Source organism: Roseobacter sp. (assembly GCF_045106495.1).
In the GTDB taxonomy this organism is placed as follows: domain Bacteria; phylum Pseudomonadota; class Alphaproteobacteria; order Rhodobacterales; family Rhodobacteraceae; genus Roseobacter.
Genome location: NZ_JBGCEQ010000003.1, coordinates 113,682 through 168,201, shown reverse-complemented (window position 1 = coordinate 168,201; position 54,520 = coordinate 113,682). Strand labels below are relative to the sequence as shown.

Here is a 54,520-nt window from a genome sequence, read left to right as displayed (position 1 = left end):
TTATGGATGGATCGACGATTTTCTTCGTCTCCACCATCATTTTCCACTCTTCTTTTGTGGTGCCATCTTCCATGAAGTCATCAATGTGCGGGATCACGTTGAAAGCAATCTGCTTTGTGAACTTCCTTGGCGGTTTGTCATCTGTGGGGTTGTAGATGGATTTGGTCTGATCCCACAATTCATCCGCGCCCTCTTTTCCGGCACCAGACACCGATTGGTAGGTGGAGACAACCACGCGTTTGATCGTCGCCCGGTCATGCAGAGGTTTCAGCGCAACAACCATCTGTGCGGTAGAGCAATTTGGATTGGCAATGATGTTTTTCTTGGCATAGCCCATGATCGCATCCGCGTTCACCTCTGGCACGATCAGGGGCACCTCCGGATCATAGCGATAGAGCGACGAGTTATCGATTACCACGCAGCCGACTTTTGCCGCTCTGGGGGCGTATTTCTTCGTGGCCTCTGAGCCGACGGCGAAAAGCGCAATGTCCCAGCCTGTGAAGTCAAACGTATCAAGGTCCTTCGTCTTCAGCGTCTTCTCGCCAAAGCTCACTTCTGTGCCCAGAGATCTCCGGCTGGCCAGCACGGCGATCTCGTCCACGGGGAAGTGGCGTTCATCAAGAATGTTCAGCATTTCGCGGCCCACATTACCTGTGGCACCCGCAATAACGACGCGGTAACCCATCTGTTTTACTCCGATATATAAGTGATGGTGCGCGCCTCTTATACCCCTTGCTGGTTAAGGGAAAGGGTTGTCAGGCTTTCTTGCCTTTCCACTTGGCGGCAGCGGCTTTTGCATTGTTGAGCAAGAGCGCAATATCCATTGCGACGGCCACAAACCGCGCGCCAGCCTCCAAGGATTTTTCGATCATCCCTTCGTCAGTTGTCAGTATGCCCGCAGCCTTGCCGCTGTCGCTGATCTTTTTGAGGGCACCTAGAATGGTCGCCTGCATGTCAGGATGCATGTTCTGACCCAGAAAACCAAGGCTGGCTGAGAGGTCCGCAGGGCCGATGAAGACACCATCCACGCCATCAACGGCAAGGATATCGTCCAGATTGTCTAGACCAGTTTTGCTTTCGACCTGTACCAACAGACAAATCTGGTCATTGGCCGTCGGGCCGTAGTTTTCGATTTGACCAAAGCCTGACACGCGACCGACCGCGTAGCCCACGCCGCGCGTGCCTTCGGGGGGATAGCGACAAGCGCGCACCAGTTCGCGGGCCTGCTCGGCGGTTTCTACCATCGGTACCAGCACCGTTTGCGCCCCGACATCCAGGATCTGTTTGATCATCCATGTTTCGCCAACCGTAAGCCGAACCACCGGATGACTATCGCTATCTTTGAGCGCCATCATCTGGTCGCGAATGGAGCGAATGTCATTTGGGGAATGTTCGCCGTCAATCAGCAACCAATCAAATCCCGCGTTGCCCATGATCTCCGCAGTGTAGCTTTCGGCAATGCTCATCCAGCAACCAAAAAGAGTGTCACCCTCAGCGAGGGCTTTTTTGAAAGTGTTGATTGGCGCGGGCATGAACGGTCCTTCGCATGTTGTTTGATGCGCACCATAAGGCGACCGCGCAGGCGAGTACCAGCAGGAAAGAACTGCAGGCATGTATCGCCGGTTACCCTTTTGGAAATTTTGCTGAATTCTGCACTATTTGTCAGGCTCAAAGGATAGTACGGGGCAAATTTGGGAGGCTTGTCGCGTTAAAACAGGAACGGTGTCTTTTATGGTGTCTTGCCTTGTTTCAGGCCTTCTGTGCAGGGGGCTGGCCGTCCACGATCACGATGTTAGCCGTGCAAGCTGCGGACCGATGCTCTCGGGCATTTTGGTATTCTGGCGAATTGTAACAGGCCAGCGCCTGCTCTTTGCTGTCGAAAGAGATCACGACATGGCGTTGCCATGTTTGGCCTTCCAGCGTGTCGGCGGCACCGCCTCGTACCAGAAACTCCGCGCCATATTTTGCGAAGGCCGCAGGGGCAAGTTGTTGGTAGTCACCGTAGGCCTCTGGGTCGGTCACCGTGACAAAGGCGATCCAATATGCTTTGGAAACCTCATTCGTCATCATGCGGCTTAGTGTTGAGAAACCGTTGAGCGGTTGCGGCGGCATCATCAATATGCGCTTCGACGGCGCGGCGGGCGGCATCCGGGTCACGGCTAAGCGTTGCGGCGTGAATTTCCTTCATATGACTGAAGCCGGGACGCGATCTATCTTTTGCGGCGAGGGTGAGGGCGCGAAGTCTGCTGATCCGGCCGTTCAAACGCTGCACGATCTCCCAGGCGACGGCATGGTCCGCTTCTTCAAACATGACCTGATAAAAATGTGTTGTGGCCTTTAGCAGATCGCTCCAGGTTTCATCATCCTTCGTCTTTTCGATCCCATGCAGAGCGGCCGTGAGTTTCTCCGCAAAACCCGCTTTGGCATTTGCGGCACAAGCGGCCACCGCTGAGCCTTCGAGCTGGCGGCGGATGTCGTAGATTTGTTTGGCTTGACGCCAGCTTAAGGTGGCAACGATCGGCCCACGATTCGGGATGATATCGACAAGACCTTCGGCCTCAAGAAACCGAATGGTCTCGCGGATCACGGTGCGGCTGACACCAAGCTGCTCGCACAGCGGTCGCTCTACAAGGCGTTCGCCTGGTGCAAAATGACCCTCAATAATTGCTGTCCGCATGCGTTCTTGCACGATATCGCGCAGGGTCTGTGGAACCTTCTCGATCCTGGGCAGAGGGATTTTTTCTGATTTCATGGGAGTGTTCTTAGCATTCAACGGCGTCATCAACAAGAAGATTGACATATGGTATAATGGTATACCATATAGTAGCTAGTTTTTTAGCCAAGGAGTTTCCCGTGCCCGCAGACATTAGAAAGACCCTTTTGCATGTGGAAAAAACGCTGATTGAAGGTGGCAAGGCGGCGGAAAAACCGCTCACGCTGATAGCGGCGATGGCGGTGATCAGGAACCCCTGGACGGGTCTGGGGTTTGTTGATGATTTATCTCCGGCGATTCACGACTGCGCCCCGGAATTGGGTGCATTGCTGACCAAGATGGTGTTGGACGCCGCGGGCGGCGGTGACAAAGTCGAAGGTTACGGTAAATCTGCTATTGTTGGTCTGAATGGCGAGGTCGAGCATGCCTCTGCCTTGATCCACACACTTCACTTTGGAAATCATTACCGCAATGCGGTGGGTGCGAAATCCTACTTGTCGTTTTGCAACACGCGCGGCCCGGCAAATGCGCCCCTGATGATCCCGCTGATGGACAAGCATGACGGTGGCAAACGATCGCACTACTTGACGATACAAACCAGTGTGGCAGATGCGCCCGCAGCTGACGAAATCCTGATAGCTTTGGGGGCGTCCATTGGTGGCCGCCCGCACCACCGCATTGGAGACCGGTACAAGGATCTGAAAGAGATGGGCCATGACGTTGACAACCCTGCGGCTGTCTGAGGTCGGGCAAAAAGTTACCTACCGCGCACGTGGAAGCGGTGAGCCTTTGGTGTTGATCCACGGTGTCGGTATGCAATCAGCGGCATGGGAACCACAAATTGAGCATTTTGCCACCAGCCACCTGGTGATCGCGCTGGATATGCCGGGCCATGGCGGGAGCGACCCGCTGCCTGCGGGTAGTCCATTGCCTGCCTTCGTCATTTGGGCCAAGCGCGTCATTCGTGCTCTGGGACTTGGACCTGTCAACCTGGTGGGCCACTCGATGGGTGCGCTGATAGTCGGCGGGCTTGCCGCAACCCGTCAAGATCTTGTTACGCGTGCGGCGCTTTTGAACGGCGTCTTTCGGCGAGACCCCGTTGCGAAAGCGGCAGTTGTGGCGCGCGCTGCCGAAATTCGAGCTGGTAAGGTCGATCTTGAGACCCCCCTTTCCCGGTGGTTCGAAAAGGATGAAAGTCAGGCCCGCGCCCTAGTTGCCACATGGCTTACGGCTGTCGATCCGAGCAGTTATGCCACAGCCTATGCCGCGTTCGCGGAAGGTGATGCCACCTATGCTGATCAATATTCAGACATCGCCTGCCCATTTGTGGCCATCACTGGCGATGGCGATCCAAATTCAACTCCTGCCATGGCTCAAAAGATGGCCAGCCTTGCCCAGTCCGGATGCGCCGTTACCATCAAAGGGCACCGGCATATGGTCAATCTCACAGCGGCTGATGATGTTAATGCGCACCTTCAGGACTGGCTCAAACAGCCTGCACGCCCGAAAGAATTGCAATGAAACCGCTGGACCCCCGCGCCTTGCGTAACGCCTTCGGAACCTTCATGACAGGGGTAACTGTCGTGACAGCCCGTGACGAAAATGGCGACCCTTTGGGGTTTACCGCCAACTCGTTTACCTCCGTGTCAATCGATCCGCCTCTGGTGTTGGTGTGTCTGGCGAAGTCGTCAAAGAACTATGTTGCATTGGTTAATGCCGCTGGTTTTGCCGTGAACGTTTTGTCCGAAACACAGATCGAAATCTCCAATACATTTGCACGCCCAGTTGATGACCGCTTTGCATCCGTTGCATGGCGCAAAGGGTCTGGAGGCGCACCGATTTTAAACGATGTTTCCGCGTGGTTTGAGTGTGCAATGTACAAGACGGTCGATGCAGGTGATCATATGATCCTTATTGGCGAAGTCGTCGATTTTGATCATACGGCAGCCTCCGGTCTTGGGTATGCTCGTGGCGCTTATGTCACGGCCTCTATGGCGGGGGACGCGTTGGGGCAGACGACGGACCTCGTCGTCTCGGTTTTGATTGAACGTGATGGGCAGGTCCTTTTGTGCGATGATGGCGGCGGCGGATTGGCGTTGCCCGAAATGCTTGTGGATCACGAAGGCGCTTCAGCGGCAGCAAAAAAACTTATTGCGGCAACCGGCCTGAAGGCGCAGCCGGGCTTTGTCTATTCCGTCTTTGAGGATGTGCGCCACAGACGCCAGCATATCTCCTTTTTGTGCCAATCTGCTGAAGGCGACCCGATAAAGGGCAGTTTTGTGATGTTGTCAGGGACCGGATTGGACGACGTTTCGAGCCCTGCCGTGCTGACGATGCTGGAGCGTTTTGCCGCCGAAAGGCAGTTTGGAAATTTCGGTATCTACTATGGCGATCAAACCAGCGGCGAGGTCCGTTCAATGCAGCAAGGGAGCTAAGGCATGCGTTTTTCATTGTTTGTCCACATGGAACGGCTCTCACCGGAGCAGGACCAGAAACAACTTTATGATGACTTCATTGCGCTTTCCAAAATGGCCGATGATGGCAAGATGCATGCGGTATGGACGGGTGAGCACCATGGTATGGATTTTACGATTGCTCCGAACCCCTTTCTGAACTTGATTGATCTTGCGCGACAAACCAAGAACGTGCGTCTTGGCACTGGCACAATCATCGCTCCGTTCTGGCACCCTATTCGACTCGCGGGCGAGGCAGCGATGACCGACATGATTATGGATGGCAGGTTGGAGCTTGGCATTGCGCGTGGCGCTTACAACTATGAATACGAACGCATGGTACCTGGTATGGATGCTTGGGACGCGGGTCAACGGATGCGTGAATTGATACCTGCGGTACAAAACCTCTGGGCCGGCGATTATGCCCAAGAGGGTAGTTACCATTCCTTTCCGTCAACCACATCATCCCCCAAACCTGTTCAACCGAAGGGACCGCCTATATGGGTGGCCGCCCGCGACCCGAACAGCCACGAATTTGCCATCGAAAATGGCTGCCATGTTCAGGTAACCCCACTATGGCAAGGCGACGATGAAATCACCAAACTAATGGACACTTTTAACGCGGCTTGCGCGAAACACCCAGAAGTCCCGCGCCCGGAAATCATGTTGTTGAACCATACCTATATCGCCGCGGACGCCGCAGATGCTCAACAGGCCGCCGAAGAAATAAACCGGTTTTATTGTTACTTTGGTGCATGGTTTAAAAATGAACGTTCTGTGTCGCAAGGTTTGATGGAAAGGCTCACAGAAGCAGATATTGGGAGCCATCCGTTCTATTCTGCGGATGCCATGCTGCGCGACAATGTCATTGGGACACCTGCTGAAGCTATCAAACGGATCAAGTCCTACGAAGAGCTGGGGTATGATGAATATGCGTTCTGGATCGACAGTGGGATGACATTTGAACGCAAGAAAGCGTCTCTGGAACGCTTCATCAACGATGTGATGCCAGCCTTTGCCTGAAGGAAAATCTATGCGGCAGTTTCAGCACTATATTGGCGGCGAGTTCCTGGATGGATCTGCGCAGTTCGAGAGCAAAAACCCGGCTACAGAGCGGGTTTGGGCCATGATGCCTGAAGCCCGCGCAGAGGATGTGAATGCCGCAGTTGATGCTGCGCACGCCGCGTTTCTGTCTAGCGAATGGGCCGGAATGACAGCTACAGCCCGTGGTAAACTACTTTTTCGTTTGGCGGACCTGATTGCTGAGAATGCGCAAGTGCTTGCCGAGATTGAAACCCGTGACACAGGAAAGATCATTCGCGAAACCTCGGCGCAAATTGCTTACGTGGCTGAGTACTATCGCTACTATGCGGGACTAGCTGATAAAATCGAAGGGGCGCATTTGCCCATCGATAAGCCCGACATGGAGGTCTGGTTGCGCCGCGAACCCGTAGGAGTGGTCGCGGCGATTGTACCGTGGAATTCGCAATTGTTCCTGTCTGCAGTCAAAATCGGACCGGCCTTGGCAGCGGGATGTACTGTGGTTCTCAAAGCCTCGGAAGACGCACCCGCACCAATGCTGGAGTTCGCGCGTCTCTTCGATCAGGCGGGCTTTCCTAAGGGCGTATTGAACGTGATTACCGGGTTTGGAGATACTTGTGGGGCCGTGTTGACGCAGCATCCGAAAATAGACCACATCGCCTTTACAGGTGGGCCCGAAACAGCGCGCCATATCATTCGAAATTCCGCTGATAACCTTGCCTCGACATCGCTTGAATTGGGCGGAAAATCACCGTTCATCGTTTTTGAAGACGCCGACATTGAAAGCGCCGTGAACGCGCAGATCTCAGGTATTTTCGCAGCAACCGGACAAAGCTGCGTGGCCGGATCGCGCCTTATCATTTCGCATCAGATCAAAGACGCGTTTCTTGCACGCCTCAAGATAAAGGCCGAGGCGATTGTCATCGGAGCGCCTGACGATATGGTGACCGAGGTTGGGCCGCTTTGCACAGAAAGTCAGGTGCACCGGGCGGTTGATCTCATCGATGCGTCCAAAAAGGCGGGAGCAAAAGTCATCGCGGGAGGACGCCCATTGGACCGCGCAGGCCATTACTTCCCCCCCACAATCATAGACTGTTCCAACGCGCCTGAAGCGCCTTGCGTAACCAGCGAGTTTTTTGGCCCCGTCTTGTCAGTTCTGAGTTTTGACACCGAAGCGCAGGCGCTACGCATCGCCAATGACACGGCGTTTGGCCTTGCCTCGGGTGTTTTCACCAAGGACCTGGCACGTGCGCACCGTTTGATCCGTGGCATCCGCGCTGGCATCGTATGGGTAAACACATACCGTGCGGTGAGCCCCATGGCGCCCTTTGGTGGTACCGGTCTGAGCGGTCACGGCCGCGAAGGTGGCCTGCAAGCGGCACTGGATTACACACGCACCAAGGCGGTTTGGCTGCGCACCAGCGATGACCCAATCCCCGATCCTTTTGTGATGCGCTAGCTGCGGGTGGGTGATTTTGAAGCCGGCCCAACAAGGCATCCGAAGCAAGTGGTCGCAATGTGATTGACCTGCTGTGAAAAACTGGTCTACCACTCACGCCATGACAAAGCCGTTTCAAAAATCAGAAACATATTATCTGCGCGCTTCATAGCTGCGGAGGCATTGTCTCGATTGTTCCCGCTGCCCCGACAGCGGTCACAGTTCCTAAATCGACCTCTTTTCAGGCAGCGAAATAGAGGTGAAGAAATGAGTTTCGAAAGACAATTCTCGAAGCGGAATACGCTTGGGATCATAGGTTTTGGCGCATTCGGAAGGCTGATTGCAGAACATCTTTTTGCTCATTTCGACCTATATGCGTATGACGCGACTGCTGGCTTGGAGCGAAAGGCCGCGGATCGCGGCATCACACTCACGTCTTTGCAGGAGGTCGCACAGTGTGACGTTGTGGTTCTGGCCACGCCGGTTTCTTGTTGTGTTGAAGTTGCAAAGTCCATCGCGCCCATTTGCCGCCCCGGCGCGCTGGTTTTGGATGTGGGGTCCGTAAAAGTTCAACCGTCCGAGGTGATGAGGGAATTTCTTCCGCATTACGTTCATATTGTCGCGATGCACCCGTTGTTTGGACCGGAAAGCGGGCGCGACGGAATCGCGGGTTTGAAAATTGCAATCTGTCCGCTTCGAGGTTGTCGTCGTCGTTTGGTGGCGCGGTTTTTGCGCGTGCAGCTTGGTTTGCAAGTCATCGAAACGACACCAGAAGCGCACGACCGCGAGGCTGCCACAGTGCAGGGGTTGACCCATTTGATCGGGAAGGTTTTGCTTGAAATGGGGCCTTTGCCGACCCGAATGACCACCCGAAGTTTTGATCTTTTGGTCGAAGCGATTTCGATGGTTCAAAACGATGCGCCTGAGGTTTTTGACGCCATCGAAAATGCGAACCCCTATGCCCGGGATGTGCGCCGACGCTTCTTCCGGCTTGCGTCGGATTTGAATTGGGAATTGGAAAGACCCGACTTGCAGGAATGCGGTGTGTCAAAGACTTAATGACCCTGCAACAAAACGACTTATGAAAGCTATGGCTTATGGGGCGCTGGGTCGACGCTGCTAAACGGCTCAGAACAACACTAAACAGGTGCAAGTCCGCAGCAACGATGCCCGGATAGAAAAGCGACCGACGACAATCCGCTTTGTCTAGTTTTGTGGAATGGCACGATACCCTTTGACAATCATGGCCGCGCCGACGCCTGTGAGGCCCAAACCACTTAATGTATCTGCGTTAAGCCAACGCGACGTTGTGCGCTTCACGGTGTGCATTGTGAACAAAGCATATGCCAAAATCGAAATCGCATCCAGAACCAAGAAAATTGTGCCGTAGATCACAGTTTGAAACAGGATGTTGTGTTCGGACGAAATGAAGGCGGGAAACAACGCGACAAAGAACACAATGGCTTTTGGATTGGAAACGCACGCGAAAAACCCAGCCCAAAAACTGGCCGTATCGGAGGCCTTTACCTTGCCGTATTGTCCATGGCGCGCGGCCATAAAAGATCGATAGGCCATATAGAGAATGAATATCCCGCCCGCGATTTGAAGCGGCGGCAATATGATATCAGACAAGGCAATCAATACCGAAAGGCTGCTGGCTGCTACGGCAATATGGACAACCGTACCGAGAGCGTCCCCTGCAACTGTGATGCAAGCGCCGCGTGTGCCGTGGCGCAAGGCCTGTGCCGTCGCAAATGCAACTGACGGGCCGGGTGCCAAAACAAACAACAAAGTGGTCGTCAAAAAAGCAATGAGTAATGTGGGGTCCAATCGAAGGCCTTTCTGTCGTTGTTGTTTTTTGCAACAACCTAGTTTTGCCTATCAACTTAACGCGACGTTGCCAATGAAGTGGCAGTGCCATGGTCCGTTCTTCTGTGATGGATGTCCTTACAGAACTTTGATCACGTCCTTGTCGATTGCCAACATATATCCGCGGCGCGCGATATTCTTCACCAACAGTTCTGCAACGATCTGATTTCCCAGTGTATCACGCAGACGTTTGATCCGCGTGGCGCCTGCGGCCTCGTCACATTCCAGCGCAGAGCGCCCCGATATGACGCCTTCGATCTGCGACCCCGATAGCATTTCGTCGTCCATACGTGCTTCGGCCAGAACCGACATTGTCTCCATCGCGGCATCTGTCAGCTTGAAACCGAGGTTATTGAGATAAACAGTGTTTTCCTCACGACTGATCAGCAGGGAATTGACTTGGATGCCGACACGCTCGATCTGGGCCATGCGACGGTTGACCCCGACCAGAAACACCAAAAACACCAGAGCCGCGATCAGCATGGCCGTTGCAAAAACCAGCAGCACAAAAATGACCAATCGGTAGCTGGTGAGCGTATCCGAAAAGGCGGTGCCCGATTGCGCCAGAATCTCGAGAAGTTTGATTTCTGCCTGTGCCGTCAGATCGTTGTTTTCTACAAAAAGTTGTTCGACCCGTGCATTAAATGCATTGGCATCGGGCAGGGCCCAGAACAGCACAACCGCGGATAAAACTAGAATACCAAGGATCCCGGCAATGCCAAATCCGACGATCCGCCCACCGGACCGACGCATGTCAGAAGCGGAGGTAGTTTGGTCCTGCACTTTGTTTCCTTTCCGCCAACCCGCTCTCATCAAAAACCGAGACGATGTTCAACAACGTCCAGCCTTGACTGGCAAGCCGTGCAGCAAGCTCTGCCTTTGCGGTGCTTTGAGAGCATTCCGAAATCTGCGCCACACCGTAGTGCAGACGCAGTGGATTGTCCTGCTTGGCCTTATAGTCGGCATAGCATCCGGCAGCCTGGCTTGGTCCGGCCAGTACCGTAATCAACGCAAAGATCAGGGCTGTGTTTTTCATGGGGTAGACCCTGCGCTTCGCGACTTGGATATTCAATAACAAAGCGGGTCTTGCGCAGATGCTATCCGATAGCAAGGCAGCGATATTGCCTGTCAGAGGGGCCATGCCCAATTTGCTCTGGACGGAGCCGCCTTATGGCAGGCGGGTTTAGCAACACCTTTAGAAGGACAGCCCCATGAGCCGCAAATTCATTACAACAATAGTAGCTGTCGCCCTCGCCGTGACGGCATTCGGGCGGGCGCCAGCGCGGGCCGACGATAATCTGATCGGCGCGCTGGCGGCCATTGCAGGCATCGCGATCGTGGGTAAGGTTATCCACGATCACAACAAGAAAAAACAACAGAGCAGCACCGTAACGCGCAATATCCATCGCGCGCCAATCCAGCACAATGACCATCGGGTCTATAATCTGAAACCACGGCCACTGCCGCAACGCGCCAGCCGTAAACTACTGCCAGGCAACTGTCTGCGCAGTGTGGATACCTGGCAGGGACGCTTGCGCTACTTCGGCCAGCGCTGCCTGAAGCAACAATACAAGCATGTAGATCGGTTGCCTCAGGCCTGTGCTCTGCGCGTACGCAGCGTCGGGCGCGGTTACGATGCCCTTTGTCTGCGCAACAAAGGATACCAATTGGCGCGCCGATAAGGACGCGCTGGTACAAAGCTGGTAGGGCTCGCCCGCAAGGCCAGCTTTCAACTTGAAGGTGGCGTTCGGGCGTCGCCTTCCTTTTCTTAACGAGTGACGCGCCTCCTTTTGGGGGCGTTTTTTCTTATTCAACAAGGCAAAATCGGTACCGGGCTCTTGCTCTTTGGGGGTGTTCGATGGATCAAAAGCTGATGAAACCGGATTTCAAAATGGAAGAGGCTGCGATTTCGGCGGGCCTGCTCCGCGTGGCGGGGGTTGATGAGGTCGGCCGTGGTCCACTTGCGGGTCCGGTAACCGCTGCAGCCGTGGTTCTGGACCCGGCGTGTATCCCCGAAGGTCTTAACGATTCAAAACAGTTGTCAATCAAAAAACGCGCCTATCTTGCGGACCTCCTGATGGACTGTGGCGAAGTATCCATCGCACACGCGACCGTGGAGGAAATCGAACTTCACAATATTCTGCGTGCCAGTCACCTGGCAATGCGTCGCGCGCTCGCGGGGCTGCCGCAACCGCCTGACCACGTGTTGATTGATGGTTCGATGATTCCGCATGGGTTGAACCTTTCCGCCGAACCCGTTGTCAAAGGGGACACAAGGTGTTTGTCGATTTCGGCGGCTTCAATTGTGGCAAAAATATGTCGGGACAAACTGATGGTGGATTTAGCGCAACAGCATCCGGGATATGGTTGGGAGACAAATATGGGATATGGATCAAAAAGTCACATGTTGGCGCTGCAAAAACTTGGCCCAACCCCACAACATAGACGTACATTTAAACCCGTACACAATATGTTGTATCAAGATAAAAACACAAAGCGTTGATTTAAAAAAGAATTTGACCGAGAATCACCTTTGACTCATGATTGCCTCAACCAACGAGTGCACAAGCACCGGGACAGAGGCAGAAAATGATGACCCAGACCAAAGGTGCCGCGGTACTTCCTTTGAACACTGTTCTTGATGGCGATTGCATCGAGATGATGAACAGTTTGCCCGAGGCGTCGGTTGATCTGATATTCGCCGATCCACCTTACAATTTGCAGCTCAAAGGGGATTTGCATCGCCCCGACAACAGCCGTGTTGATGCCGTCGACGATGCGTGGGATCAATTCTCCAGTTTCAAGGCTTACGATGACTTCACTCGGGCCTGGCTCAAAGCAGCGCGACGTTTGTTGAAACCCAATGGCGCGATTTGGGTGATTGGCAGCTATCACAATATTTTCCGAGTGGGCTCTGCGCTACAGGACCAAGGATACTGGATTTTGAACGACGTTGTCTGGCGGAAGTCAAACCCAATGCCGAATTTTCGCGGCAAACGCTTCACCAACGCCCATGAGACAATGATCTGGGCTGGTCGAGATGAATCCAGTAAATACACTTTCAACTATGAAGCTTTGAAAGCGTTGAATGACGGCATTCAAATGCGGTCTGATTGGGTGTTGCCCATCTGCACAGGCCATGAACGGTTGAAAGATGATCAGGGTGACAAGGCGCACCCAACGCAAAAACCAGAAAGCTTGTTGCACAGAGTGCTGGTTGGATCGACAAATCCGGGTGATGTCATTTTGGATCCCTTTTTCGGAACAGGAACCACTGGCGCGGTTGCCAAGATGCTGGGCCGCGATTTCATTGGCATTGAACGTGAAAGTGCTTATCGAAAAGTAGCCGAGAAACGGATTTCCAAAGTACGGAAGTTTGACCGTGAAGCGCTACAGGTCTCCACTTCGAAGCGCGCGGAGCCACGTGTGCCGTTTGGGCAACTTGTCGAGCGCGGGATGCTGCGCCCGGGTGAAGAACTGTATTCTCCCCGTGGCCAAATTGCTAAAGTGCGGGCTGATGGAACTTTGATCGGGAATGACATCAAAGGGTCCATTCACCAAGTTGGCGCGCATCTGGAAGGGGCACCGAGTTGCAATGGCTGGACCTATTGGACTTTCAAACAGGATGGCAAAAAAGTTCCCATCGACGTGCTGCGCCAGCAGATCCGATCTGAAATGGCAAACTGACCCGCGCGATTTTTGAACACCGCCGGTGCCTGCGGCCTTTTTCAAGGGCTGCCAAACAAGGCACTCAACTGACCCCGCCTATATGGCGGGGTTTTTTTCTTGATGGGCGCGATGCTACTTGCCAATTGGGAGATAGGGACACGAAAACATCCCTTCTCGATGTGATCGACTCCGTTGCGTGGACATGTCGTTTTGAAGTCTTTCGCCGCGCGGATGTGCTTGTGGAATATCCAGGTATCTTTGGTCCCAAACCGTTTCTGGAACAGACCTAAGTTGAATACGATGCCGTTGTAGATACAATTTCTCAAGGGCAAGTTTTACTTGGCGCAAGGTCCCGGGAAATCAATGAGCAGACGAGGTGGCAGCGCGATTGGCAAACCGGATCCAATTAGGAACTAAAGGCAATTGGCGCGTCTCCTTCGGCGGCCTACTCAGCGTCCAAAGCAGGCGTGCGTCAGATGGTGCGCAATCTGGCGTTGGAACGTGCGGATCAGAACATCCGCATCAGTTCTGTGGCGCCAGCTGTGGTTAAGACGCCTGTGTACAATGGGTTTATGTCTGGTGAGGAAAGGGCGCTGATCTTGCCCGCTTTTAATGGATTTCGTGACTCTGGGCACAACGGGCAGCCAGCGGACATTGCTCAATCTTTTTTGGAAAACGCGAACTGGATGGCCAGGATAGTCTTGCCTGTCGGTCGTGGCGTTAAGGCGTGCCGCACCCGAGATCGCGAAGGGCCCGTAACACGCGGCCGACCCAATGCTCGCTAGCTGACGCGCTTTCGGTCCGCCTTGTGATCGAAGGCAGCGTGAATATAGCGCGCGCCAAAGTCCGACTTATTGACAACATGGATAACGCCGGCGGACTGCGCCTTGTCAAACATGAAGGGCGTTGGCCAATCGCTCACCATCACAATTGGAATTTTGGCAAATTCGGGATTTTCCGCAAGCTCGATGGCAAAATTCGCTCCCGTGCCATCCGGCAGATTGTTGTCCAACAGAATGATACTTGTCTGGTAGCGTTCCATATGTTGGCGTGCGGCTTCAATGGTCGAGGCCATAGCAACAAACACGCCTTGAAAGCTCTTGTCCATAATGCGTTTTATCCGCTCCTGATCGAAGACATTGTCTTCTACAACCAAGCAGGTTTTTGTCGCCTTTCCGGAGTTTACGGCGGCACTTTGCAATTGCATTGTCGGACCTCACTACGATCAATTACAATGCTCTGTGTCACACATAAGCCTTAATATTTTGTATTCACGGTCTGTCGGGCATTGGATTCTTCGCGGTGTTGTAAGGTGTCCAATCGGTGATTTCCGGGTAGTATGTCGACCGCCAATGACGCACTCTGGGGTTCATTATCCGGCGCCACAGCGGCGGAACCATTGCGACCATGGTCATCACCGGATAGCCACAGGGCAATTGCGGCGCCTGCGTATCTGAGTAGGTTTGGAGCACCGGGTAACTGCGGTCTGGTTTGTAATGGTGATCAGAGTGTCGCTGCAGATTGATCAGTAACCTGTTCGACACGCGGTGGTCAGCGTTCCAGGAGTGTTGTGGTTTCACGTTCTCGTATTTGCCACCCCCCAGATGCTCACGGGTCAGACCATAATGTTCGATGTAATCGACCAATTCCAGTTGCCAAACCGCCGTTCCGGCCTGCACTAAAAAGAGCCCAATGCCAGACCATCCTCCTATGGAAAATGCGAGCAGCAGCATTGACAACTGCAGAAAAAAAAAAAAAAAAAACGGGTTGCTCGGGTCACGCCAAGGTTTGTTGCGCCGTGCCAGCATCGCTTTTTCAGCCCGAAACGCTGAGCAGAGGGATTGTTTTAACACGCGTGGGTAGAACCGGTGGAAACCTTCATTGTAGCGGGCTGTGACCGCGTCTCTGGGGGTGCCAACATAGCGGTGATGCACCAGCAAATGCTCAGACCTGAAGTGTGAATAGAGCACCATGGAGAGCAGCACATCCGCCATCCAGCGTTCCGTTTTGCTTTTTTGATGCATCAGTTCATGGCTGTAGTTGATGCCAACTGTCCCGGTGATGACGCCGACGCCAATGAACAAGAGTACCCGTTCGATTGAGCTTAGATGTTCTGCCTGCGGCACGTACCATATCAGGCTGAACAACAAGCAAAACTGGATGGGCGTCCATATCAGCGTTACGGCACGGTACCAGAAAAGTGCATTCTGCGGGGCATCAGGATCTGCATTTGCGGAATCGCGGCCCAAAAGCGCGTCAAGCACTGAGAAAAAATACCATGAAACCACAGGTAGCAAGAGCACTGTCCAGCCGCCTTTGATTGCGCCAAGCCATGCGATTGGGACCAGGAGCAATGTCACCCAATATGGTGCTGCCCGGGTTATCCGCGCCAAATCATCATTTGGAACGGATTTTCTGCTATCCGTCATGGTGTACTACCTGCATCTATTTCGCGTCATAATAGTATAATCAGGGCAAATGGTCCAAGTGTAACGTCGCGCTCACGATGCAATCCGCGCGAGATCATAGGCCTTGCGCATGACAGTTGGTAGATCAGAAGGTCGGAACTCAGCAGGAGGTAGAAACCTCCCCGTTTCGGGGACTGCTTTCTGGTCGATCTGGGCGGTGAAAACCGACAGCTTCAAATGAAAATGCGTAAAGGTGTGGCGCACCTCTTCCGGCAACCGCTTCCAATTTGCGGGTGTTGGCGGTGGTGCATCCGGCATGGTTTGGCTGATATCGACCCAGTCAGACCCCGGCCACCCCAACATACCGCCCAGCAAACCCTTGTCGGGGCGCGTCTCCAACAACCACGCACCATCCGAGCGCTGACCCAAGTATACAATGCCATGACGGGTGGGTTTTGCCTTTTTTGGGGTCTTTTTTGGCAACTCGGGGGCGGTACCCCGCGTCCGGGCTTTGCAGGGCTCTCGCCACGGGCAAATACCGCAGGCAGGTGATTTGGGCGTGCAGATCGTGGCGCCCAGATCCATCACCGCCTGCGCATAATCGCCGGGCCGTTTGGCAGGCGTCAGGTTTTCTGCCTGCATCATGAGCTGCGGTTTTGCCTGCGGCAGTGGAGTATGGATATCGTGCAACCGCGCCATTACGCGTTCCACATTGCCGTCCAGCACGGCATAGGGCAGATCAAAGGCGATCGAGCTGATGGCCGCTGCCGTATAGGGGCCGATACCGGGCAATTTCAGCAGCGCGGCGTGGTCGGCGGGGAAATGACCGCCGTGTTCGGCCACCACCTGACGCGCACATTTCAAAAGGTTGCGCGCGCGGGCGTAATAGCCAAGACCCGCCCATTCGCCCATAACATCCGAATCCTGAGCTGCGGCAAGATCCGCGACGGAGGGCCACCGTTTGGTGAACCGCTTAAAATAGTCTTTGACCGTCACAACAGTTGTCTGCTGCAACATCACCTCGGACATCCACACACGGTAGGGATCAGGCATCTGCCCCGATTTGCGATCATGCGGTGGCACGCGCCAGGGCATGCGGCGGGCATGAAGGTCATACCACGCCAGCAAATCACTACTTAGTATCACTGGATTTTGAGGAAACTCACACAATGTTTATGATCATCCAAACGCTTTGACTGGTTGCCTGCCCCTCAAATGGGTATGGTGGTGCAACCGTTTCACTGAAAGATAGCGATGCCGCCCCGACGTTCCAGCACAAAAGGTTTTGCCCGCACCGCCAGCCTGCTCACAGGCCGGATCAGAACCGCGTCTGAAAGCAGGGGATTTGCGCAAAGCCGATTGTTGACGCAATGGGCAGAGATTGTTGGCCAGGACATCTCGTCGATCTCCCGCCCTGTTGAAGTCAGCTATGGTCGTGGCGGCATAGGGGCCACGCTGACATTGCTGACGACCGGTTCGCACGCGCCGATGCTGGAAATGCAAAAGGAGCAACTGCGTGCCAAAGTGAATGCCGTCTACGGCTACAATGCCATTGCGCGAGTTCGTATTACCCAGACCGCGGCCTCTGGATTTGCCGAAGGTCAGGTGGCTTTTGATCAAGCCAACGCGGGCAAGAAAACAACCAAGATCGACCCGGACGTGCGCCAACAGGCCGCCAAGACTACCAGCCCGATCCGCGATGCAGGGCTGCGTGATGCACTGGCGCAGCTGGGCGAGAACATTCTAAGCAAAACAAACCGTTGAAAAGGAATTGCCGATGTCACGACTAATGTTGATCTCAGCTGCAGTGGCTGTCTTTGGGGTCGGGGCGTATTTCGTGACCTCGCCCGGCACAAGCGTTGCGCCTGCGGATCCGCTGGGGGCCGCACATGCACAAGAAGCAAATGCTGACATTGACACCTCGACAGTCGCCGAGATGTCGCTGGGCAATGCAGATGCACCGGTTACCGTCATAGAATATGCCTCCTTTACGTGTCCGCATTGTGCGTCCTTTCACGCCGGTGCCTATAAGGACTTGAAGGCGGATTACATTGACACCGGCAAGATCAATTTCATCTACCGCGAAGTGTATTTTGACCGCTATGGCCTCTGGGCGTCGATGATTGCGCGTTGCGCAGGCACGACCGAGAAATTCTTTGGTATGGCAGATCTGATCTATGCGGGCCAGTCGGAGTGGGCGCGGGCGGGCGAACCCACGGCCATTGTGGAGGAGCTTCGCAAGATTGGCCGTTTGGCCGGACTTGATGGCGACACCATGGAAGCGTGCCTGCAAGATGGTGAGAATGCGCAAACACTGGTCGCCTGGTATCAGGAAAATGCCCAAGCCGATGGTGTCGAAAGCACGCCCAGCTTCATCATCAACGGCGAGAAATACTCCAACATGCCTTACGATGAAATGGCGGCCATCATCGACGCTGCTGCCGAGTAATGAACGCACCCCTAGCCGGTCTGAAAGTTGTAGAACTGGCACGTGTTCTGGCCGGCCCCTGGGCTGGCCAGACGCTGTCCGATCTGGGTTGCGAAGTCGTAAAAGTCGAAAGTGTGACCGGCGATGATACCCGTCAATGGGGTCCACCGTTTGTGACGCGTGATGCGGATGTTTCTGCTGCGTATTTCCACTCGACCAATCGCGGCAAACAGTCTGTCACTGCAGATTTCCGCACGCCGGAAGGTCAGCAAAAGGTCAAGGATCTTTTGGCGGATGCGGACATTCTGGTTGAAAACTTCAAGACGGACGGGTTGGCGAAATATGGCTTGGATTTTGAAAGCCTGGCGCCGGAATTTCCCAAACTGATCTACTGCTCAATCACGGGGTTCGGCCACACCGGGCCCTATGCCGCGCGCGCGGGTTATGACTTTATCATTCAAGGCATGTCGGGCCTGATGTCTCTCACGGGTGAACCGCAAGGCCAGCCCCAGAAATACGGCATTGCGATCACGGACATTCTGACAGGGGTCTATGCGACGACGGCGATTTTGGCAGCCGTGCATCAACGCCACACCACAGGGCGCGGGCAACACATCGACATGTCTCTGATGGATGTTGCAGTGGCCGTCACCTCAAACCAGGCGTTGAACTATATGACAACAGGCGAACCGCCGCGACGTATGGGTAATGCGCATGTCAATCTGGCCCCCTACCAGGTTTTTGACTGCCTCGATGGCCACATCATCATTGCCACCGGCAATGACGGGCAATACCAGCGCCTCTGCAAATTGCTGGGTATCGAAGAGATGATGTTCGCGCCTCAGTTCCTGAAGAATGAGGACCGGTTGGCGCATCGTGACGATATGGTTTCCCGTTTGACGGCTGCGACGAAATTGCGGACACGCGATGACCTGTTGGCGGCCTGCGAGGCCGAGGGGGTGCCCGCTGGTCCGATCAATGACATGGGCGATGTGATGGCAGATCCGCAGGTTCAAGCGCGGGGCATGCAACTGGAACTGGAGGGTGTTCCGGGGATCAGATCACCCTTTACCTTCTCGGATGCCGATTTGGCCATACACCGGCCTGCGCCGAAACTGGGTGAGAACGACACCTAGTTTAGCCTACGGTTTTGGCAGCGCATCCAGCAGATCGAAGAGCACAGAGTTTGTATCCTCGAATTTTAACCTAACCGGGAGCGTTATCACCTTTGTTCGGAACCCCGCAGGCAGTCGGACAGCGTCCTTTTCAGTGGTGACCAACTGCGCCTTGCGTGTTTTTGCATCAGTTTCAAGGCGCCCCATGAGTGCGGGTGTCAGAGGCTGGTGGTCTTCCAAAGGCTCGGCATGCACCACATCAGCACCGAGGTCGCGCAAGGTGGCAAAAAATTTTTCCGGATGGCCAATACCCGCAAAAGCCAAAACCCGTTCGCTGGACCAATCCATTCCGGTTTGAAGCGGCACCAAGGCGCCACGGACATGGGGAACTTTGAGGTTCGCATTTTGTGTATCAAAATGGGTTTGTGCCGCGTCATCTCCTATGGTGAGTAAGACATCTGCCCGTTTCAAGCCAATCCCAACAGGCTCGCGCAAGGGTCCCGCAGGTAGGCAACGCCTGTTGCCAAACCCTCGGGCGGCGTCAACAACAACAATGCTGATGTCTTTTTGCAATGCAGGGTTCTGAAAGCCATCATCCAGTACAATAACCGTGGCGCCCGCGTCCTGCGCTGCCTTGCCTCCTTCCGCCCGATTCTGTGCAACCCAGACTTCGGCAAATGCCGCCAAAAGCAAAGGTTCGTCTCCCACATCAACCGCGGAATGCTGTGAAGGATCAACGCGCACGGGCCCTTTCAAGCGCCCGCCATATCCGCGTGTGACGATATGTGGCGAATGAAACTGACCTGACAGGCGCTCGACCACGGCGATCACGGTGGGTGTTTTGCCCGTTCCGCCTGCATTTATGTTACCAACGCAGATCACCGGGACATCCAGTTTCAGAGGGATCGCCCTTGCCAGCCGTCGCCCCGTTGCCTGCGCGTAGAGCCAGCCCAAGGGGGCCAGCAGACGTGCAAAGAGGGCCGGCGCGTCGCTGTGCGTAAACCAGAATTCAGGCGTTCGCACGGGCTTGCCCCAAGCGTTCATCAAGAGCAGTTTCAACCAGATCGATGACTTTGTCGGTGACTTCGGCACCGCTGCTGACAACGTCCCAACCGGCATGCGCCATGGTCGCGGCTTGGTCTGGCGCAATCAACCGTGTCACCGCGGTGCCGAGAGAATATGCATCGTTCACAATCCGCGCAGCGCCTGCATTGGCCAGACGTGTGTAAAAGGGCAGGTAGTGCCGCACATTGGGGCCATAAAGCACCGCGGATCCCAGGGCTGCCGCCTCGAACGGGTTGCAACCGCCAAACCCGGAGTTCAGCGAGCTGCCCAAAAAAGAGACGGGTGCCAGTCTGTAAAACAGCCCAAGGTCCTCCGCGTCTTCGGCAAGCAAGACCTGCGCTGCTTCTGTCGGATCGCCATCCCAGGCCCAATCGCAAATGCGAAACCCCTCATCGAGCGCCTTTTGGTTCAAAAGTGTGGTCAGACGTTTTTCGGCAGGGTGAAGGATCAACAAGAGCCTGTGCGAGAAACGCAGGGCTTGGCGGTGGGCTGCCAGCACGACATCAGCTTCGCGTTCCTGCACGGCGGTAGCCAACCAGACAGGCCGGCCCGCGAGGGCGGACATCATATCCGAGAGCTCTGAGTCGCAACAGGGCAGAGTGTGACCACCGGCCTGCAAAGGTGGCATTAGCTGGATCTTGCCCGATTTCAAACCCAACGCTTCCAGTCTACGCATCGCATTGGCCGCCCTGACCATGACCGCGGCGAAACTGACCAGCAATTCGCGGGAGAGTTCAGGGAGCCATCGGTCACGTCGACCGTCAAACCCTTTAATGTCTGCGTCGATTAGCACCATGGGACAGCCAATGGCGTGGGTTTCCAGTAAAAGGTTCGGACGAAGCCGCCCCCAGGTCCAGATGCAGATATCGGGCGCCCAGTGTTCCAAGAATGACAAAATGGCTTGCGGGTGTTCGGAGGGGATTTCGTCATACCGAATCTTTGGATACTGGCCACTTTTGGTACGTGCTTTGCCCAGTGTTTCTTGATCTGGAAGCGTTATGAGAACCACCAGACTATCCCTTGCGACCACCAGCCGTTCCGCCAGATCCACTATGGCCAGCAGATTTGATGGTTCCGCCGCGTGGATCCAGACAAGTTCGCCATCGGGCCGTGCACCACTTGGCACAAAAGATCGAGCCGTCGACCGACGGCAAAGAGCACGATAGGCCGCCAGTCCTAACGAGCGGCCCATCGGATCTTACTCCAGTTCTTCTGTCGAGGAGGCTGCAGCTTCTTCGTCACGGAGCCGGTGCAAGTGGGCAATGAAATATCGCATATGCGCGTTGTCCACCGTGCGCTGCGCCTCGCCCTTCCAGGCGTTGAAAGCAGTTTCATAGTCTGGAAAAATACCAACAATATGAAGATCATCAACATTCTTGAAAACGTTTTTGCTGGGGTCGACAAGTTCTCCGCCAAACACGAGATGGAGTCGTTGGGTCATGGGATTTCCTCTGGCTAAAGCGGTCAGCGGAACGTCGCGTATCTGGGCACTGGGGTCAAGGTGCGGCGGCGCTGGGTGGTCTGAGAGCGGTTAGAACCTGCCTATGAAGCATTGGTCCTGCTGCAATTACACCGTTGAGCAAAGGCTTACCGTTATTGAAACGCAGGCGCGCGCCGGTTTTGTCTGTGCACTTCCCGCCTGCCTCTGTCACGATCAGGGCACCCGCAGCGATGTCCCATTCCCAACTGGGGCGAAATGTCAGCATGCCATCAAAACGTGCTTCCGCCACCAATCCAAGGCGGTATGCCAGTGAAGGGCGGTGAGAACGGGTAAAGTCTGGTAAACCGTTTGGCCAGTGATCTGCATGCATCACCGGTTTGGTGGCCAGAATTTCAGCCTCGTTCAGCTCACTTTGAGCGCTGATGGAGAGTTGGGCACCATTATGAAACGCGCCCTTGCCTAGGGCTGCTGAGTAGAGTTTGTCGCGCATCGGCAGGAAAATAACGGCTGCTGTAATCTCGTTATTATGTGCAATGGCAATCGAATGCGCCCAGGTGCGGGATCCTTCAACAAAGCTGCGCGTGCCGTCGATAGGGTCGATGACAAAAACCGTATCGCGTTGCAGTCTTTCACCTGAATCTTCGGACTCTTCGGATAACCAGCCATAGTCTGGCCGTGCTTCACATAGCATATTTTCCAAGGCATCGTTGACAGCAATATCTGCTTCGGTGACAGGCCCGGCGCCGTCGGGTTTGTCCCATTGGCGCGCCGTTTTACCGACAAAGCTGGTTGCAATTTGACCGGCCAAACGCGCAGCATCTTTGATCAGGTCAAGATCAGTTGCCTGCAAGGGTCATCCCCGGCACCAAAAGCGAGGGCACGACACGGCTCAGATGTCTGCGCGCATCATTGGCGGGTACAAGATTACGCAACATGTCGCGCAGGTTTCCCGCGATGGTGCATTCGTTGATGGCGCCGGTGATCTCACCCTTTTCAACCCAGAACCCAGCAGCCCCACGCGAATAGTCACCGGTATTGGGGTTGATTGTGGACCCGATCATAGAGGTCACTAGAAGACCTGTACCCATGTCTCGGATCAGATCTTCACGGCTTGCAGTGCCCTGCGTCAGCGCCACATTTGAACTTGCCGGGGAGGGCGCCGAAGACGTGCCCCGTGTCGCATTGGCCGTTGAACCCATACTCAGTTTCCGACCCGTTGCCAGATCCAAGGTCCAGCTTTTGAGGACCCCATCTTCGACGATGTTGCGCGGTTTCGTGGGCAACCCTTCGGCGTCAAAGGGGCGCGAACTGGCTGCCCGTGGCCGGTGTGGATCTTCGACCAGTGAGAGGTGGTCGGGCAATACTGCCTCGCCCATCGCATCCCGCAGCCATGATGCCCCACGTGCCACTGATGATCCGTTGATGGCCATCAGCAAATGACCAATCAGAGAAGCAGATATGCGTTCATCGAACAATACATCGAAGCAGCCAGTCGGTGGTTTGCGGGCATCCAGCCGCTCGACCGCACGGGCGGCGGCCTGTTGGCCGATCTCTTCCGGGCTGCGCAGATCAGATTGAAATGTTCGGCTGTCGCCGTCGTAGTCGCGCTCCATGCCTGTTCCGGTGCCAGCAATTGCAACGCATGACAACCCTCGGTTGGTTCTGTGGTATCCTCCAGAAAAACCGTTCGATGCCGCGAAATGCACCTGGCGCGCTGAGTATCCGGCACTGGCCGACTGCACTTGGCTGATCTCCTTGTTTTCCAAAGCTGATGCCTCTGCGCGTGCGGCGTCATCTTGCAAGCTGGCGGGCGAAGGCTCAGGTGTTGCATCCGCCAATTGCAAGGCCGAAATGTCATAGTCGACGGCGAGTTGTTCTGGTGTGGCCAGACCCGCATAGGCGTCATCGGGCGCTTCGCGGGCCATGGCGATGGCGCGCGCCGCCATCTCCTCGATTGTCTCGACACGCGTATCAGAGGCCGAGACCGTTGCGCTTTTCTGGCCCACAAATACGCGCAATCCCAGGTCAATGCCCTCGGATCTTTCAGCCTGCTCCAACGCTCCGGCGCGCACCTCAATGCTCAGCGATGTACCCTGTAAGACCATTGCATCAGCGGCATCCGCGCCTGCTTTTTTGGCGGTCTTCAGCAGCTGTGATGTCAAGGCCTCAGGCGATTGCGTCATAGGGTTGGCTCCAGTCCAATTGCACCTCAGGTAGCCCCGCGCGCGGGGTACCGCAAGGGAAGAGCGACAAATGAGGTGTATGAGGCGCTCCGAAACAATTGTAAAAGAGGATGGTGATGGGCTATTGAATCCGCTGACCATTGGCCAGAACATGGCCTTGCTCATTCATCTCGATCCGGGAATTCAGTGTATCTGGCTCGGCGCCGGGCACAGCCAGCAGCCCCATCATCATACGCGCTCCCATGGCTTGTTCTTCCGGCAAAAAACCCATTGAGACCAACGTATCCAGCAGTTTGTTGCCCCCTGACAGCGACAGATCCGCCGCGCCGATGGGCGTGGGTACACCGCCGGGTGCTGAATTGTCAAAGCGGAACGCCCCATTTCCCGTTAGTTCGGCACCGGCCACTTTGATCTGTAACTTGTTGATGTCCACAGTTTCCATTTCAGCAGGCGCGATGTTCGAATTCGCGGTCAAACCCGATGCGGCGGGATCAAAAAAATCAAAGAGCAATCGGGCCTTGCCCGTCAGATCCAGTGCAATGGTTGCGGGATCGCGGGGCAGCTGTGCGCTCGGGTCAAACATGCCCCAGAGCATGTCGGACATCGAAAAATCATTGAAGGAAAAGCCGAGCGCAAAATCGCTTGCCTCTTCAGATTTTTGAACCGGCGTTGCAAGGTTGAAGCTGGCACTGGCCATGTCAAAAGCAATTGGAACCGGAAAATCAGGTGATGTAATGGTGACGTTCAGGTCGTTTTGACCGCCGGAATACGCAAGACCGTCTTCCTTGAGCGTCACATCAAGAGTGCCCCCGTCGGAGGTTGTTGCTGCCGAGAAAGCCTCTGTGCCGCTGTCAATCACGGATACGTTTGAAGCACCGGCTGAATATTTGAATGTGCCATCGGTGCTTCCACCTGCGGCCAACACGGCGAGCATGTCGCTTGACTCAAGCTTCACCAACGGCACTGCACTGGACCCGGTGAAACCCAAATCCGCGAATTGCCCGTCCATTTTCAAGTCGCCATCGCCCTCAGGGTCAATGAAGGCGAGGTTATAGGTCACGCCAACTGCTTGCATGTCTTGATCGTAAACGCGGTTGCCGCCCACGGTTGTCCTCGTTGTACCGGAAAGGTCCTGCATGCCGATGGTCACTGCAGCAACCTCCGCGTCCTGTTTTTCGCCACCTATGGTTAAACCGGTCAAAACAATATCGACGCTTTGGGCGGCATATGTATTGGACAATTCCGTCGGCACACCGGAAACGGTTGACACCAGACCAGACTGGCGAAGCTCCAGTTCCACATCTGCGGTTTCTCCGTCTTCACCGATGACTTGCATTCGAATGGGCATGACCGGAGGAATGGCAATGTCAACGGTGCCGTCGCCATTTTCGGTAAAGGCGACCTCGTTCATGTTCACCGTAGATGCGCCCGTTTCTTCTGTGGCAGGAACGTTGATTGTCAGGTCGCTGATGGTCAGCGTCGCTCCGGATCGCGCTTGTGTTGCCGACACCTCATAGCCGAGGCCTTCAAAGTAGGTTTGCCAATTGCTCCAGACATCTTGCGCATCGATATCTGCATGGGCTGCATGCGTCGTGGAGAATACAAGGGCAGCGCTTGCTATGACGCGAAGAGGAAGAAATGACATACTGTGATCCTTTTTAACATTTGCCGCACATCGTCATGCAAGGCCTCGAGATGGTCAAGAGCAACCGGGGCTGGACCCGACATGCGCGGCGGATTACCACAATGCAATCAGATCAGGGAGCAAATCAAATGGATATGAGTGGCAAAACAGTACTGATCACCGGCGCGAGCCGTGGCATCGGAGCGGAGACTGCGCGGGTCTTCGCCAAAGCAGGCGCCAATGTGGCTTTGGTGGCGCGCGGTCAGAAGGAGATTGCGGATCTGGCGGGGGAAATTGGCGAAAAGGCAATTGCGATTCCCTGTAATGTCGCAAGCAGCCGAGAGGTCGCCGCCGCAATAGATGCTGCGGTCGAGACCTTTGGCGGCCTTGATGTGCTCATTAACAATGCAGGCGTCATCGAGCCGATCTCGCGTTTGTCTCACGCTGATGTAGATGCATGGGGCGACGTGATCGATATCAATCTTAAGGGTGTGTTTTTTGGAATGCACGCGGCTGTTCCTGTGATGAAAGCACGCGGCGGCGGGTCTGTTCTGACGATCAGCTCAGGAGCTGCGCATGGCCCGGTAGAGGCGTGGAGCCACTATTGTGCGTCAAAAGCCGCGGTCAACATGCTGACGCGCTGTCTGGACAAGGAAGAAGCGGCGCATGGTATCCGCGCCATTGGCCTTTCGCCCGGTACAGTTGCCACGCAAATGCAGCGCGAGATAAAAACCAGCGGGATCAACCCGGTCAGTCAGTTGGATTGGAGCGATCACATCCCGGCGGATTGGCCGGCAAAGGCACTCCTGTGGATGTGCAGCCCCGAAGCTGATGAATGGTGTGGGCAGGAGATATCGCTGCGTGACGAGAAAATCCGGGCGCAAGTTGGCCTGATATGATTGATCTGACCAAGGAGGGGGATGTCTGGACGGCGACACTCAATCGCCCGGAAAAGGCCAATGCGCTCACCGCGGAGATGTTGGAACAGCTGATCGACATCACGCGGTCTGCACAAGACGCACGGGCCATCATCCTCACCGGTCAGGGCCGGGTGTTCAGCGCCGGGGCCGATCTGGACGCGGCACGCGCAGGACTCGCAACTTCACCCTTGTGGGAACAGCTTTCGACAGCCATTGCGGATTTTCCTGGCCTTACAATCGCGGCCTTGAATGGGACCTTGGCAGGAGGTGCCATGGGCATGGCGCTGGCCTGCGACCTGCGCATCGCACCGCCGCACGCAAGGTTCTTTTACCCGGTAATGAAACTGGGCTTTTTGCCCCAGCCCAGTGATCCGGTCCGTATGTCCCAACTGATCGGCCCGTCACGTACCAAGCTGATCCTGATGGGAGGGCAGAAAATAGACGCCGAAGAAGCCCTGCGATTTGGTCTGATTGATCGGGTGCTGCCGGGTGAAGACATATTGGAGCATGCAAAGAGCCTCGCGGCGGATACGGTCGCTGCACAGCCAGCATTGGTGCAGCGCATCAAGCGCATGTGCGAGGAATCAAGCTGACGTCAACCACGCTCGCGCCGCAGCGACTTCGCCGAGGTCGAATGTTCGCAATTGTGTTGACATGAATGCCCCGGCCGCCTTGGAAAGTGACCCAACCCAGCCGATGTCTGATACCACCGCAACGTGACTGATGTGGCTAAGGTTTTTCACATCGAACTTGATGCCCTGCCAGATCACTGAAGCTTCAAACCCGTCGAAACTCTCCAGTATCTCGATCAATTTGATGGTGCCATGCCGGTCAATGAAGGCCTGAAGCGGCGTTGTCGCTGCTTCGTAATCCAGTTGGGTGATGCGACCTGAAACCGTAATTTCGGCCACACGCGTGGTATCGTATTCGGAATATGCAACGGTCATAAGATGCCTCCTGTTCATAGGATCAATCTATTGCGAACTCGCGGCTAATACGTTGCGCAAGATCAAATTTGGCGCCGCTTCCCGGGGACTTTGGACTGGAACCCTGGCGGCCGTTTGGCAACCCAGGCCGCGAATCTTGCCAGTCGCGGATGCAATCGCAGTGCCTCAATCGTCGCAAAATGGCGAGCAAGCTCCGCTTCGGAAAGACTCGCGTGAATCTCGCGGTGGCAGATATGATGCAACAACACGGTTGGCCCGCCTTTTCCACCTTTGAGCTTGGGTACCAAGTGATGAACGCTTTGCTTGACGTGCGGTGGGATGGGGCGATCACATAAGGGACAGATTGGATCAGACATCTGGGCTTGCTCCATCGGGTGCTGACAGGCACAAGCTTAGATCAGGAAATCGGGATGAAAAGAGGGTGTTTGCGTGGAATTTGACCTATCCACCCAGCCAGAAATTGTGCAGCGCGGCGCGGAATACGCCTTGGTGGTCTTTGAACTTGCCAAATCATGGGCTTTAAGCCCCGCAGCATGGTCTCAATTCGCCTTGCTGGTCCTTGCCTATATACTGGCGCTGCTTGTCGCGCGCCGTATGCGAGGGTTGCTGACGCGTCTTTTGATGCCCGCCGAAGACGCGGAAACCATCCTTGCCCGTGCCCGGCGCACATCGTTGATTGCGCTGCCCTTGTTGCTGCCGCTTTTGGCCTATGCCTTCACGGCACTCGGTGAAAGCGTTGTCCGTTCTGTTTTCGACAGTGGCGCCGTGATTGCCTTCGGCAAACGGGTTTTTCTGTTTCTCGCCGTGCGCACGCTGGTGCGCGACATCATAAGTGATCCGTTCCTCAAGCTTTTGGGGCGATACGTTCTGATACCGATTGCGGCGCTCTATGCGGTTGGTTTGCTCGACCCGTTGATGCTGAAACTAAGCGAAATGACGGTTTCGCTGGGGAATATTTCCTTCTCTGTCATGTCGTTGATCCGGGGTGTGATCGCGGGCAGCGTGCTGTTCTGGCTGGGCGGATGGTCGAACCGTCAAACAACGCAGTTCATCGAAAACCAAAAAGAGATGCGGCCCTCATTGCGGCAACTGACGGCCAAGGCGATTGAGTTCGCCATCTTTGGCGTCGCGTTCTTGCTGTTGCTCAATATCATGGGAATCAACTTGAGCGCCTTGGCCGTGATTGGGGGGGCGATCGGCGTCGGCCTTGGATTTGGTTTGCAAAAGATTGCATCGAATTTCATTTCCGGAGTCATTCTATTGATCGAGGGCCAGGCCACAGTTGGAGACTTCGTCGAACTGGATGGGGGCGAATCCGGTCAGATCGTGAAGATGACAGCGCGTGCTGCCGTTCTGGAAACCTTCGATGGGCGCTGGATCGTTGTGCCGAATGAGGATTTCATCACAACGCGGGTGATCAACTATTCGGATTCAGGTTCGGCCAACCGCTATGAGGCGCCATTCTCCGTAAGCTACGATACGGACATCAACCTTGTACCGCCGATCATCGAGGCCGCTGTTGCGACGCACCCCGATGTGCTCGACCTGCCTTATCCCCCCGATTGTGAATTACGCGGCTTTGGCGATAGCGGAATCGATTTCGCAGTGGAATTCTGGGTCAATGGGCTGGATGACGGTCCAAATAAGTACACGTCGGATGTCTTGTTTTTGATTTGGAATGCGCTGAAGGACAATGGCATCGAAATTCCCTACCCTCATCGGGTTGTGGAACTCAAAGGGCCCGTACCGCAGGTGGATATGTGACGCATGCTTTGGTGATCGGCGCCGGACCAGCAGGGTTGATGGCAGCCGAAGAACTGGCAGCACACGGACTGCAGGTCACGGTTTGCGAGGCAAAACCCTCAGTCGGGCGGAAGTTCCTGATGGCCGGCAAATCCGGACTGAACCTTGCAAAGGATGAACCGTTCGAGGCCATGGTGCCGCACTACTATGAGGCTGCCGATCGTGTGCGCCCGGTCTTGCAGGCTTTCGACGCCGAAGCGGTTCAAGCCTGGGCACGCGGTCTCGGTCAAGATGTTTTTACCGGATCGACCGGCCGGGTATTTCCACGCGCGATGAAGGCTTCGCCTTTGTTGCGCGCCTGGCTGGCGCGATTGAACAAGGCAGGTGTCACTCTGCGCACCAATTTGCGCTGGCACGGGTGGCAGGATGGCACGCCTGTATTTGACGGACCCGGCGGGCATGAAGCCATAGCTGCGGATGCAACAGTTCTGGCGTTGGGGGGTGCAAGCTGGGCACGTTTGGGGTCAGATGGTATTTGGGCCGATCACCTGGCCAAAGAGGGTGTTGCCCTCTCCCCTTTTGCACCGGCAAATGTCGGGCTCAAGATGTCCTGGAGCAAGTACATGCCGCCGCATTTCGGAGCCGCCCTAAAAGCTGTGCAATGGCGCGCTGGTGGGTTTTCGTCACGTGGCGAGGCCGTGATCACGGAACGCGGGCTTGAAGGTGGTGGGCTTTACACCTTGACGCCTGCGCTTCGGCGCGGCGCGCCCTTGACGATTGATTTTATGCCGGATCTGACGCTGGACCAAATGCACGCACGCCTTGCTGCCAAACCAGCCAAGACGCGGTTGACGCGTTGGATGGTCAACAATCTGCATCTACATGCCGCCAAAGTTGCTCTTTTCCATGAAATGACACGAGACCAGAATTTGGAGCGGGCGGATTGGGCGCAGACCGTTAAGGCGCTTCCGTTGCGGCATGCGGGTTTGCTTCCCATGGATGAAGCAATTTCTACCGCTGGCGGCGTGGCCTTTGGCGCCTTGACGCCGGACTTAATGCTCAAAGTCCTGCCGGGCGTCTTTTGCGCAGGCGAAATGATCGACTGGGAAGCGCCGACCGGTGGTTATCTGATCACAGGGTGCCTGGCGACAGGGCGCTGGGCGGGCAGGGCGGCAGCAACCTACGCGGCAGCCGTCGCTTGAAACGCGGGACGGCTACGCAGCGATTTGGCATACTCAAAGAGCTTGTCATCCACGCGCGGAAACTTGGCACCAACGGCCCAATTCAGGCAATGGCAAGCCAGAATGTCCGGCAAAGTGATGGTATCTCCCATCAGAAATGGACCTTCAAGCCGCTCTGACAAATGAGCCGTTGATTTCTCGAACTCAAATTTCAAGGCGTCCTTGGCTGCAGGCACGCGCAGGTGCTCAGGCAAAACAAAACTATGCTTTGCCGCTGCCCAGAGAATGGCATCCAATTCGTCGATCAACCAGAACGTCATGGCGTCCTGTTTGGCGCGCGCAACAGTCCCCGCCGGGGAGGTCAGTTTGCCGTGCTTGTCAGCCAGATATGTCATGATCGCCACGGAATCTGTCAGGACATCATTGCCATCAACCAAAGCAGGAATTTTCCCCAAGGCATTGTAGTGTAGCGCTTCTTCGGATCTGGGGTTGGCAGCGATCTGCTCATAGGGTTCGTTCATCTCTTGCAAGGTCCACATGACCCGAAAAGCGCGTGACTTGGTTGTGCCGATCACTTTGTACATTTGGATGTCCTTCTTTGCGAATACGCGCGTCCAAAGCCTGCCATGTGTGGTCCGGGGAGACAACTGTTGACGTTTTTTGTCAGTAGGACGTGTCAATTAATCAAGTGGTACTTTTCCCCTACGGAGGTTTTTCATGTCAAAATCAGGAAGCTGTCTTTGCGGTGCTGTCACCTATACTTTAGCCGATGATCCAAAAGAGTTCGGCGCGTGTCATTGCAACATGTGTCGTAAATGGAGCGGTGGTATTTTTCTTGGCCTCGAGGCGCCGGCGGAGACCGTGAAAGTTGATGGCGGCGAACACCTCACCACTTATCCTTCCTCGCCTTGGGCGGAACGTGCATTTTGCAAGATCTGCGGCAGTAGCGTCTATTACCGCGTCACGGCACCAGGACCCCATGAAGGCACCTACCACTTTGGCGTGGGCACACTGAACGATGTTGGAGATGTTCCACTTACTGGTGAGTTGTTCATCGACGAAAAACCGGGTGGTTACAGTTTCGCGCAGAAGACCCATCAGATGACAACTGAAGAGGTCATGGCGATGTTCGCTCCGCCGGAATAGCCTCAACGACTGCCTAGCATCGCAAGACGTATAAAGGCGCGTTCGACCAGTGCCATGCCAGGCGCGTTTTGCCCCGCAGATCGCAATTGCAGGTCCGTGTCCGTCAGAAGTGTGATGGCTGTTTCAAGTTTTGCAGGACCCCAGCGGCGCGATTGCGCCAGCATCCTGTCGCGGTTCGGGCCGAAAGTCGTCGGCCTGCCGGAGGTGTCACATGCCGCGCGATGGAGAGCGCGAAAGTGCCGCATCGCGCCAATGCACAGACCTACGGGTGTGGCCCCTTGCGCCACGAGTTTTTGCATCACCGGGCCAATGTCATGGGCGCGCGCCTCGGCCACGACCATCAGCACATCGTCGACATCCGCTTCTGTCGAGGTCGGCGCGCAGGCGGTGATATCTGAGAGCGACACCGGAGAGTCATCGCCGAGCTTGAACAGCGCAAGCTTTTCTACGGTTTGCCGGAAATCGCCAGGGTCTATGGCCTGCGCCAGATTGTTGAGGGCAGCCATCGTATCGTCGGATACCTGTTTCAGACCCGCGTCTCGCAGAGCGGTTTCTATCTCTTCTCGCGTTGGTGGATTGTCATAGATCGCGGCGGCATAGGCTTGCGAATGGCTCTCAAAGGCCTTGCGCAATTTCGATGTGGGTTTCAACGCGCCCGCCGTCACAACAATCTGAGCGTCTCCGGGTTGCCAATTTTCCAGGGCGGCTATGATCGATTGCGCGCAGGTCTCATTCGCTTCCTCGACAAAAGCGGCGCGGGTGCCGGGAAAAAACCCCATGGCTTTGATCGCGTCCATCAAGAGAGCGGGGTCCTTACGAATCTCACTACCGCTTAATCTGGTGAGACGCATTTCTTCATCAGCGCCGTTGCCAAGCAAAGCGGCCAATACTTGTTGGCGTTTGAGAGCTACGCGCATGGCATCCGCGCCATAGATCAGCAACCCGATCTTACTTGCGTCCGGCTTTGCAAAATAGGCGTTGGCGTCGCGTGGAGAAAGCTTCATTCCAAATCCGTCGACAGAACCCGCGTCACAATCTGATCGGCAAGCAGAATCATCAGGCGTTTTCGCGCGTCCCTTTCTGCCGCAAATGTGGCCACCGTTGTGCCGGCGGCAGAATACCCGGTGAAATTGGTAACGGTGTCTGACAAGGCTACCTGACCGGTGCTTGTTGCAATAATTGAAAACCGCGCGGATCCCACCAGATTGAAACGGGTCACGCTGCCTTCGGTATCTACTGCGAGGTTCGCCTGAGAGGTCGAGATTGCATACTGTAGCGTATAGTCGGCATTTGAGGCGCGGCCCAGACGTTCTTCGAGCCGTTGGGTCAAAAGAAACGCGTTACGGTTGTTCGGAGCTTGCACCGATATTTTGTTTTGAACATTCGCGCCCGTTGCGCCTGGTGCATATACAGGTTGAAACCCGCAAGCGGACAAGGCCATGATGGCCAAGACTAGGACTGTTCGGTTAAACGACAACATTCACGATCCGTCCCGGGACGACAATAACCTTTTTCGGCGTGGCGCCGTCGAGGGTTCGCATCACAGCCTGATCTGCCAGAGCCAGCTTTTCAACCTCTTCTTTAGGCATATTGGCGGGTATGGTGATTTCTGTGCGTCGTTTTCCGTTCACTTGAATAGGTAGGGTCACGGTATCAGACACCAGCATCTTCTCATCCGCCTTGGGCCATGGCGCCGTCGTGACCAAACCTTCGCCACCTTGATGCGCCCAGATGTCCTCGGAGAGGTGCGGCGTCATTGGCGACATGAGTTGCGCCAGTGTCATCACCGCTTCACGTTGCGCCGCATATCCTGCCTTGGATTTTTGCAAGATGGCCGTGAAGGCATATAGTTTCGCAATGGCGGCATTAAAGCCAAAGCTCTCTATTCCCATGGTCACGTCATGGATGCACAGATGCATCGCACGCAAAAGATCCGCATCGCCCGAGCCTTGGGTATCCTTGTCCATCTTCCCGATGCGATCGCATAGGCTCCAGACACGACCAAGGTGTTTATACGCCGCTTCCGCCCCGCTGGCCGTCCATTCCACGTCGCGCTCAGGTGGGCTGTCGCTCAGCACAAACCAGCGTGCGGTATCTGCGCCATAAGCGGAGATGATGTTGATCGGGTCGACAACGTTTTTCTTCGAGTTAGACATCTTGGCAGAGGGGATGATCTCAACAACACTGCCATCGTCGAGTTTTCCGTCGCTCACCTCTTCCGGCAAATGATAGACCGGGCGGCCTTTGTCGTCACGCGTCTGGTAAATCTCATGCGTAACCATGCCTTGGGTAAAGAGCGCGTCGAAAGGCTCAATCGCTGATTTTGGCAGATGTCCTGTAATCTGCATAGCGCGCGCAAAGAAGCGTGAATAGAGCAGGTGCAGGATCGCATGTTCGATACCGCCGATATACTGATCCACATTCATCCAGTATGCGGCGTCCTCGGCCACAGTAGGCGTCTTGGCGTGCGGCGCAGTGAACCGCGCGAAATACCACGAACTGTCAACAAAGGTGTCCATTGTATCGGTTTCGCGTTTTGCCGGTTTACCGCACGCCGGGCAGGATGTGTCACGCCAGGTCGGGTGCCGGTCGAGCGGGTTGCCAGGGACATCTAGTGTTACGTCGTAGGGCAACGCGATGGGCAGGTTCTCTTTCTTTTCCGGCACCACGCCACAGTCATCGCAATGGACAACCGGGATCGGGCACCCCCAGTAGCGTTGACGTGACAGCCCCCAGTCGCGCAGTCGAAATTTTGTGACGCCCTGACCAATCCCGTTGCTTTCGCAATACGCGATGGCGGCGTCGATGGCTTCGAGCCCGGTCTGATGAGGCTCTCCTGCAAATCCCCGATTGTAAAATACTTTTTCCGATTTTGCCGGGACGAAGGCTTCGTTGAGGACGTCGAGGGAACTTTTGGTCGGCAAGTATGTCGAAATGATCGGCAGGCCGTACTTTGTAGCAAATTCGAAATCGCGCTGATCATGCGCCGGGCACCCGAAAATTGCGCCTGTCCCGTAGTCCATCAGGATGAAATTCGCGATGTAAACGGGAATCGCATGAGCGGTATCAAAGGGGTGTCGCACCTTGATGCCCGTATCGAAGCCCAGCTTTTCTGCAGTCTCAATTTCCTCCTCAGTCGTGCCGCCCTGTCGGCACTCGGCACAGAAGGTGGCAACTTCTGGATTGTCGCGCTCCAGAAATTTTGCCAGCGGATGGTCTGGCGAAATGCCAACGAATGACGCACCCAAGAGCGTATCCGGACGTGTGGTATAGACCTCGATCCGGTCATGCCCGTCAGGACCGTCGATAGTGGAGAAGGCAAATTGCAGCCCGCGCGACTTGCCAATCCAATTTTCCTGCATCAGGCGAACTTTGGCGGGCCAGTTTTCCAAAGTGTCCAGAGCATCAAGCAACTCTTCAGAATGATCGCTGATCTTGAAAAACCATTGCGTCAGTTCGCGTCGCTCCACCAGAGCGCCGGACCGCCAGCCCCGGCCCTGTTCCACCTGTTCATTGGCCAGAACGGTCATATCAACCGGGTCCCAATTCACCACGGCATTCTTTCTGTAAACCAATCCCGCGTCGAGAAAATCAAGAAACAAGGATTGCTGCTGGCCGTAGTATTCGGGATCGCAGGTGGCAAATTCGCGTGACCAGTCAATTGACAGTCCCAGCGGTTTCATCTGATCGCGCATGTCTGCGATATTGCCGTAGGTCCAATCCTTGGGGTGACCGCCAATCGCCATGGCGGCGTTCTCCGCGGGCATGCCAAAGGCGTCCCAGCCCATAGGATGCAGGACGTTGTGCCCGGTTGCGATCTTGTAGCGCGCGATTACATCGCCCATCGTGTAGTTGCGCACATGCCCCATATGAATGCGCCCGGATGGATAGGGGAACATCTCAAGCACATAGTATTTGGGTTTGTCCGCCGACCGCACCGCCTTGAATACATCGTCCCTGTTCCAGACCTCTTGCCAGCGGGCTTCGATTTCTGCGGGGGTGTAACGCGTCATGTCAGCGTCCTTCTCACGTAAGTGCGCCTAGGGCCGTTTCGTTCATCAGGCCCGGCAGGGATATCGGTAAAAATCGGTTGGCCGTGGATTACAGTTTGTTGTCGGCAATTCGGATTTGCCGGGCGCGACTTAGGATCGCGTCTTCTATTGCGCGCACGGTTGCTGCGCTCGCGGGCCCGTTTTTGGTTTGAACCGAGACGTTCAGAGACCTTGCGTCCAGCGCAGGATCATTGATCAAAACTGTTGCCCGATAAGATCTGCCACCGCCAGGCGGTGTGCCAAACCCAGTAATGATCACGCCAGTGAAGGGATCAACCGTTTGCACGGGCAGGAAATTCAGCACTTCCAAAGACGCTGTCCACAGGTATTTGTTTACAGCGACAATGTTCTCGGTGTTTTGACCGCGAAAGGCGTCCCATATGGTTGCTTCGCCAGCGCCTTCGACGGTGCGGTTCGTGTCATTGTCCACTTCGCGCGCATCGGTAGAACCGACAAGGGGTGCGCCGCCTTGTGTGCCGGAGCCTGAACCGCAGCCTGCCAGCGCTGCCGCGATGGCGATCACGCCGATAACCCTGGGAAAAAATGCTTGTGTCATGTGACTGCCTGCTGGTCAATTTGTGCTGCACGTTAATCCAACTGATGGAGTGGGGACAAGGGCGAGAACATACATATAAACCCTTGGTTAACCCTATACGTGTCGATCACGCGTCAATGTGCACGACAAGGTCGAAACGAGTGTGGCAAAGCTGCACCATTTTTCCCGGCTCTCACCTTGCGCTTCTCCAAGTTCTTGCAATGGAGGGCGGATTAGAGCGAAACACACTTCAGGTTCAAAAGGGATTCCCCCGTTGGACAACGAATAGCAACCGAGGACAAGTTCATGAAAAAACTTCTCATTGCCACTACAGCACTGGTGGGAACAGCCAGCGTAGCAGGCGCTGACATCGCAAACTTTAACTTCAGCGGTTACGGCCGTTTTGGTATCCTGTACGAAGAAGATCGTGGCGGAGGCACTCAAGAAGAAACCCGTCTGGAAAGCCGGTACCGGTTGAACATCGACTCTTCGACAACGACAGACGGTGGCATCCGCTTTGCTGCACGTATCCGTGTTGAAGCAAACGACAACGCTGACAACTCTGTAAACCAGGGTGTCTTCTCCGGCGCACGTTTCCAAGCGTCTTCTGGTGGCTTGCGTATCCGCGTTGGTAACATCTCCGGCGTTACAGATGCCGCAACAGTTGTGAACTACTTCGGTTACGAGCCTGGCCTTATCGGTCAAACAGGTCAGTACGCGAACAGCGGTGTTGGCTTGCCAGCGTTCGCCAGCACCGGTGCTGGCGCTAACGGCGTCAACGCTCTGTATGAAATGGGCGATTTCGCTGTCATGGCTTCCTGGACAGACGATCACACTGATAACCTGGGCGCCACTGCAGATACAGAAGCATTCGGTGACTCGTTTGAAATCGGTGCATCTTACACGTTCAGCGCGTGGACAGCTGGCCTCGTTTACGGTGAGTTCGAAGATGCCGGTACTGACGTCGAAAACGACTGGATCGTTGCAACATTGTCCGGCTCGCTCGGTATCGCAGATGTTTCCTTCCTAGTCTCCGACTTTGAAGGCGACGACGACTTCGTTATCGGTGCATCCGCATCGATCCCAGTCGGCGCAGCAACAAACATCGTAGCATCCGTTTCTGACGGTGGTGCAGATGGAAACGACACATCCTACGGTCTCGGCTTCACCCACTCGCTGGGTGGCGGCGTATCCTTGGCTGGTATGGCTGGTTCCAATGCAGCCGGCAACACGATTGCTGACTTGGGTGTTCGCTTCAACTTCTAAGTTGAACGTCACAACCTGAATTTGGGGCGGACCTTCGGGTCTGCCCCTTTTTGTTTTTCGCAGATCTATTATCTTGTGATGTCATTGTGGAATGGAGCTAACAGATGGGTTTGCAGGATATTTATGATCGTGTGACGCGTGCCGAAAGTGCGGCTGGCCGACCGTCGGGATCAGTAAAGCTGATTGCCGTATCAAAGGTGCAACCCAACGCCCGCGTAGACGCCGTTTTGTCACAAGGCCATCGTTGTTTTGGCGAGAACCGTGTGCAAGAAGCCGCCGGGAAGTGGCCGGACTTTCGCGTCAACTATGACAATGTGGATTTGCATTTGATTGGTCCGCTGCAGACCAACAAAGCGCGTCAGGCGTTCGATTTGTTTCAGTCCGTTCATTCGTTGGATCGTTTGAAACTTGCCAAGACGTTTGCGCGTCTGGCGCAAGAAACGGGGCATTGCCCCGATGTTTTCATTCAGGTGAATACCGGCGAGGAACCGCAAAAGTCCGGAATATTGCCCGCAGACACAGATGCTTTTGTAAAGGACTGCATTGCAATGGATTTGCCTGTTCAAGGGTTGATGGCGATCCCACCCGCCGAGGAAGAAGCTGCTCTTCACTTCGCTCTGCTTGCCAAGCTGGCGGCGCGAAATGGACTTAAGGCCCTAAGCATGGGTATGAGCGGTGATTTTGAAAAGGCCATTGCGCTCGGTGCAACACATGTTCGAGTAGGTTCTGCGATCTTCGGAGCGAGGGAAGCAACTTGAGATCCACATTGCAAGGTCTCACTATCCAGTGACGATCAGCCGTGTCTGAAGCGTGATGCGCTTGGCGATCCTGTGCAGATGCGGTCGCGACAGCCCAATACAACCCTCTGTCGGAAAGCCGGCGCGGCGGTATTGGTGGATAAAAATGGCAGAACCACGCCCTTTGATCGCATAGGGCCAATTCCAGTCTGTCAGAAGCACAAGATCATAAAGTGGGTCCGCACGCCGAAGCTTCTCGTGACTTGCATTGTAGGGCGCACGCACCATCAAATTGTAATCTGCGTCTGTCATGTCGTCAGACCACAGGTCACGTGGTCCGATAGGCAGCGCCCAATCGGTCGGGCGCATCAAACGGTCGGGACGGTAAAGCATTCCCACAATGCGATGTGCTCCAATGGGTGTCGCCCCATCGCCTTCACGTTTTTTCCCTGTAAGTCCGTTTTTGCCGATCGTGCAGGGGTAGCGTTGCCCTTGAAATCGCAGACCCAAAGGGCTGAGCACAAGATCGTTCGAGGTCACTGAAGATGTCCCGATTTTGCAGCTTTGGTCGCAAGATAAGCGCGATTATGCCGGTTTTCGCCCTCGTGAAGCGGGACTCGCTCTGTTACATTGATCCCGCTGACCTGCATCATTTCCACTTTGTTTGGGTTATTTGTCATCAAGCGAACAGCCGAAAAGCCCAGTGCCTTCAGAATATCGGCGCCGAGGCGAAAATCGCGCTCATCGTCCTCAAAGCCCAGTCGATGATTGGCTTCAACCGTGTCAAAACCCTGATCCTGCAAGGAATAAGCGCGCATCTTGTTCGCGAGACCGATCCCACGCCCTTCTTGATTCATGTAAAGTAGTATGCCGTGGCCTTCTTGGCCCATTTGTTTCAAAGCAGCGCGCAGTTGCGGACCGCAGTCGCATTTCAACGATCCCATCAAATCACCGGTGAAACAGGCAGAATGAAGACGGCTCAAAACCGGTTTCGCCCGATCGGGCCTGCCAATTTCAACTGCGTAGTGCTCTTCACTGCCATCTTCGGGGCGAAAAACATGCAGCCGGCCTGCTTCCGAAACCTCCAGGGGTAAACGCGCGCTGATTACCTCGCTTAACGGACTACGGCTCGAAAGATGAGGGATCGCTTCAGACAACGGTAAACTGGTCAAACCGTTCTGCGATGACATGTTGTGGGCGTCAGATATCGGGACCACCAAACAAGCAGGAAGGAGCCGCGCCGTCTTGCACAATGAAAGCCCCGCACGATGGGCGGCTACATCACCATCGCGCGCGCAGGTCAGCGGGCCTTTTAACGGGGTCATTAAGTCACCCGCCGGGTCGGCCACCCCCTGCGCCCAGGCCAAGGTGGCGTCGGCTGGAAAGAGAATGCGCGCCAAATCGCCATCATAGGCACGCGCTTTGAGGGTTTCGGCTCGGCGCGCGGTGATTGCAAGCACGGCCTCGCCTGGTACTGCCAAGAGTGCCTCCAGACGGTTTGCGTCCAGAGTCTCAATCGCCGCGATCAAAACTGGTGCGGGCCCGTCCATTACGACGGGAACCCCCATGCGCAAGTCGGCGCGCGCGCGCGCCAACAGTTCTGTGATATCTGGTCGGATGCTCATGATGTTACAATGCCTGCATAAACTGGGCTTGATCTAGGGCAATTCCTTCCGAATTGAAACAATTGCCCGCTAATGTAACACGAGCGCGTGAGAGCAAAGGGCGCAAGCTTGCCAGATGGAATGCAAAGACACATCTGTTGGTCAAGTAACGGAGAGATGTGATGGCACAATTGAGAAAAATACTTTTGGTCGATGACGATGAAGATTTGCGCGAAGCATTGAGCGAACAGCTGATCATGACTGAAGACTTTGACGTTTTTGAAGCAGGCAATGGCGCGGAAGCCATGGCACGCGCGAAGGAAGCGCTATATGATCTCGTTATCCTCGACGTGGGTTTGCCGGATACCGATGGGCGCGAGTTATGCCGGTTGATGCGCAAACAAGGTGTGAAGAGCCCCATCTTGATGCTGACCGGTCATGACAGTGATGCTGATACGATTCTGGGTTTGGATGCTGGTGCAAACGATTACGTGAGCAAACCATTTAAGTTCCCAGTTTTGCTTGCGCGTATTCGCGCTCAATTGCGCCAACATGAACAATCTGAGGACGCAGTTTTCCAGCTGGGACACTACACATTTAAGCCGTCCATGAAGATACTTATCACAGAAGACGAAAAGAAAGTTCGTCTGACTGAGAAAGAGACCAACATATTGAAATTCCTCTATAGATCCACAGACGGTGTTGTTGCCCGCGACGTTCTCTTGCACGAGGTCTGGGGTTACAATGCTGGTGTCACCACGCACACGCTCGAGACGCATATCTATCGGTTACGCCAGAAAATCGAGCTTGACCCGTCCAATGCGCGACTTTTGGTGACGGAATCTGGCGGTTATCGTCTTATGGCGTAAAACGTTTGGTTTTTGTTAACCATTTTGACGTTATATTAAAGATGCTGAAAGGGTTTGTTGATCCATCAGCAAAGTATCCCGCGCATGTCCGGGTTATGACATGCACCTCCCTGTTGGACTTGGCCGGGCCTTGTGCCCGGCCCTTTTTTCTCATCAAGCCCTTACAGCACTTCAGTCCAGCACTTCTTTTGTAGAACAGTTTCCAGATCGACCTAAAACGCGTGGCGAACCATTAACACCTGCGCTAGGGTGCACGCAGTTTTAATTCGGAGCTGCCTGCATGACATTTTCACTCGCCACCTGGAATATCAATTCCGTGCGCTTGCGCGAGGCACTTGTTCTGAAGTTGCTGGATCAGGAATGCCCAGATGTTCTATGTCTGCAGGAATGCAAAAGCCCGGTTGACAAGATGCCGCTAGAGGCGTTTGCGGCAGCGGGCTATAACCATGTCGTTGCGCGTGGGCAGAAGGGCTATAACGGCGTTGCAATTCTTTCCAAAATACCAATGCAAGAAGCCGGATCGCATGATTTCGCATCGCTTGGTCACGCGCGGCATATTGCCGGAAAGTTGGAGAACGGCGCGACAATTCATAACTTTTACGTCCCTGCCGGAGGCGATGTCGCGGACCGAAAAGTAAACGAAAAATTTGGTCAAAAATTGGATTATTTGACCGAAATGCGCGACTGGTTCCGGGACAATAGGCCAGAAAAATCAATACTTGTGGGTGATTTGAACATCGCGCCCCGCGAAGATGATGTTTGGGATCATAAGAAGCTTTTGAAGGTCGTCAGCCATACCCCCATTGAAGTTGCGCATTTTGCAGAGACCCAAGCGGCCGGCGGTTGGGTGGATGTAACGCGGCAAGACATCCCTGATGGACGGCTCTACAGTTGGTGGTCTTACCGTGCCAAAGACTGGGATGGCGCGGACAAAGGGCGGCGTTTGGATCATATCTGGGCGAGTTCAGATATATCGCAATCTGCGCATTCAAGCCGTGTATTGCGGTCCGTGCGGGGGTGGGAAAAGCCCAGCGATCACGCGCCGGTATTCGCAAGTTTTGACCTTTGAAATACACAAAATGCCCCCATATAAATGCGTAACGCGAGTGCAAGGACGATAAGATGATGGACCTGAACCTAAGCGCCGCCCCGGCGGCAGATGATCTGATAAAAGACGCAACGGAAGCGACATTTATGGCCGACGTTGTAGAGATGTCGCAGACAACTCCTGTAATCGTTGATTTCTGGGCGCCCTGGTGCGGCCCCTGCAAAACGTTGGGGCCACAGCTCGAAGAAGCGGTCCGCGCGGCCAAAGGCGCCGTCAAGATGGTCAAGATCAATGTCGACGAAGCCCAGATGATCGCGGGGCAGTTGCAAATCCAATCGATCCCCACTGTCTATGCGTTTCACAAAGGGCAACCGGTTGATGGGTTTCAAGGGGCTGTGCCGCAGTCAGAAATCAAGGAATTTGTGGATCGGGTTGTTAAACTTGATGGTGGCGCAGCGCCGGGTGAGGCGCTTGACGAGGCCGTTGCGGCTGCCGAGGAGATGCTGGCCGAAGGTGCTGCATCCGATGCAGCGCAAACATTTGCTGCCATTCTCGGGGAAGATCCAAACCATGCGGGGGCCTATGGTGGCATGGTGCGGGCACATATCATTTTGGGCGAGCTGGATCAGGCGGAAGCGATCTTGAATGGTGCGCCTGCGGAGATCTCCAAGACAGCTGAGCTGGAAGCGGCTCATGCGCAACTGGAACTGGCGCGGCAAGCCGAGGGCGCTGGCCCGCTTGACGAGTTGCGCGCGGCCGTTGAAAAGAACCCGAACGACCTTCAGGGGCGTTTTGATCTGGCTCTGGCCATCCACGCCAATGGTGACATAGAAAGTGCGGTGGACGCGTTACTGGAGCTTTTCCGGCTGGATCGAGAGTGGAACGATGGTGCTGCAAAGGCACAGCTCTTTACAATTTTTGACGCGCTTAAACCCAATGATCCAATCATGTTGAATGGTCGGCGAAAATTGAGCTCAATGATATTTGCCTGAGACGATGGGAGGGCTAGATCACTCTTTATGATTAAAGCCACTGAGCTCCCCGACACGATCGCGATTTTCCCGTTGCCAGGCGCACTGCTATTGCCTCGGTCTCGATTGCCGTTGCATATTTTTGAACCCCGTTACCTTCAGATGCTTGAAGATGCACTTAAAACACCAACCCGTCTGATCGGGATGCTTCAACCAAATGAAGTCCCGGGAAGGGGCGGGAACGGCTTGCAATCCATTGGGTGCGCGGGGCGCATCATGCAGTTCTCTGAAACCGAAGACGGTCGCTACCTCATTACGCTTGGTGGTGTCTCTCGTTTTCGCGTCGTTCAAGAAGTTCAGGGCTTCACACCTTACAGACGTTGCGATGTGAAGTGGGAAGGTTTTGATCGCGACCTTGGATCCGAAGAGAGGGACACGGCTTTCGTGCGCACGGGGTTTATCAAGCTTTTGGAGCGCTATTTCGACTCCAAACAACTCTCGGCGGACTGGGATACGTTGAAAGAGGCGGACGATGAACTGCTGATCAATTCATTGTCGATGATGTTGGAGTTTGACCCAGAAGACAAACAGGCCTTGCTCGAAGCACCTTCGCTTTCGACGCGGCGCGAAACACTGGTTACGCTGATCGAATACCAGCTCAGAGGCGGCAACGACGGTGAAATGATCCAGTGAGCGAAACCGAAGTTACTTTTGACCGGCACATGTTGGAGGCGCTCATTTGCCCGCGCAGCCATGCCACGTTGAAATACGACGCAGAACATCAGGAGCTCGTTTCTCTAACGGCTAACCTTGCTTATCCGATCCGCAATGGCATTCCTATTTTGCTCATTGATGAAGCCCGCACTCTCGATTAAAGCGTTTCGCCTTTTAGCAAGCGGGGCAAATCACCTGTCAAACCGGCGGCTTCGCGGATGAACCTGCGGCGCAGTCCGGGCAGTCTGGTCACCAGACCCATGCCAATATCGCGTGCCCCGCGCAGAATAGAACTATCATTTGAAAACAGACGGTTGAATGTATCCGTGGCCAAAGCCAGTGACGTGTTGTCAAAGCGCCGCCACTGCTGGTAACGCGCCAACACCACCGACCCACCGATGTCTTCCCCACGTCGCGAGGCGTCTACAATCACATCTGCCAAAGCAGCAACATCGCGGATGCCTGCATTAAGGCCCTGCCCGGCAATGGGGTGAACGCCATGTGCTGCATCCCCCACGAGGGCGACACGCCTGGCGACCAATTCTGTGGCAATCGATAGCGACAAGGGGTAGGTGAAACGAGCCCCGGCGAGCGAAATTTCCCCAAGAAAGCTGCCAAATCGAGGGCGCAGGACATTCAGGTAGTCTGCCTCCTGCATTTTATTGATACGAAGTGCATTTTGCGTCGTTTCGCTCCAGACAATCGAGGATCGGTTGCCTGTGAGCGGTAAAATCGCGAGAGGGCCTGCTGGCATGAAAAACTGATGTGCCACGCCATTATGTGGCAATGCGTGGTCCACAGCGCAGACAAGCGCCGTTTGATCGTACCCCCAACCTATACGGGAAATTCCGGCGCGCTTTGCCGTGCCGGAGTCGCGTCCGTCGCATCCGATAAGCAATCGGGCGCGCAGTGACTTGCCAGAAGCTAGATGCGCCACAATTCCAGACGCGTCCGCGTCTTGCGCAATGACCTGATCTCCATTGATCTGACGGATGGTTTTGGATTTTTTTACGGCGGTGAGCAGAGCGGGTCTCAGATGGCGGTCTTCAACCATATAGCCCATGGGCCCTTCTTCGATCTCGGCATGGTCAAAGTGCATGAAAAACGGCGAGGGCCCTTCGCCAACCCGCCCGTCACTGACCTTGATGTCGAGCATGGGCTGGGCGTGATCTTCGATTGTCTCCCAAATCCCAAGCGCTTGGAACAATCGTGCAGATGTGAGCGCCAGAGCATAGGACCGCCCGTCAAAAGTGGGCTTTTTTCGGGTCTTCAGTGGTAGCGCATCAATGATCGTGACGGATTGCCCGGCGTTGGCAAGGGACAATGCCAAGGCAGGGCCGTTCAGCCCGCCGCCCACGACAATAATATCGCAATCAAACTCCATAAGTCTCAATAGGGCCCGCGGCGGGGGATTGTCCATGCGCGCTTGCGTCGCTACCGTGCAGAAAAACGCTGGGGGATGATGACATGCAGACTTGGTTGCAGATGCCAGCCGCTGATCTTGGGCGCGGGATTGAAGCTGGCGAAATCGACCCTTTGGCTTTAACGCAGGCCTATCTGGATGCCATCGACGCGCATGAGTTGAAAGACAGAATCTTTGCCCGCGTTACGGCGGATCGTGCCTTGGCCGAAGCTGCGGCTGCATCGGAACGTGCCGCTGCGGGACAAAGGCTGTCTTTGCTAGATGGCGTCCCGATCAGTTGGAAGGACCTTTTCGACACGGCTGGTGTCGGCACGGAATCGGGTTCGAAGCTTTTGCTCGGTCGCGTGCCGGATGACGATGCACAGGTTTTGAAAAATGCCACAGCTGCCGGGTTGGTGTGCCTGGGCAAAACACATATGAGCGAGCTGGCGTTTTCAGGTCTGGGTTACAACCCCAGCACAAACACACCGCCTTGTGTCAATGACGCGGCTGCGGTGCCCGGCGGGTCTTCTTCAGGGGCGGCGGCATCTGTTGCGTTTGGTCTCTCGGCGGTTGGTATCGGGTCCGACACCGGCGGGTCCGTGCGAATACCTGCAGCATGGAATGATCTTGTGGGGTTGAAAACCACATCGGGCCGGTTGTCCCTGGATGGGGTGGTGCCGCTCGCGTTGAAATTCGACACTGTGGGGCCGCTGTGCAGAACTGTCGGAGACGCCAATCAGATCACCGCCATGATGGAGGGGCGACGCGCTTTCGATCTGCGCGGGAACACATTGGCAAACAAACGCGTCGCTATTTTGGACACGATTGCTTTGCAAGACGTGCGTGAGGTACCTATGGCTGCCTTTGAAAGCGCGGTCGCAAGATTGAAAGAGGCCGGGGCTCAAATTGAGCATATTCATGTTCCAGAAGTCGAAACGGCAATGGCACATACATCTTGTCTATATACATCAGAAGCTTACGGGTTATGGCGCGATGTTATCGAAGCAGATCCGGACGCGATGTACAGCGAAATTCTGGAGCGTTTTCGATTGGGCAAAACCCATTCCGGGGCCGACTATGTGGCGGCCTGGTCGACGCTCGAAAAGGTGCGTATAGCCTATGAAATTGCGACCGCGACATACGATGTTGTAATACTGCCAACCGCGCCGATCCTGCCGCCAAACCTGGAGCGCTTGAACACCGATCACGACTACTACATCAAGGAAAACCTTTTGGCGTTGCGCAACACACGAATTGGTAACCTGATGGGGCTCTGCGCCCTCAGCTTGCCCACGGGCACTCCCAGTTGTGGTATCATGATGATGGCGCCAGCTTATGGCGAGGGTGCGCTATTGCGCATCGGAGCAGCCGCAGAGGAAGCATTGGCTTAAAAGCCACAAATCGAGACAAAGCTGCGCGTTTTTGTGGACGCAGACCCCGTGCTTGGGTAGTTTGTGGGTAACGGGACAAGAACGATCCCGAAATGAGGCAGTTTTGATGGTGTATCCTGAGCGGTTTTCGAACCTTCCGGCACATGCGTGGCCGCGTTTGCGCGCTCTTTTGGATGTGCATGAAGGCGGCGGGCCTGCAATTCATATGACCATTGGCGAGCCCAAACACCCGTTTCCAGCTTGGGTTACTAATGTCATTGCCGAGAACGCGGCGGGTTTTAACAGCTACCCGCCCAACGAAGGCTCGCCCGAGCTACGCGGTGCGATCACGGGGTTTGTTAACAGGCGCTACGGTGTGCCGCTTAACCCGGACACGCAGGTTATGGCGCTCAACGGCACACGAGAGGGCCTCTACAATGCGGCTATGGCGCTTTGCTCTGAGACAAAAGATGGTCAGCGCCCGGCCATTCTGATGCCGAACCCGTTTTATCAGGTCTACATGATTGCCGCTCTTTCGGTGGCCTCTGATCCGATCATGGTCCCGGCCACGCTGGAAAACGGGCATTTGCCGAATTTTGCGGATCTTTCTGAGGATGTGTTGAATCGAACCACCGCGGTTTTCATTTGTTCGCCTGCAAATCCGCAGGGAGCGGTTGCAAGCCGAGCGTATTGGCAAGAGCTTATTGCCCTGGCTGAAAAATTCGATTTTAAAATATTCGCGGATGAGTGTTACTCCGAAATCTATCGTGACACGCCACCTGTTGGGGCTTTGCAGGTGGCAAAGGACATGGGCGTGGATCTCAATCGCGTGGTGATTTTCCACTCATTGTCCAAACGCTCCAATCTGCCCGGCCTTCGATCAGGATTTGTCGCAAGTGGAGCGGAAAACATTCGTCAAATCAAACAGCTGCGCAATTTCGCTGGTGCGCCTTTGCCCTTGCCGTTGCAAGCAGCAGCGGCAGCCGTTTGGAACGACGAAACGCACGTTGTTGAAAACCGCGCATTGTACGTTGAGAAGTATGAGATTGCAGACCGAGTGCTGGGGAATGTACCAGGTTACGCCAGCCCAGAGGCCGGGTTTTTTCTTTGGCTGCCTGTCGAAAATGACGAGGCGGCGGCTGTGAAGCTTTGGCGAGAGACCGGCGTGCGGGTGCTGCCGGGTGGGTATCTGGCGCAAGATTGGAATGGGGAGAACCCCGGTCAGGGATATATCCGGGCTGCCATGGTGGCCCCAAAAGCGGATACAGCGCGTGGGATCGAATTGATCCGCGACTGTCTTTATCCGCACTAGTTAACGAGGGATCTGAGCATGGCATATCAAACACGGGGGCGGGACCCATTGCTGGACAGCAATATGGCCGAGGCAGTCGAAAAACGAGGCAAGGAACTGTTGGGGCTCGCCTTAATTGCCTTGGGTTTGATGACTTGTGCGATGATCTGGTCCTATACGCCGGACGATCCCAATTGGATGGTTTCCACCGATGCGCCGGTGCAAAACTGGCTGGGTCGCATGGGCGCTTCTTTGGCGGCGCCGCTGTTCATGATTGTCGGATGGGGCGCTTGGGGTATTGGTATCGTGTTGCTGGCGTGGGGCGCACGATTTGCGCTGCACCAGGGTGCGGAGCGTGCGCTGGGCCGCTTGATTTTCGCACCGATTGCAATTGCTTTGGGCGCGATCTACGCCGCCACATTGACACCGGACGGAACTTGGCTCGACACGCACAGCTTTGGCTTGGGTGGTCTTTTTGGCGATACTGTTATGGGCGCGCTTTTGACGATGTTGCCTATTGGATCGACTTTCACCGTGAAGTTGATGTCAGTTTTAATGGCTGTGGGCATCCTAGTGATCGGCGCTTTTGTAACGGGATTCACCCGCGCGGAACTGATCCGCATCGGACGTTTCCTCTTGGTCGGTCTGGTTGTGATTTACGCTGGCATCATGGCGTTGCTGGGACGAGGCGCCAGTAGTGCGATGAAAACAGCGCAAAACCTATCGTCGCGTCATGCAGAAAAGCGTGCGCACGCCCATGAGGCGCGTGTCGCTGCGGCTCAGGCGGTTGCAGATGCCACAATCCATACCGAAGTGGCGCCGATGTCCGACGCAGCCGTCTTTCAAGGGGTACAGCCCGAACCGAAATCTGGGCTTTTCGCGAGAATGCCAGGTTTGGTCAGACGACCTGATGCAATGCCGGAACCGGAATTGGTCGAAATCGATTCACTTAGCCAGATAGACGAAGCCCCTGGCGAAGACCGCATCAAGGCGCGCATTGCGGACGCGATCAAATCGCGTGCCCGCACCAGCAGGGCCGTAAACGTCCCATCGGCAGCGCCCTTGACCAAAGGTCGGGGGCGAGGGCCCGACCCATTGTTGTTGGACCCGGCCGGAGGGCGTGCTGAACCACCTTTGACTGCCGAGCCTCTCTCAGCAATCCCACCACTTCCTGAAGAAATTGAGACGGTCGATCCCTATATTGAGCACGCGCAGACCGACGCTCCCGCTGTGCCATCAACTCAACCGCGCCGGGTTGTTCAGCAATTGAACCGTAAACCGGTGCAACCTTCGGCCCGCGCGAAAGCAGAAGCGCAGCCCACTTTGTCCTTCGATGACACGCACCCGGGTTTCGAATTGCCGCCCCTGAACTTGTTGGAAAACCCGGTCGAAGTGCCTCGCTTGCATCTGAGCGATGAAGCTTTGGAAGAAAACGCCCGCATGCTGGAATCCGTTTTAGATGACTATGGTGTGAAGGGCGAAATCGTGGCCGTGCGCCCTGGCCCGGTTGTGACAATGTATGAGCTGGAACCAGCGCCCGGCTTGAAAGCCTCGCGCGTGATCGGCCTAGCGGATGATATTGCCCGCTCGATGGCTGCGCTTTCTGCCCGTGTGTCAACGGTGCCTGGACGGTCGGTCATCGGGATTGAACTGCCCAATGAGACGCGCGAGAAAGTTGTTTTGCGCGAAATCCTGTCCGCACGCGACTTTGGCGATAGCAACATGCGTTTGCCGCTTGCTTTGGGAAAAGACATTGGCGGCGATCCGATGGTGGCGAACCTTGCAAAAATGCCTCACCTGTTGATCGCTGGCACGACCGGTTCGGGTAAGTCCGTAGCGATCAATACGATGATTCTGTCGTTGCTTTACAAATTGACGCCTGAAGAATGTCGCATGATCATGATCGATCCAAAGATGCTGGAACTGAGTGTCTATGACGGCATCCCGCACTTGTTGTCACCCGTGGTGACGGATCCAAAAAAAGCGGTTGTCGCTTTAAAATGGGTCGTGGGCGAGATGGAAGAACGCTACCGTAAAATGTCGAAAATGGGTGTACGCAACATCGAAGGATACAACGGTCGCGTCAACGAAGCGTTGTCCAAAGGGGAGCTTTTTACCCGAACTGTGCAAACCGGGTTCGACGAGGAAACGGGCGAACCCGTTTTCGAAACCGAGGAAAACACACCCGTAGCATTGCCTTACATTGTCGTGATCGTCGATGAGATGGCCGATCTGATGATGGTGGCCGGCAAGGAAATCGAGGCCTGCATTCAGCGTCTGGCACAGATGGCGCGCGCATCTGGCATTCACCTGATCATGGCCACGCAACGCCCGTCCGTTGATGTGATCACCGGCACAATCAAAGCCAATTTTCCAACACGCATTTCGTTCCAGGTCACGTCAAAAATTGACAGTCGCACGATCTTGGGAGAGATGGGCGCGGAGCAACTGCTTGGTATGGGCGATATGCTCTACATGGCCGGAGGGGCAAAAATCACCCGTTGTCACGGGCCCTTTGTGTCGGACGAAGAGGTCGAGGAAATCGTTAACCATCTCAAGGCATATGGCGAACCTGACTATGTTTCAGGAGTTGTCGAAGGTCCCTCGGACGACAAGGAAAGCGACATTGATCTGGTTCTCGGTGTGGGTGGGAACACGGATGGTGAAGATGCGCTTTATGACACTGCGGTGCAGGTTGTTATCAAGGATCGGAAGTGCTCCACTAGCTACATTCAGCGCAAACTGGCGATCGGATACAACAAGGCGGCGCGTCTGGTTGAACAGATGGAAGATCAGGGTCTGGTATCCCCCGCAAATCATGTCGGAAAACGCGAAATTCTGGTGCCTGAACAAGGGTAGCTGATTTTCGAAGCGGTGCGCGCCGTATGCTGTTTTTCCGGATGTGATATCGCATATCAACCAAGGTGCACCTAAGTGTAGTATTACGGAAATGGTTGGGAGCGCCTGATGAAACGAATTCTTTCGATTGCTGCAGCGCTTGTTTATTTGGGCACGTTCGCTTTGCCCGCTGTCGCAGACAAATTGTCGCTAAATGAGATATCTATATATTTCAACGGATTGAAAACGGCGCAGGGGGCTTTTACCCAGATCAATGATGACGGCACGATCAGCAGCGGCACTCTTTACATCAGCCGTCCGGGCAAAATGCGTTTCGAGTACGACCCACCAGAACAGGCCTTGGTAGTTGCCAGCGCCAATGCAGTGGTCATCATTGATAAGAAGTCCAACCAACCACCAGAAACTTATCCGCTCAACAAAACCCCATTGTCATTGATCCTTGCGCGTCAGGTCGACCTGCAGCGCGCGCGCATGGTAACAGGCCATGACTACGATGGCACCGCGACCACGGTCACGGCACAAGACCCGAAAAATCCCGAATATGGCACTATTCAGATGAGTTTCACTGATGCACCAGTCCAACTGCGCCAGTGGAGAATAAACGACGCGAATGGTGCCCAGACGACCGTCATTCTGGGTGCATTTGAGACCAACGTCAGCTTGCGGAACACACTCTTTGATCCCGGCGTCGCATTGCAGAACAGGGATCGATGACGCCTTAACGCCTCAGGCGGCATGTCGCCAGTTGCGCCTGATATACATCAGCGCGTTGATCGACCTTGTTGGCCACATTCAGCAACCAGGATTTGCGATTGTAGCTGCCACGCGCATATCCAGTGTGACCTTCGTGATACGCGAGGTATTGGTTTCGCGCATCGGTCAAGGGAATGCCATTTTTCGATCGGCTGGTAACCATATACCACCCCATGAAATCAGAGGCATCTTTGATCCTGTCACGTCTTGCGAAGCGTTTACCGGTGGCTTTTTTGTAATCGTCCCAGGTGCCATCTAACGCTTGAGCATAGCCATAGGCGCTGGATTGGCGGCCCATCGGGATCACACCCAAGGTATATTTATGCGGCGTGCGGGCGTTGGACACAAATCGACTTTCCTGATGTATCGTCGCCATTTGGACGTGCACAGGCACACCCCATTTTTGCTCCGTTTTGCGGAACGCCTTAAGGTATTCGGGGCGCTCGCTGGCAATTCGGCACGCGTCATCCAGATGTCGCGGCGCGCTTCCCTGACCACCTCCGCAGGAGGCAACCAGTAGTACCAGTGTCACAGCGCGAAGAGTTCTGCTCATCTGCCTCTCGCTTTTTTTCGATCAGTTTAACGTAAAAAAGAACTTTAGGGAATCACGAATTCCACCAGAAAGAGCACAGAAATAAGAATTCTGAAGGAGTTAGCTTATATAGTGAACGAATTATCTGCCTGGAGGTACTGTCAACGCTACGTTCACAAACTGTTTCTGGCAAAGTTGCTGCCGAGATTGGACAAATAGGCCTTGTAGCGTTTAAATTCCGTCGGTAAGGGGCATGTTTGTAATGTTAAGAACGCGCGCAAAATATCATCTGGGTCAAGTGGTCCGTCATAAGAAGCACCCCTTCCGTGGCGTCATCTTTGATGTGGATCCAGAATTCTCCAATACCGAAGAATGGTATGAAGCGATTCCCGAAGACAGTCGCCCGGTAAAAGATCAACCCTATTACCATCTGCTAGCCGAGAATGATCAAAGCTATTACGTGGCCTATGTCTCAGAGCAGAACCTCGTTGCCGACTATTCAGGTGAGCCGGTAGATCATCCTGACATTCCGGATTTGTTCGGGCCATTCAGCAACGGCACATACCCATTGCACTTTCAACTGAACTGACGCTGGGTAAGACTTCGTACGCGAAAGTTCAGTAACCCAAGGCGCACCCATCCTTGCGCGGATCGCTCGCACCTTCCAAAACACCTTCATCCCGGATCAAAATGGCCTGAGCCCCGCCGATTGGCGTTTCTGGAATGCTGACATGGTGGCCCAAATCAAATAGATCTTGCCGCACTTGATCCGAAAACCCATGCTCGACATTCATGGTTCCTTTGTCGGAAAATGCCCGTGGCAGATCGATTGCTGCTTGTGGGTCCATGTCGAAATCCACGAAGTTGGATGCAAACCTTGCATGACCGGCGGGTTGGTACGCGCCCCCCATCACACCAAAAGGCATGATCACTTTACCCTTCTTTCGCAACATGCCCGGAATGATGGTGTGCATAGGGCGTTTGCCGCCTTTGAGTTCATTGGGGTGACCCTCTTCAAGCGTGAAACCGGAACCCCTGTTTTGGAACAAAATTCCAAATTTATCAGATGCAATGCCGGATCCGAAACCATTAAAGATGGAGTAAATCAGCGACACGGTCATGCCGTCCCGGTCAATGGTTGTGATATAGATTGTATCTTTGTGAACATTCTCAGAAATGCGCGTCGCACTGGCCATGGCCTTTGTCGGATCGATGAGAGAAGCCAGTTTCTTTGCCGTATCCATGTCCAACATGTGGTCCAGTCGGGTGGTAAACTCAGCGTCTGCAAGGAACCTGTTGCGCGCATCATAGGCCAGTTTGGCCGCCTCGGCCTCTAAATGCAGCCGTTGTGATCCCATCGGGTCCATTTTCGCAACATCGAATTGGGATAGAATGTTCATGATCAAAAGAGCCGTGGCCCCGTGGCCATTGGGTGGATGCTCTACCACTTCGATGTCACGATATGCACCGGAAATCGGTGTGGTCATTTTACAAGCCGTTTGCGCAAAGTCATCGGTGCTGTGGCGACCCCCCATGGCATTGAGAGTGCTCAGCATATCGTCGGCAATTTCGCCGGTATAAAAGGCATCACGTCCTTTTTGAGCAATGCGGCGCAATACCTCCGCCTGACCAGGTGCGCGGAAAACCTGGCCCACGGTTGGGGCTTTTCCGCCCAAAAGGAAGTAATCGCGCGCTTTATCCTGAAGCACATGTGCGTCGCGGGGCCAATCAAACGCTACGCGAGGGGCCACCGGAATGCCTTCTTCCGCCGCTTTGATCGCAGGTGCAACAATCGCGTCGAGACCAATTTTACCAATATTTTCAGACAGAAAACAGAAAGCATCGATTGCGGCCGGAATGGTTACAGAATGAGCGCTCTGAATAGGTACTTCAGTATTTCCAGCGTTGCGCAGTTCTGCGGCATCCAAGGCAAGCGGCGCACGACCTGACCCGTTCAGCGCTTTAATTTCGTCGTCTCCCTTGTGCCACAGCACAAAACAGTCGCCGCCAATGCCAGTCATTTGTGGTTCACATATCCCCAAAACCAGAGCACCGGCGATTGCTGCGTCCATCGCATTGCCTCCGCGTTCCAGAATATCGATGGCGGTTTTCGCGCCCAAAGGGTGGGAGGTTGCGCACATCCCATTGGTTGCGAGAACAGGGGAGCGCCCCGGAAAATGAAAATTGCGCACGACAGACCCCTGTTCCAGTTAATCAAAGGCAACCTAAGTGGACATGCGGAAATGTCCATGGTGCTAACAATGGAATTGGTCTGGTTGGGAAGGTCCTCGACGCTGCGTACTGGGTGGGGGCTATTAAACGCAGCGCCGAGGGAAGCTATATCAAGCTACAGTTTGTATATGCCTTTGGAACAAGGCGGCAATGTGATTGCAGTGCGGCGCTTTGGAGGCAAGTCGGGGAAAGGTTATGGTCCGATACGGTTTTGGGCTAGCATCCGCTTTCGTTCGTCAGTGCCACAGCCAGACGCATGGAGAGTTGATTTTCTAAGCCAATACGCTGGTATTTAACATCTTTGGCCAAAGTATGGATCAAAAACCATCCAAAACCACCTTCTGGAAGGTCGTTAAGGTCTACGTCCAGTGATGCTTGAACGCCCAGTGGCGCATTTCCGCCCGGCATTGCTTCACCTTCATCGACGATTCTCAGATGTAATCCATCGGGACGGTGTGCGCAGGATATTGCGATTCGTCCTGCCGCGTTCTGGTCGGGGTACGCATGTTCAACAATGTTGTTTAAAACCTCGGCCAAAACCATTTCGACTTTTCCGGCCTCTTCCGTTCCCAAATCCAAGGGACTGAGTTTATCAAGCAACTTGCCGAGTGCTTCTCTCACAGCTAATTCGCTGCTCTGAACAGTCACTTCAATTGGTGGCACAGTTGCCATTTGTGACAGACCTTCCTGCGCGATCAATGATGCTGAAGTTCCGCGAGTGCGCCGTCTACAGTGCTGAAAACGCTGAATACTGTGTCCATGCGCGTCAGTTGAAACACGCGCTCCACAGTCGGGGTCAGGCCTGCAAGTGCCATTTTGCGTCCGGCGCCCAGGTTCTTCATTGCGGCGACAATGGCACCGAGGCCGCTTGAATCAATGAATTTGACCATGCTCAAAT

At 54.9% G+C, this 54,520-nt stretch carries 60 protein-coding genes (2 of these 60 only partly in view); 30 read left to right on the top strand and 30 right to left on the bottom strand.

Annotation, left to right across the window (positions count from 1 at the left end):
* The 4 genes from AB8B75_RS02795 to AB8B75_RS02780 form a co-directional block, all read right to left on the bottom strand.
* A protein-coding gene (locus AB8B75_RS02795) for an aspartate-semialdehyde dehydrogenase (RefSeq protein ID WP_405359660.1) crosses the window boundary here: on the bottom strand, nucleotides 1-685 show its 5' portion. Its footprint begins 338 nt before the window's first position; the window shows 685 of its 1,023 coding nt (coding positions 1-685); it begins with the start codon at nucleotides 683-685; its stop codon lies off the left edge, out of view.
* 70 nt (nucleotides 686-755) lie between these two features.
* Entirely contained in the window at nucleotides 756-1,532 is a 777-nt protein-coding gene (locus AB8B75_RS02790; protein ID WP_405359658.1) for an HpcH/HpaI aldolase/citrate lyase family protein, read from the bottom strand.
* Nucleotides 1,533-1,749: 217 nt separating this feature from the next.
* Nucleotides 1,750-2,070 carry a DUF1330 domain-containing protein gene (locus AB8B75_RS02785; protein WP_405359657.1) on the bottom strand — a complete coding sequence of 107 codons (321 nt, stop codon included), beginning with the start codon at nucleotides 2,068-2,070 and terminating at the stop codon, nucleotides 1,750-1,752.
* Nucleotides 2,057-2,752 (bottom strand): GntR family transcriptional regulator, encoded by a 696-nt coding sequence (locus AB8B75_RS02780; RefSeq protein WP_405359655.1) that lies wholly within the window; start codon nucleotides 2,750-2,752, stop codon nucleotides 2,057-2,059. Before AB8B75_RS02780 ends, AB8B75_RS02785 begins: the two co-directional genes overlap by 14 nt.
* A 101-nt stretch (nucleotides 2,753-2,853) precedes the next feature.
* On the opposite strand from AB8B75_RS02780, the gene AB8B75_RS02775 reads away from it, so the two are divergent.
* From AB8B75_RS02775 to AB8B75_RS02750, 6 genes are all read left to right on the top strand, one after another.
* The gene (locus AB8B75_RS02775; protein ID WP_405359653.1) at nucleotides 2,854-3,456 is read left to right on the top strand and encodes an amino acid synthesis family protein; all 603 of its coding nucleotides are present in this window, start codon (nucleotides 2,854-2,856) and stop codon (nucleotides 3,454-3,456) included.
* Nucleotides 3,428-4,234 carry an alpha/beta fold hydrolase gene (locus AB8B75_RS02770; RefSeq protein WP_405359651.1) on the top strand — a complete coding sequence of 269 codons (807 nt, stop codon included), beginning with the start codon at nucleotides 3,428-3,430 and terminating at the stop codon, nucleotides 4,232-4,234. The genes AB8B75_RS02775 and AB8B75_RS02770 overlap by 29 nt, the downstream gene beginning before the upstream one ends.
* Nucleotides 4,231-5,148 (top strand): flavin reductase, encoded by a 918-nt coding sequence (locus AB8B75_RS02765; RefSeq protein WP_405359649.1) that lies wholly within the window; start codon nucleotides 4,231-4,233, stop codon nucleotides 5,146-5,148. Before AB8B75_RS02770 ends, AB8B75_RS02765 begins: the two co-directional genes overlap by 4 nt.
* A gap of 3 nt (nucleotides 5,149-5,151) precedes the next feature.
* The gene (locus tag AB8B75_RS02760) at nucleotides 5,152-6,189 is read left to right on the top strand and encodes an LLM class flavin-dependent oxidoreductase (RefSeq protein ID WP_405359647.1); all 1,038 of its coding nucleotides are present in this window, start codon (nucleotides 5,152-5,154) and stop codon (nucleotides 6,187-6,189) included.
* 10 nt (nucleotides 6,190-6,199) lie between these two features.
* On the top strand, nucleotides 6,200-7,666 hold the full coding sequence (locus AB8B75_RS02755; protein ID WP_405359645.1) for an aldehyde dehydrogenase: 1,467 nt from the start codon (nucleotides 6,200-6,202) through the stop codon (nucleotides 7,664-7,666).
* Nucleotides 7,667-7,912: 246 nt separating this feature from the next.
* Nucleotides 7,913-8,704 carry a prephenate dehydrogenase/arogenate dehydrogenase family protein gene (locus AB8B75_RS02750; RefSeq protein WP_405359644.1) on the top strand — a complete coding sequence of 264 codons (792 nt, stop codon included), beginning with the start codon at nucleotides 7,913-7,915 and terminating at the stop codon, nucleotides 8,702-8,704.
* A 147-nt stretch (nucleotides 8,705-8,851) separates the two neighbouring features.
* On the opposite strand, the gene AB8B75_RS02745 is transcribed toward AB8B75_RS02750, so the two are convergent.
* The 3 genes from AB8B75_RS02745 to AB8B75_RS02735 form a co-directional block, all read right to left on the bottom strand.
* Nucleotides 8,852-9,475 carry a LysE family translocator gene (locus AB8B75_RS02745; protein WP_405359642.1) on the bottom strand — a complete coding sequence of 208 codons (624 nt, stop codon included), beginning with the start codon at nucleotides 9,473-9,475 and terminating at the stop codon, nucleotides 8,852-8,854.
* Between the two features lie 117 nt (nucleotides 9,476-9,592).
* Entirely contained in the window at nucleotides 9,593-10,267 is a 675-nt protein-coding gene (locus AB8B75_RS02740) for a hypothetical protein (protein ID WP_405360173.1), read from the bottom strand.
* Nucleotide 10,268: 1 nt separating this feature from the next.
* Nucleotides 10,269-10,550, bottom strand: coding sequence for a hypothetical protein (locus AB8B75_RS02735; RefSeq protein WP_405359641.1), 282 nt, complete (start codon nucleotides 10,548-10,550; stop codon nucleotides 10,269-10,271).
* Nucleotides 10,551-10,725: 175 nt separating this feature from the next.
* Here AB8B75_RS02735 and AB8B75_RS02730 point away from each other — a divergent pair, with 175 nt between their 5' ends.
* The 4 genes from AB8B75_RS02730 (at nucleotide 10,726) to AB8B75_RS02715 (ending at nucleotide 13,968) form a co-directional block, all read left to right on the top strand.
* Entirely contained in the window at nucleotides 10,726-11,196 is a 471-nt protein-coding gene (locus AB8B75_RS02730; protein WP_405359639.1) for a hypothetical protein, read from the top strand.
* Nucleotides 11,197-11,372: 176 nt separating this feature from the next.
* Nucleotides 11,373-12,017 carry a ribonuclease HII gene (locus tag AB8B75_RS02725; protein WP_405359638.1) on the top strand — a complete coding sequence of 215 codons (645 nt, stop codon included), beginning with the start codon at nucleotides 11,373-11,375 and terminating at the stop codon, nucleotides 12,015-12,017.
* Nucleotides 12,018-12,103: 86 nt separating this feature from the next.
* Entirely contained in the window at nucleotides 12,104-13,201 is a 1,098-nt protein-coding gene (locus AB8B75_RS02720; protein ID WP_405359637.1) for a site-specific DNA-methyltransferase, read from the top strand.
* Between the two features lie 404 nt (nucleotides 13,202-13,605).
* Nucleotides 13,606-13,968, top strand: coding sequence for an SDR family oxidoreductase (locus AB8B75_RS02715; RefSeq protein ID WP_405360172.1), 363 nt, complete (start codon nucleotides 13,606-13,608; stop codon nucleotides 13,966-13,968).
* Here the strand turns inward: AB8B75_RS02715 and AB8B75_RS02710 are convergent.
* The 3 genes from AB8B75_RS02710 to mutY all read right to left on the bottom strand — a co-directional run bounded on the left by AB8B75_RS02710 (nucleotide 13,965) and on the right by mutY (nucleotide 16,737).
* Nucleotides 13,965-14,390 carry a response regulator gene (locus AB8B75_RS02710; protein ID WP_405359636.1) on the bottom strand — a complete coding sequence of 142 codons (426 nt, stop codon included), beginning with the start codon at nucleotides 14,388-14,390 and terminating at the stop codon, nucleotides 13,965-13,967. The two genes, AB8B75_RS02715 and AB8B75_RS02710, sit on opposite strands and share 4 nt — an antisense overlap.
* A 64-nt stretch (nucleotides 14,391-14,454) precedes the next feature.
* The gene (locus AB8B75_RS02705) at nucleotides 14,455-15,612 is read right to left on the bottom strand and encodes an alkane 1-monooxygenase (protein WP_405359634.1); all 1,158 of its coding nucleotides are present in this window, start codon (nucleotides 15,610-15,612) and stop codon (nucleotides 14,455-14,457) included.
* A gap of 72 nt (nucleotides 15,613-15,684) precedes the next feature.
* Nucleotides 15,685-16,737, bottom strand: a complete 1,053-nt coding sequence (mutY, locus tag AB8B75_RS02700; protein WP_405359632.1) for an A/G-specific adenine glycosylase — start codon at nucleotides 16,735-16,737, stop codon at nucleotides 15,685-15,687.
* A 108-nt stretch (nucleotides 16,738-16,845) separates the two neighbouring features.
* Between mutY and AB8B75_RS02695 the strand changes: the two genes are divergently transcribed.
* Genes AB8B75_RS02695 through AB8B75_RS02685 form a run of 3 tightly spaced genes read left to right on the top strand, consistent with a single transcriptional unit; the run spans nucleotide 16,846 to nucleotide 19,155 of the window.
* A complete protein-coding gene (locus tag AB8B75_RS02695; protein WP_405359630.1) occupies nucleotides 16,846-17,355 on the top strand; it encodes a DUF721 domain-containing protein in 510 nt (169 codons plus the stop codon).
* A 13-nt stretch (nucleotides 17,356-17,368) separates the two neighbouring features.
* Nucleotides 17,369-18,040, top strand: a complete 672-nt coding sequence (locus AB8B75_RS02690; protein ID WP_405359628.1) for a DsbA family protein — start codon at nucleotides 17,369-17,371, stop codon at nucleotides 18,038-18,040.
* Nucleotides 18,040-19,155, top strand: coding sequence for a CaiB/BaiF CoA transferase family protein (locus AB8B75_RS02685; protein ID WP_405359627.1), 1,116 nt, complete (start codon nucleotides 18,040-18,042; stop codon nucleotides 19,153-19,155). Before AB8B75_RS02690 ends, AB8B75_RS02685 begins: the two co-directional genes overlap by 1 nt.
* Nucleotides 19,156-19,161: 6 nt before the next feature.
* Here the strand turns inward: AB8B75_RS02685 and lpxK are convergent, their stop codons facing one another.
* From lpxK to AB8B75_RS02655, 6 genes are all read right to left on the bottom strand, one after another.
* The gene (gene lpxK / locus AB8B75_RS02680) at nucleotides 19,162-20,157 is read right to left on the bottom strand and encodes a tetraacyldisaccharide 4'-kinase (protein ID WP_405359625.1); all 996 of its coding nucleotides are present in this window, start codon (nucleotides 20,155-20,157) and stop codon (nucleotides 19,162-19,164) included.
* Complete coding sequence (locus AB8B75_RS02675) at nucleotides 20,144-21,391, bottom strand: 3-deoxy-D-manno-octulosonic acid transferase (protein ID WP_405359623.1); 1,248 nt, start codon at nucleotides 21,389-21,391, stop codon at nucleotides 20,144-20,146. Before AB8B75_RS02675 ends, lpxK begins: the two co-directional genes overlap by 14 nt.
* Before the next feature lie 6 nt (nucleotides 21,392-21,397).
* On the bottom strand, nucleotides 21,398-21,640 hold the full coding sequence (locus AB8B75_RS02670; RefSeq protein ID WP_405359622.1) for a DUF4170 domain-containing protein: 243 nt from the start codon (nucleotides 21,638-21,640) through the stop codon (nucleotides 21,398-21,400).
* Between the two features lie 55 nt (nucleotides 21,641-21,695).
* Nucleotides 21,696-22,490, bottom strand: coding sequence for an inositol monophosphatase family protein (locus AB8B75_RS02665; protein WP_405359620.1), 795 nt, complete (start codon nucleotides 22,488-22,490; stop codon nucleotides 21,696-21,698).
* The gene (locus AB8B75_RS02660) at nucleotides 22,477-23,823 is read right to left on the bottom strand and encodes a TldD/PmbA family protein (protein ID WP_405359618.1); all 1,347 of its coding nucleotides are present in this window, start codon (nucleotides 23,821-23,823) and stop codon (nucleotides 22,477-22,479) included. The genes AB8B75_RS02665 and AB8B75_RS02660 overlap by 14 nt, the downstream gene beginning before the upstream one ends.
* A 121-nt stretch (nucleotides 23,824-23,944) precedes the next feature.
* On the bottom strand, nucleotides 23,945-25,468 hold the full coding sequence (locus AB8B75_RS02655; protein ID WP_405359617.1) for a DUF2125 domain-containing protein: 1,524 nt from the start codon (nucleotides 25,466-25,468) through the stop codon (nucleotides 23,945-23,947).
* Between the two features lie 128 nt (nucleotides 25,469-25,596).
* Here AB8B75_RS02655 and AB8B75_RS02650 point away from each other — a divergent pair, with 128 nt between their 5' ends.
* Both AB8B75_RS02650 and AB8B75_RS02645 read left to right on the top strand, forming a co-directional pair.
* A complete protein-coding gene (locus tag AB8B75_RS02650; RefSeq protein ID WP_405359615.1) occupies nucleotides 25,597-26,346 on the top strand; it encodes an SDR family oxidoreductase in 750 nt (249 codons plus the stop codon).
* Nucleotides 26,343-26,960: an enoyl-CoA hydratase/isomerase family protein gene (locus AB8B75_RS02645; protein WP_405359614.1), complete on the top strand. Its 618-nt coding sequence runs from the start codon at nucleotides 26,343-26,345 to the stop codon at nucleotides 26,958-26,960. Before AB8B75_RS02650 ends, AB8B75_RS02645 begins: the two co-directional genes overlap by 4 nt.
* On the opposite strand, the gene AB8B75_RS02640 is transcribed toward AB8B75_RS02645, so the two are convergent.
* Nucleotides 26,952-27,314, bottom strand: coding sequence for an STAS/SEC14 domain-containing protein (locus AB8B75_RS02640; protein WP_405359613.1), 363 nt, complete (start codon nucleotides 27,312-27,314; stop codon nucleotides 26,952-26,954). The genes AB8B75_RS02645 and AB8B75_RS02640 overlap by 9 nt on opposite strands.
* A gap of 62 nt (nucleotides 27,315-27,376) precedes the next feature.
* Complete coding sequence (locus AB8B75_RS02635; protein WP_405359612.1) at nucleotides 27,377-27,670, bottom strand: HNH endonuclease; 294 nt, start codon at nucleotides 27,668-27,670, stop codon at nucleotides 27,377-27,379.
* A 73-nt stretch (nucleotides 27,671-27,743) separates the two neighbouring features.
* On the opposite strand from AB8B75_RS02635, the gene AB8B75_RS02630 reads away from it, so the two are divergent.
* Together AB8B75_RS02630 and AB8B75_RS02625 are read left to right on the top strand one after the other, a co-directional pair.
* The gene (locus AB8B75_RS02630; RefSeq protein WP_405359611.1) at nucleotides 27,744-29,078 is read left to right on the top strand and encodes a mechanosensitive ion channel family protein; all 1,335 of its coding nucleotides are present in this window, start codon (nucleotides 27,744-27,746) and stop codon (nucleotides 29,076-29,078) included.
* Entirely contained in the window at nucleotides 29,075-30,259 is a 1,185-nt protein-coding gene (locus tag AB8B75_RS02625; RefSeq protein WP_405359610.1) for a TIGR03862 family flavoprotein, read from the top strand. Before AB8B75_RS02630 ends, AB8B75_RS02625 begins: the two co-directional genes overlap by 4 nt.
* Here the strand turns inward: AB8B75_RS02625 and AB8B75_RS02620 are convergent.
* Entirely contained in the window at nucleotides 30,238-30,822 is a 585-nt protein-coding gene (locus AB8B75_RS02620; RefSeq protein WP_405359608.1) for a glutathione S-transferase family protein, read from the bottom strand. The genes AB8B75_RS02625 and AB8B75_RS02620 overlap by 22 nt on opposite strands.
* A gap of 133 nt (nucleotides 30,823-30,955) precedes the next feature.
* Between AB8B75_RS02620 and AB8B75_RS02615 the strand changes: the two genes are divergently transcribed.
* The gene (locus AB8B75_RS02615) at nucleotides 30,956-31,384 is read left to right on the top strand and encodes a GFA family protein (RefSeq protein WP_405359607.1); all 429 of its coding nucleotides are present in this window, start codon (nucleotides 30,956-30,958) and stop codon (nucleotides 31,382-31,384) included.
* A 2-nt stretch (nucleotides 31,385-31,386) separates the two neighbouring features.
* Here AB8B75_RS02615 and holA read toward each other — a convergent pair whose 3' ends face one another.
* From holA to AB8B75_RS02595, 4 genes are all read right to left on the bottom strand, one after another.
* On the bottom strand, nucleotides 31,387-32,388 hold the full coding sequence (gene holA / locus AB8B75_RS02610) for a DNA polymerase III subunit delta (protein WP_405359605.1): 1,002 nt from the start codon (nucleotides 32,386-32,388) through the stop codon (nucleotides 31,387-31,389).
* Nucleotides 32,385-32,864 (bottom strand): LPS assembly lipoprotein LptE, encoded by a 480-nt coding sequence (gene lptE / locus AB8B75_RS02605; RefSeq protein ID WP_405359603.1) that lies wholly within the window; start codon nucleotides 32,862-32,864, stop codon nucleotides 32,385-32,387. The genes holA and lptE overlap by 4 nt, the downstream gene beginning before the upstream one ends.
* Nucleotides 32,851-35,397 (bottom strand): leucine--tRNA ligase, encoded by a 2,547-nt coding sequence (gene leuS, locus AB8B75_RS02600; protein WP_405359602.1) that lies wholly within the window; start codon nucleotides 35,395-35,397, stop codon nucleotides 32,851-32,853. Before leuS ends, lptE begins: the two co-directional genes overlap by 14 nt.
* An 88-nt stretch (nucleotides 35,398-35,485) precedes the next feature.
* Nucleotides 35,486-35,992 (bottom strand): DUF3576 domain-containing protein, encoded by a 507-nt coding sequence (locus AB8B75_RS02595; RefSeq protein WP_405359601.1) that lies wholly within the window; start codon nucleotides 35,990-35,992, stop codon nucleotides 35,486-35,488.
* A gap of 285 nt (nucleotides 35,993-36,277) precedes the next feature.
* Between AB8B75_RS02595 and AB8B75_RS02590 the strand changes: the two genes are divergently transcribed.
* On the top strand, nucleotides 36,278-37,237 hold the full coding sequence (locus AB8B75_RS02590) for a porin (RefSeq protein ID WP_405359599.1): 960 nt from the start codon (nucleotides 36,278-36,280) through the stop codon (nucleotides 37,235-37,237).
* Nucleotides 37,238-37,341: 104 nt separating this feature from the next.
* Nucleotides 37,342-37,995 carry a YggS family pyridoxal phosphate-dependent enzyme gene (locus AB8B75_RS02585; RefSeq protein ID WP_405359598.1) on the top strand — a complete coding sequence of 218 codons (654 nt, stop codon included), beginning with the start codon at nucleotides 37,342-37,344 and terminating at the stop codon, nucleotides 37,993-37,995.
* Nucleotides 37,996-38,016: 21 nt separating this feature from the next.
* Here the strand turns inward: AB8B75_RS02585 and AB8B75_RS02580 are convergent, their stop codons facing one another.
* Together AB8B75_RS02580 and ribA are read right to left on the bottom strand one after the other, a co-directional pair.
* Nucleotides 38,017-38,514, bottom strand: a complete 498-nt coding sequence (locus tag AB8B75_RS02580; protein ID WP_405359597.1) for a L,D-transpeptidase — start codon at nucleotides 38,512-38,514, stop codon at nucleotides 38,017-38,019.
* A complete protein-coding gene (gene ribA / locus AB8B75_RS02575) occupies nucleotides 38,511-39,599 on the bottom strand; it encodes a GTP cyclohydrolase II (RefSeq protein ID WP_405359596.1) in 1,089 nt (362 codons plus the stop codon). The genes AB8B75_RS02580 and ribA overlap by 4 nt, the downstream gene beginning before the upstream one ends.
* A gap of 161 nt (nucleotides 39,600-39,760) precedes the next feature.
* On the opposite strand from ribA, the gene AB8B75_RS02570 reads away from it, so the two are divergent.
* From AB8B75_RS02570 to AB8B75_RS02550, 5 genes are all read left to right on the top strand, one after another.
* Entirely contained in the window at nucleotides 39,761-40,447 is a 687-nt protein-coding gene (locus AB8B75_RS02570) for a response regulator transcription factor (RefSeq protein WP_405359595.1), read from the top strand.
* A gap of 280 nt (nucleotides 40,448-40,727) precedes the next feature.
* Complete coding sequence (locus tag AB8B75_RS02565; protein ID WP_405359594.1) at nucleotides 40,728-41,516, top strand: exodeoxyribonuclease III; 789 nt, start codon at nucleotides 40,728-40,730, stop codon at nucleotides 41,514-41,516.
* Nucleotides 41,517-41,569: 53 nt separating this feature from the next.
* Nucleotides 41,570-42,487, top strand: a complete 918-nt coding sequence (gene trxA / locus AB8B75_RS02560) for a thioredoxin (RefSeq protein ID WP_405359592.1) — start codon at nucleotides 41,570-41,572, stop codon at nucleotides 42,485-42,487.
* A gap of 27 nt (nucleotides 42,488-42,514) precedes the next feature.
* A complete protein-coding gene (locus AB8B75_RS02555) occupies nucleotides 42,515-43,159 on the top strand; it encodes an LON peptidase substrate-binding domain-containing protein (protein WP_405359591.1) in 645 nt (214 codons plus the stop codon).
* A complete protein-coding gene (locus tag AB8B75_RS02550) occupies nucleotides 43,156-43,341 on the top strand; it encodes a Trm112 family protein (protein ID WP_405359589.1) in 186 nt (61 codons plus the stop codon). Before AB8B75_RS02555 ends, AB8B75_RS02550 begins: the two co-directional genes overlap by 4 nt.
* Here AB8B75_RS02550 and AB8B75_RS02545 read toward each other — a convergent pair.
* Nucleotides 43,338-44,600, bottom strand: a complete 1,263-nt coding sequence (locus AB8B75_RS02545; RefSeq protein WP_405359588.1) for an FAD-dependent monooxygenase — start codon at nucleotides 44,598-44,600, stop codon at nucleotides 43,338-43,340. The genes AB8B75_RS02550 and AB8B75_RS02545 overlap by 4 nt on opposite strands.
* Before the next feature lie 47 nt (nucleotides 44,601-44,647).
* Here AB8B75_RS02545 and AB8B75_RS02540 point away from each other — a divergent pair, with 47 nt between their 5' ends.
* From AB8B75_RS02540 to AB8B75_RS02525, 4 genes are all read left to right on the top strand, one after another.
* Nucleotides 44,648-45,976, top strand: a complete 1,329-nt coding sequence (locus tag AB8B75_RS02540) for an amidase (RefSeq protein ID WP_405359587.1) — start codon at nucleotides 44,648-44,650, stop codon at nucleotides 45,974-45,976.
* Nucleotides 45,977-46,082: 106 nt separating this feature from the next.
* A complete protein-coding gene (locus AB8B75_RS02535) occupies nucleotides 46,083-47,267 on the top strand; it encodes an aminotransferase class I/II-fold pyridoxal phosphate-dependent enzyme (protein WP_405360170.1) in 1,185 nt (394 codons plus the stop codon).
* Nucleotides 47,268-47,285: 18 nt separating this feature from the next.
* Nucleotides 47,286-50,105 (top strand): DNA translocase FtsK 4TM domain-containing protein, encoded by a 2,820-nt coding sequence (locus tag AB8B75_RS02530; protein ID WP_405359586.1) that lies wholly within the window; start codon nucleotides 47,286-47,288, stop codon nucleotides 50,103-50,105.
* A gap of 108 nt (nucleotides 50,106-50,213) precedes the next feature.
* Entirely contained in the window at nucleotides 50,214-50,819 is a 606-nt protein-coding gene (locus tag AB8B75_RS02525) for a LolA family protein (RefSeq protein ID WP_405359584.1), read from the top strand.
* Nucleotides 50,820-50,823: 4 nt separating this feature from the next.
* Here the strand turns inward: AB8B75_RS02525 and AB8B75_RS02520 are convergent, their stop codons facing one another.
* On the bottom strand, nucleotides 50,824-51,411 hold the full coding sequence (locus AB8B75_RS02520; protein ID WP_405359583.1) for a lytic transglycosylase: 588 nt from the start codon (nucleotides 51,409-51,411) through the stop codon (nucleotides 50,824-50,826).
* A 241-nt stretch (nucleotides 51,412-51,652) separates the two neighbouring features.
* Here AB8B75_RS02520 and hspQ point away from each other — a divergent pair, with 241 nt between their 5' ends.
* Nucleotides 51,653-51,979 (top strand): heat shock protein HspQ, encoded by a 327-nt coding sequence (gene hspQ / locus AB8B75_RS02515; RefSeq protein WP_405359582.1) that lies wholly within the window; start codon nucleotides 51,653-51,655, stop codon nucleotides 51,977-51,979.
* A 28-nt stretch (nucleotides 51,980-52,007) separates the two neighbouring features.
* On the opposite strand, the gene AB8B75_RS02510 is transcribed toward hspQ, so the two are convergent.
* The 3 genes from AB8B75_RS02510 to AB8B75_RS02500 form a co-directional block, all read right to left on the bottom strand.
* Nucleotides 52,008-53,582 carry a gamma-glutamyltransferase family protein gene (locus AB8B75_RS02510; RefSeq protein ID WP_405359580.1) on the bottom strand — a complete coding sequence of 525 codons (1,575 nt, stop codon included), beginning with the start codon at nucleotides 53,580-53,582 and terminating at the stop codon, nucleotides 52,008-52,010.
* Nucleotides 53,583-53,838: 256 nt separating this feature from the next.
* Entirely contained in the window at nucleotides 53,839-54,294 is a 456-nt protein-coding gene (locus AB8B75_RS02505) for an ATP-binding protein (protein WP_405359579.1), read from the bottom strand.
* A 23-nt stretch (nucleotides 54,295-54,317) separates the two neighbouring features.
* On the bottom strand, nucleotides 54,318-54,520 hold the 3' portion of the coding sequence (locus tag AB8B75_RS02500; protein WP_405359577.1) for an STAS domain-containing protein. 139 nt of this gene lie beyond the right edge of the window; 203 of the gene's 342 nt are visible here — the last part of the coding sequence; its start codon lies off the right edge, out of view; it ends in the stop codon at nucleotides 54,318-54,320.

What these genes read in the sequence shown, in the direction of transcription:
- AB8B75_RS02735 (WP_405359641.1), bottom strand. Translation starts at nt 10,550, where the DNA reads ATGAAAAACACAGCCCTGATCTTTGCGTTGATTACGGTACTGGCCGGA.
- AB8B75_RS02730 (WP_405359639.1), top strand. Translation starts at nt 10,726, where the DNA reads ATGAGCCGCAAATTCATTACAACAATAGTAGCTGTCGCCCTCGCCGTG.
- ribA (WP_405359596.1), bottom strand. Translation starts at nt 39,599, where the DNA reads ATGAGCATCCGACCAGATATCACAGAACTGTTGGCGCGCGCGCGCGCC.
- AB8B75_RS02655 (WP_405359617.1), bottom strand. Translation starts at nt 25,468, where the DNA reads ATGTCATTTCTTCCTCTTCGCGTCATAGCAAGCGCTGCCCTTGTATTC.
- AB8B75_RS02765 (WP_405359649.1), top strand. Translation starts at nt 4,231, where the DNA reads ATGAAACCGCTGGACCCCCGCGCCTTGCGTAACGCCTTCGGAACCTTC.
- AB8B75_RS02790 (WP_405359658.1), bottom strand. Translation starts at nt 1,532, where the DNA reads ATGCCCGCGCCAATCAACACTTTCAAAAAAGCCCTCGCTGAGGGTGAC.
- AB8B75_RS02755 (WP_405359645.1), top strand. Translation starts at nt 6,200, where the DNA reads ATGCGGCAGTTTCAGCACTATATTGGCGGCGAGTTCCTGGATGGATCT.
- AB8B75_RS02720 (WP_405359637.1), top strand. Translation starts at nt 12,104, where the DNA reads ATGATGACCCAGACCAAAGGTGCCGCGGTACTTCCTTTGAACACTGTT.
- AB8B75_RS02615 (WP_405359607.1), top strand. Translation starts at nt 30,956, where the DNA reads ATGTCAAAATCAGGAAGCTGTCTTTGCGGTGCTGTCACCTATACTTTA.
- AB8B75_RS02695 (WP_405359630.1), top strand. Translation starts at nt 16,846, where the DNA reads ATGCCGCCCCGACGTTCCAGCACAAAAGGTTTTGCCCGCACCGCCAGC.
- AB8B75_RS02585 (WP_405359598.1), top strand. Translation starts at nt 37,342, where the DNA reads ATGGGTTTGCAGGATATTTATGATCGTGTGACGCGTGCCGAAAGTGCG.
- AB8B75_RS02705 (WP_405359634.1), bottom strand. Translation starts at nt 15,612, where the DNA reads ATGACGGATAGCAGAAAATCCGTTCCAAATGATGATTTGGCGCGGATA.
- AB8B75_RS02675 (WP_405359623.1), bottom strand. Translation starts at nt 21,391, where the DNA reads ATGGGCCGCTCGTTAGGACTGGCGGCCTATCGTGCTCTTTGCCGTCGG.
- AB8B75_RS02710 (WP_405359636.1), bottom strand. Translation starts at nt 14,390, where the DNA reads ATGCAATTGCAAAGTGCCGCCGTAAACTCCGGAAAGGCGACAAAAACC.
- AB8B75_RS02780 (WP_405359655.1), bottom strand. Translation starts at nt 2,752, where the DNA reads ATGAAATCAGAAAAAATCCCTCTGCCCAGGATCGAGAAGGTTCCACAG.
- hspQ (WP_405359582.1), top strand. Translation starts at nt 51,653, where the DNA reads ATGTTAAGAACGCGCGCAAAATATCATCTGGGTCAAGTGGTCCGTCAT.
- AB8B75_RS02545 (WP_405359588.1), bottom strand. Translation starts at nt 44,600, where the DNA reads ATGGACAATCCCCCGCCGCGGGCCCTATTGAGACTTATGGAGTTTGAT.
- AB8B75_RS02540 (WP_405359587.1), top strand. Translation starts at nt 44,648, where the DNA reads ATGCAGACTTGGTTGCAGATGCCAGCCGCTGATCTTGGGCGCGGGATT.
- AB8B75_RS02520 (WP_405359583.1), bottom strand. Translation starts at nt 51,411, where the DNA reads ATGAGCAGAACTCTTCGCGCTGTGACACTGGTACTACTGGTTGCCTCC.
- AB8B75_RS02635 (WP_405359612.1), bottom strand. Translation starts at nt 27,670, where the DNA reads ATGTCTGATCCAATCTGTCCCTTATGTGATCGCCCCATCCCACCGCAC.
- AB8B75_RS02535 (WP_405360170.1), top strand. Translation starts at nt 46,083, where the DNA reads ATGGTGTATCCTGAGCGGTTTTCGAACCTTCCGGCACATGCGTGGCCG.
- AB8B75_RS02555 (WP_405359591.1), top strand. Translation starts at nt 42,515, where the DNA reads ATGATTAAAGCCACTGAGCTCCCCGACACGATCGCGATTTTCCCGTTG.
- AB8B75_RS02565 (WP_405359594.1), top strand. Translation starts at nt 40,728, where the DNA reads ATGACATTTTCACTCGCCACCTGGAATATCAATTCCGTGCGCTTGCGC.
- AB8B75_RS02690 (WP_405359628.1), top strand. Translation starts at nt 17,369, where the DNA reads ATGTCACGACTAATGTTGATCTCAGCTGCAGTGGCTGTCTTTGGGGTC.
- AB8B75_RS02530 (WP_405359586.1), top strand. Translation starts at nt 47,286, where the DNA reads ATGGCATATCAAACACGGGGGCGGGACCCATTGCTGGACAGCAATATG.
- AB8B75_RS02620 (WP_405359608.1), bottom strand. Translation starts at nt 30,822, where the DNA reads ATGTACAAAGTGATCGGCACAACCAAGTCACGCGCTTTTCGGGTCATG.
- AB8B75_RS02670 (WP_405359622.1), bottom strand. Translation starts at nt 21,640, where the DNA reads ATGACCCAACGACTCCATCTCGTGTTTGGCGGAGAACTTGTCGACCCC.
- holA (WP_405359605.1), bottom strand. Translation starts at nt 32,388, where the DNA reads ATGAAGCTTTCTCCACGCGACGCCAACGCCTATTTTGCAAAGCCGGAC.
- AB8B75_RS02760 (WP_405359647.1), top strand. Translation starts at nt 5,152, where the DNA reads ATGCGTTTTTCATTGTTTGTCCACATGGAACGGCTCTCACCGGAGCAG.
- AB8B75_RS02650 (WP_405359615.1), top strand. Translation starts at nt 25,597, where the DNA reads ATGGATATGAGTGGCAAAACAGTACTGATCACCGGCGCGAGCCGTGGC.
- trxA (WP_405359592.1), top strand. Translation starts at nt 41,570, where the DNA reads ATGATGGACCTGAACCTAAGCGCCGCCCCGGCGGCAGATGATCTGATA.
- AB8B75_RS02660 (WP_405359618.1), bottom strand. Translation starts at nt 23,823, where the DNA reads ATGACGCAATCGCCTGAGGCCTTGACATCACAGCTGCTGAAGACCGCC.
- AB8B75_RS02785 (WP_405359657.1), bottom strand. Translation starts at nt 2,070, where the DNA reads ATGATGACGAATGAGGTTTCCAAAGCATATTGGATCGCCTTTGTCACG.
- leuS (WP_405359602.1), bottom strand. Translation starts at nt 35,397, where the DNA reads ATGACGCGTTACACCCCCGCAGAAATCGAAGCCCGCTGGCAAGAGGTC.
- AB8B75_RS02740 (WP_405360173.1), bottom strand. Translation starts at nt 10,267, where the DNA reads ATGCGTCGGTCCGGTGGGCGGATCGTCGGATTTGGCATTGCCGGGATC.
- AB8B75_RS02750 (WP_405359644.1), top strand. Translation starts at nt 7,913, where the DNA reads ATGAGTTTCGAAAGACAATTCTCGAAGCGGAATACGCTTGGGATCATA.
- AB8B75_RS02525 (WP_405359584.1), top strand. Translation starts at nt 50,214, where the DNA reads ATGAAACGAATTCTTTCGATTGCTGCAGCGCTTGTTTATTTGGGCACG.
- lptE (WP_405359603.1), bottom strand. Translation starts at nt 32,864, where the DNA reads ATGTTGTCGTTTAACCGAACAGTCCTAGTCTTGGCCATCATGGCCTTG.
- AB8B75_RS02645 (WP_405359614.1), top strand. Translation starts at nt 26,343, where the DNA reads ATGATTGATCTGACCAAGGAGGGGGATGTCTGGACGGCGACACTCAAT.
- AB8B75_RS02590 (WP_405359599.1), top strand. Translation starts at nt 36,278, where the DNA reads ATGAAAAAACTTCTCATTGCCACTACAGCACTGGTGGGAACAGCCAGC.
- AB8B75_RS02770 (WP_405359651.1), top strand. Translation starts at nt 3,428, where the DNA reads ATGACGTTGACAACCCTGCGGCTGTCTGAGGTCGGGCAAAAAGTTACC.
- AB8B75_RS02570 (WP_405359595.1), top strand. Translation starts at nt 39,761, where the DNA reads ATGGCACAATTGAGAAAAATACTTTTGGTCGATGACGATGAAGATTTG.
- AB8B75_RS02725 (WP_405359638.1), top strand. Translation starts at nt 11,373, where the DNA reads ATGGATCAAAAGCTGATGAAACCGGATTTCAAAATGGAAGAGGCTGCG.
- AB8B75_RS02505 (WP_405359579.1), bottom strand. Translation starts at nt 54,294, where the DNA reads ATGGCAACTGTGCCACCAATTGAAGTGACTGTTCAGAGCAGCGAATTA.
- AB8B75_RS02595 (WP_405359601.1), bottom strand. Translation starts at nt 35,992, where the DNA reads ATGACACAAGCATTTTTTCCCAGGGTTATCGGCGTGATCGCCATCGCG.
- AB8B75_RS02640 (WP_405359613.1), bottom strand. Translation starts at nt 27,314, where the DNA reads ATGACCGTTGCATATTCCGAATACGATACCACGCGTGTGGCCGAAATT.
- AB8B75_RS02685 (WP_405359627.1), top strand. Translation starts at nt 18,040, where the DNA reads ATGAACGCACCCCTAGCCGGTCTGAAAGTTGTAGAACTGGCACGTGTT.